The following is a 57671-nucleotide window of genomic DNA, read 5'->3' on the forward strand; positions in this document are numbered from 1 at the left end:
AGTGGGTGCTGGTGGTCGCGAATAGGCGATCAGGCTTCATTTCGCGACCTGGGACACCCAGCCAAGCGGTGCCAGGTGGGTGCTGGTGATCGCGAATAGGCGATCAGGCTTCATTTCGCGACCTGGGACACCCAGCCAAACGGTGCCAAGTGGGTGCTGGTGGTCGCGAATAGGCGATCAGGCTTCATTTCGCGACCTGGGACACCCAGCCAAACGGTGCCAGGTGGGTGCTGGTGGACGCGATTAGGCGATCAGGCTTCATATCGCGACCTGGGACACCCAGCCAAACGTTGCCAGGTGGGTGCTGGTGGACGCGATTAGGCGATCCGTTCCCGTTACACGATCCAGGGCACCCTGCGCTAGCCTGTGCCAGATGGGTAAGGGTCGCGTGAACCCTTACTTCGTGGCGAGGGGCAGCCCTTCAAGCAATCGGTTCATCGGCTAGTTCCTCAGCAACGTACTCGCGAGCTTGTCAGGAAGGCTCATTCGGCTCACCTGGCCAGCCTTGAACACGTCGCGGGTCAGCGTATCGGTATACGTATTGAAGACCGGCATCAGGTGCGGATTTGCCAGGTCCACGAGATGATCTGGCGCTTCTGGGTCCCGACCCTGCACCCTCCAGGCCATCAGGCGATTGTTTCGAGCCACCGACTGCTTGGCACCGATCAGTGCTCGCATCCCCCACACTACCCTCCCCTCAGGCTGCAGGTAGATGTCATCGCGCACATTCGAAATCAGCTGCTGGGCAACCGATACCCTGCCTCGGGCACCAGAACGTCCCATGTTCAACCCCTCTTGCTCAGGGCCAAGGCTGCCATCGGTGAGCAGCGACTCGAAAGGGAAATCTCGCCAAGTGGCCCCCAGTAGCTCCCGCTTGCCGAATGCCGCCAGCTCCTCGCGCAGCAAGGTGTCATCCCTCACCGAATAGAGCAGCGTCTGGCCACTCGCCAACAGCTTCGATGCCTCCAGCTGATCGATGTGCTCACGCAGTGATTCACACCAATAGCCCTCAACGCCATCCAGTGCCTGTTCATAGGCCTTGGCCATCTGTTTCCGCCGGACATCCGCCACCTTCATGCCTCTGTGCCCCGCCATCCGCTGTTCTCGAGGAAACCGGAAGGAGGCCATGGCGACGTCTCCGATGTGCAGCACGCCATGTTGCCACCAGAACATCATGACCACCGCTCTCGCCGGTGCCCCACGGGGCGACTGCGCCGTCAGGCACACAAATGGCTCGGATGCCCTATCAGTACTAGGGAATTCACCCACCTCACCTGCTTCCGAGCGACCCACTACCTCGAATGGCCGCTTTACCGCCAGCCCCTGCTTGACGCGCAGCTCATGCAACGCTTCTCGAAGCTTATGGTCCAGCAGCGATGGCAATGCCCGATCGACACGCCCCTCGCCGAGGGCTTCGACCATGTCTAGCGTGAGATTCAACCCCTGGGCCGGCCGCCACGCCTCCCAGCCCCCATCGTGGATCTTGAGCTTTAGGGTGGTATAGGGATCGAAGTTAAGCGCATCCCCTCTACCCCGCTCACGCTCAACCTCGCGAACCGCTAGCGCATGAGAAAACCTGGCCAGTGGTTTTTTCGTATGATCCTCGGAAGATGCATACCAGGCGCTCGAGGTCCGCATAGCCCCCGAACGCATGCGTAACGGCTCTGGCAACTGCACATACAGCACCGGGTCCGACGCCGCTGTCGCGTCAAGAGTATCGGCCACTCGCCAGTTCAATTCTTCTGGCGATGCCCCACCGGCTCCTCTTAGCACCAGCGCTGCCATCAGCGCCTCGTGGATGCTTGCCCAGCGGGCATCACGACGCAGCTCGGGTGCGTAAACGACCTGCAGCCTGGTCACCGGCACTTTCCGAAACACAGGCTGCTGCGAGCCCGCCTCTTTAATCGCGACCTTTGCCACCTCGGTAGGTCGAAACCGTTCCGGCACCCCTTCCACCCCCTCGGCCAGCTCCTCGAGGAAGGCCTCCACCAGATCCATGCCCCGGTTCTTTAGCACTAATCCACTGATCATGACACGTTGCGTCAGGCTGTCCTGCTTCATCGACGCCACCTCGGCATCGATGCCACGATCCCGCACGTCCTTCTCCAACCGCGACTGACGCGACCCCGACACGAAATAGAAGAACTCCATCTTGCTGCCAAAGCGGGTGGCGTTCAGCTTGTAACGAGCGGCCAGGCAAAGACTGTGTATCGCCGCCGCCGAGTCCAGCCGATACGGCGCCTCCGACAAGGCGTCGGCCAGCTCAGCCGGCAGCCGCTGCACACGCCGAGGCATCTCGACGACCAATCTGCCGCAATCATCGAGCTCCAGGCGAATCTCATATCCCTTTAGGATCCCTGCACTACCGTTGGTGCGCTCAAGCGAGGCCTGCAGCATCACCGCTTGCCCAAGCAACAGTCCCAGATCGCTATCACGCGCATCCCCACGAAGACCGGCTTGGCGCAACGATACCCTGAACGCTAGGGTCATCAGCCGCACCAAAGCGATCTTGCCTCGCATCCCGCGCTTACTGCCCCACTCTGGGATTCCGCTGCTCTGCACCCATTCGTGCCACTGCGCCGGCCCGTCCAGATGTCTTGCCTGTCCCCAGAGTGCGTCCATCGGCGCAGGAGGCAGATGGTCGCCGAAGATCCCCATGACACTGGACGCCTTCTGATCGGGTCGACTTCCCCACATGCCAACATCCAGTACGCAGGCGAAGCGCAACGAGCGTGCCTGTGTATGCCCATATCCATGGGTGTAGGCCAACAGTTGGGTGGCTCTGGCCGCCGCCATGCGGGCTAAACGCGCTTTCGTGATGGCATCACTGCGGGGCTCTGTCCATTCCGCATCCCAATCCAGCGCCCCGACGGCCATGGCATTACCACTGCTCTTGGCTCTATCTGACTCGTCTGTCGAGGGCGCACTTGTAGGCTCTGCTGAATGACCAGCACTGCTCGCTGCCTCGTCTCCCTGAGGTTCCGGTTCACCAGCTTCCTCCTCTGCCTCCCGCTCCTCCTGACACACCGCCTTCGCCGGCGCATCCGGATCCTCTTCTACCTCACCGGCGACCGACCGCTCCTCGGGATACAGCAACGACACGAGAGCCAGCGACTCCCCCGTCAGCAACTTTGCGTGGCAGTAGGCAAGCAGCCGCTCGGCCAGTCGCGCAGCACGCTCCCCCGCCCCGGGCCGATGCGGATCCAGCCCCAGGTCGATGACATTGGTCCGCAGGTCCATCCGGGGCAATGACGCCTTACCCACCTTCGTCATGACTTCCTCCAAGGTATCGAGCGATCACTACTTGAGTGTTAGCGCATGCTGCAGGGCAGTGGCCGCGGCGTGGTTGACATCAACCAGCGACGAGCACGCCCCGCGCTCCCTTGCTGGGGCGACATCGCTGGGGGCATTGGCATCAGTGAGCGCGATGCGCACAAAGGCATTGAGCACCAGTACCTCACCTGCCGGCGACGCTGGCCTTGCCACTTCCTGGGGCTGGGGCTGTGTATTGACGTACACCCCAAGGCAGCGTTGATAGCCCCGCTGCCGGGCCCACTCATGGAGACGTTCCATCTTTTTCTGTGCTTTATCGAGCAAGCGCTGGCCATGCCGATAATCCGTGCGCCGTGCGTAGTGCTTGGCGTCCACCGCTACCAGGCAGCGTGCGCCGGACGCACTCTCCATGGCATAGAAACGGTCGAACCACTCGAAGAGGCCCAGGGTCTCCACCGCCGCCAGTCGCTTCAGCCTGGCGAGAGACGGATAGAGCGCCTGGGCCACTTCCCACCAGGCATCCACTGCCAGCTCACCCCAGATCCCATCAAAGTCCGGCTGTAACATCGGGTGCAGGACACGAGAACAGGCCTGCCAGCGCAGCGATGGGCCAGGCACCTCTGCCAGCCGCTCCTTAAGGTACTGCCCCACTGGCCCCGAAGGCGACTCGATGAAGGTACGAGGCAACTGATAACGCAAGGCCACTCCTGGATCGGGATAGCCCTGGATCGCCGCCGGATACTCGTCACCGGGAAGCCGGGTGATCACTTCCTGGTACCCCCCGCGCGGGCCACGACGAATCGGCAACTGTTTACGTGCGTCCAACGGCAACCACATCAACGACAGCACCTCCGCGGGCACATCCAGCGCTCGCAGACGCTGGTTGTAGGCGTCTCTTGTCGACTCGAACAACAGATCAGGGCTATGCCACGCCTCCCATCGGGCCACCACCGACTCGGCATCGTATGCCCCCCCTGACTCGACAGACGGATACGTCGCCTGATGTTGCTCGTTGAGCCTACGGATGGCTGCCAGTTGCTGGTTCTTCCAGCCCGGCACATCCGGATCATCACTGAAGGCTTCATCCCCCTCACGGACCTGCCGCCGGTAAGCCGCAAGCTCCGCGGATGCCGGGATCTGGAACAGCGCAGGGCGGCGTTGCCGAGTACGTTCCATCAGCGTCACGCTGTTGAGTGACGCCGCATGTAAGCGATTCGCCAACGAGTACCCTCGATTATCCCGCCCATAGAGGATGGGGTCGGCAGCCAGGAGGTCCCGCACGATTTCCTCGCAGACCACCAGGCCTTGCTGCTGAGGGGCCGAGGTTCGCTCTCCTCGCCCTACCGCCTGGAAAGTGGTGCGAGCCAGATCGATGACATGCTGCTCGGCGAGGAAACGGCCGAAGGTCGGCAGGTAGCTGTCGGGATGAAGCCGGATATCTCGTGCCTGATACCGTTGCGTTGGTGCCTCCTCGTCTCGCCCCCAGCCCCCTGCATTGAGCCGAGCGGCCAGCTCCATGCCGGTGAAGGCCAGGTGGTGCGTGATCAGATTGTTGTCCGAGAACCGGCGCTGGTTGCGCTGCTCCCGGTCGGCCCGTTCACGTTGGCTCTCCGGCTTGGCCTCTTCGCCAGGAGGCCCGACCAGTGGCTCGAACTTGGGCCTCGCCTCGGAGTAGAACGGCGACATCCCCAACACAATCAGGTCCACGTCACGCTCGTGCTTGGTCCCTGCATGTCGGTCCACCTTGAGGTTGATACCCCTGGCGGCCGAGGCATATGGCGTCAGCACCACGACATGGCATCCCAGATCGCGCCGAAGCAGATCGGTGGCTTCCGACACAGGGAATAACTGATTTGCTGCCAGCGGGCTCCCTGCACTTTTGAGGAAGTCAGCGAGCGCTTGGGCTGCCTGACCATCCGGTGTAGCCAGGGCATGCTGAAGCTGAGCATCCGTACTGGCGCCACTGCCGCTCTGGAAGCTCATCACGAGGACCGGGCGTCGGCCATGCCGCCGGTGCCCCGGATCCAGTCCATAGAGATGCCCCCGCACAATCTCGTGCAGGTCGGCCTGACGAGTCGGCAGTGCGTCAACGGCCTGACGGAAATGTTTGAGGCTCTGGACCAGCATCAGTGCCACCAGCGGCGTGGGCGTCTCGGGCTGGCCGGTACATACCGCTGACACGGTGTCGCGCACCGCGGACGACGCCAGCATGGAACCATCGAGTGCCTTGGGCCCCATGCTCAGCAAAGAAATCAGATCGCCGATGCGGGTCAGCTCACGGCGCTTGTAAGGACTCTGGGTGTTGGTCGCCGCGAGCAGCGATCGAGTCAGCTCAGGGCTATGCCCCCTCGCGAACAGGCCGGCGTTTTCGGGAATCTCAGTCACCTTGGGTGCTGGGCGCCCAGGCCTGCTTCCGCTTCCCAAGCGACGCTGCTCCCGGGCCTGCTTGGCAAGAGCCAGATCCTCATCCGACATCGGCAGGTATGCCACATGCTCTGAGCGGGACAACATATCCAGACAAAACCCACCCAGGTGGGTAGCATCAAATCCGCCGGTGGCACTGATCAAGACCAACGAGTGCACTGGACGCTCGGCGCCCTCCGAGACCTGGCCTTCGCTTGCAACCGCCCTGCCATCGATGGAGCCTTGTTGCGAGAGCCCTGCCCGCGGCAGGTTGTGACAGTAGGCCTGTGGCGAGATCAACCTCTCCAGATGATGCTCAGCCGACCAGGCACGATACCCGATACTCGGGACCACCGAGACCCCAGGCTCGCCAGGCAGGTAGCGATCTTCGAAATCCGGAATCCACTGCATCACAAGGTGGGGAGTGCGGAACGCCAGGTCATCATCAATGGGAGCGGCGGGGTCAATGGGACGGCGCGTCTGCATCAGCAGGCGCACTCTGACGTGGGACAAATCGCGCAAGAGCGCCGTCAGTGGCGCCGAAGTGGTGGTGTTACCCGGACGATAGGCATTGCGCAGGATCGCGAACCTGTCGTTGGGGTCGGCAGGATCATCGGTGCCCAGCTCGTGCACCAGCGCGGCGATGGTCAGCATCGTCTCAAAGGCATCTTCGAGACCAAAGGTGATGGCACTGTCTTCTGGCTGTCCCAGCGACGCGAGATAGGCGTCACTGATCAGCTGGACATCACTTAGCGCCTCACTGTCACGGTGGGCCACCAACCCGCTGAGTCGCTGGTCCTCCAGGTTGATGAAGGCCCAGCTCCCTCCGGTAAAAGCGCCGGTACTCCCGGCACTGGCCACAGTCGGGTCATCCAAATTCAGGTTAATCCAGGAGGCACCCTGGCACAGCGCCTGAAGCCGTTCTCGCAATGCCTGGAGTTTCTCTTCCGGTGTCCCCTGAATAACGGGATGCTGCGCGTACTGCAAATCAAGCAAATGCAGCAAGCGAGCGCGTAACGCTGCCTGCTGGCGATGGTGGGCAGGATGTACGGTGCCGAGTCGGTGTGCTGCTCGAAAGCGCCTCAATGCTTCGGCTGCCTCTCGGGTCATGGGAGACGCGGCATTGAGATCTGCAGGGGTCTTCAGCATCCACTGCTGCTCAATGCAGGGATGCTCTGATGCCAGCGCCTGGTAACCCTGGATGATGGCGGCGACTTCCTGTTCGGGACGGAACAGCAGCGGCATCTCATGCAACAATGTCTGTCCAACCTGAGTGGCGCGGCCCTGGTCCAGAATCAGGCCGCGCAGATAGACCCGGCCACCACTCAACTTGGCCGGCTTGTCGAGTATCCCCTTGACCGCATCAGCCTCGTCGATCAAGAACAGGAAACGTGTGCGCTGCTCGTCGAGCCCAATGATGTCGGCCGCGTCTTGCTGTAAGCCGTGGATGGCATCTTCCAGATACCCGTTGTAGCGGGCGAAGTCGCCACACCCCGCACGGGATTGGCGCCGGTGCTTCGGAAAAAGCAGGCGGGTCATCAGCCGGTCGGCGGTCATCGCCACCAGCCCCAGAGCCTGGGAGTGGCCCCGCATCACGCGGTACCAAGGAAACAGTTGACGTTCCAATAACTGGAAGGGAGCCACAAGAGTTGGGTCACCCAAAACGCTTTCCAGGTTCGCGCCCTCGCGGCTGGCCTTGCTCAAGGTACCGATGACAGCACGCTGCAATAAGGTAAAGAGAAACCCATGGGCTCTCTTGAGCTGATCGACGGGCCCCTCAAGCGCCTCATCATCCATGCCTTCCTTGCGCAGCCTGGCAAGCTGGTCATGACGACGCCCAATGAGCCCGATGCATGCCGTCAGAGTGTCAGATCGACCATCACCCTCTTCAGGGGTCGCCACCTCGTCGCTGGGAGCATCGCCGGAATCGGGATGGAGCTCATCGTCCTGCTGGACCTGGGCATCATCCAGAATCTCCTGCAGTGTACTGATAAGACTGGGCTTGGCACGCTGCCGACCGGACCGCGCCAACTCCTTTTCCAGTTCCAGAACATCGCGATATAGGCAATGCAGCTGATCCGGGTCGGTGAGCTGAGTACGCGAGGGCACCTTAACGCAGGGAATACCCTGGTCGAGCAACCGCTGCTGGGCAGCCGGGAGCGCTTGTGGGTCGTGATGGTGATTGAGGATGTCGATATGGGCATGCTGAGGCGCCACATAGACAATGACGAGTGATTCGCCGGCTTCCTTGGCCTCGATCAGCGCATCGGCGGAGGTTTGCAGTGCCCAATAGCTTTTCCCGACACCCGTGGCCAAGTTGTTCTGTGCAATGACCGGGCGGGCCGCGTCGCGGGTGGCCTCGTGAATGCGTTGATATAGAGTTTTTACCGGGCTGGCATCCATGCTAATGTCTCTTGGCTATTCGGGGCAATAGATTCAGCCTAGTCCATACCCTGGACCCGTCAAATCAACACTAGTCTAGAAGTGCATCACCGTTCTCAGACAGTCATACAAAATCAATGTATGACAGACCCCCCAAAATATCATTATGGATTATTTTTACATACCTACACTTGCAACTTAAGATAAAAACCATCTCCAAACTTTCTTTTCATTGGCACGACTGACTTTCCAATCCCAGTAGCCAAATAAAAAATTTCAACAAAAAAACATGACACAAGGTGGGAAATTACTCGCACCTAGAACCCCTACAAGAAACATATTATATTAGTAAAATATTCATCTGCTCGATCGGAACTATCATTGTTATGCTACGGCGATTGATACACAAAAGAGCGGCCCGTTGCTGGGCAGTGAAACAGATCGATAGTGAGTTCCTTCATCTCTGTTCCCTTGCGATACCAAAAGCCAGGAAAAAACGTAGAATGCTGAAAGAGGAGCTTCTCAATGGGACCTTTGAAGGCGGCCTGAAAATAGAGAAAGGGGGAATACTACTCAACGCGCGCATTTTCGAAGCCCTTATTCCCCGAGACGATCTTGTCTGATCGGCGATAGCCTTACTTACTGGAATGAGAGGCACTGGAAAGTCGCTCATGTCCCACAGCACTGTTGGACATGGGAAGGCAAGCTTGTTGTGGAAGAGCAATCAAGTACTCACTCCCCGTGTTTTTTAATCCGGGAAGATACATCCTTTATCATGGTTAAAAAAACCCAAGTCACCAGCCTTCCAAGGCCTTATACCTTACCCAAGACTCTCTTGAGCATCCTTGCGAAGATCTTCATGAAGAAATTCGAAAAGGCCAGCAATCCCGGAGGAGGTTCACCGCCACGGCAAAGGCCGATTTCTAGACCAATAAACATGAGGCGTTTTCAACATGAAAATCACGCACAAATCCAGCTCTCAAGATCTTCAGGAGGCAACGGTGGACTGAAGAGATTTCCCTGGGCAAAACGAATACCCAGCTTTCTGGCAGCTCGCTCTGCTTCTTTATCCTCAATCCCCACTAGAACACTATCAACCTCAAGGGAGCTCATGAAACGGCTGAGGGAAAGCATCAGTTTCTGGCTACTGGCGCGCTGCCCAAGGCTCGCCACCAGCTCACCATTAACCTTCGCCTTGGAGACAGGCAGTAATGCAAAGATGCTGACATCAACTGCATCATTGCCGATGCCATCTACGGCTAGCGAAACACCTAACTGCGTCAACCTGCGAAACAGGTGTGAGTGTTCACGAACATAACCCTGTAAGCCATAGTTCGCTATCTCAAGAGTTAACCAATTGAGATCGGGCGCCGCATCACGCAGAAAGCGATCGAGTGGCAGCGCCGACATTACCCCTTGGTCAAGGGACTGTTGATCCACATTCACAGAGACCTGAAGCTTCTCCAACCCGTATCCAAACGACTGCCAATTCTTCCATTGATTGATCACCTGCATCAGCACCCAGCGATCCAGCCGAGGTAATAGTCCCATTTTCTGTGCTTGAGGAAGGAATCCTCCCGGCGACATGAGGTCACCACCCGGATGGCGCCAGCGAATCAAGGCCTCCACTCCGATGCACTTCCCAGTATCCAGCTCAATTTGTGGCTGGTATAGCACACTAAAGTGGCGATCCGGTTCAAGGATGGCATTCTGAAGCTCGAACTCCAGCTTCTGCTGCTCCCTCATTCTCCTTGTGAGAAGTCGGTCATGATATGCCAACTGGCCGGGGCCGCGCCGCCTTGCAGACTGTACAGCAGAATAGGAACTTGCCAGCAGTTGGTCTGGCGTATCACCGTCTCTCGGTGAAATTGATATTCCCAAACTTGCTGTAATCAGGGTACGTCCTTTCGACAGTTGAAAGGGAGGATCGAAACTTTCTTGAACGCGTGATGCAACAACATGCGCCTTATCAGGAATCGCATCGTTATCGAGAACAACCAAAAAGCGGCCATTCCCCACTCGGGCTAAGGTGTCTTCCGCTCGGAGTGTCTGGCTGATCCTGTCATAAACTTGATGTTGAATCTCATCACACCCAGAAGCACCAAGCACTTGGGAAAGCTCGCCGAACCTGTCGATATCTACGCACAGAAGAGTAACAGCACTTTCATTACGGTCCGCACGAAGCAGTGCATGTTGTATCCGATCTAACAGGATGCGTTTCTGAAGATCAAATATTGCCTCTGCGCCGAGAACTCCTTCATCACCGGATGACACTATGACAAGCCAAAGCTCCTCGCCTACTCCCTTGCTTTGGATCTGGTAAGATTTAAAGGTAACAGCAACCTGGTGGTCATCAGCATGCCGAACTAAACCTTCGCCTTCCAGTGGCATAACTTGGGAGGCTTCAGAAGTGTTACTATCCAATAGGGTCGCAAGGTCAATACGAGCCAGTGCTCCAGAGGCATAGCCCAGGAGGCGATGCAGCGCGGGGTTAGCGATTTTCACCCGATCATCCGACCCGACCACCATGATGCCCATCGGCAGGTGGTCCACTATCAAGCTAGCCAGGGAGGCAGGGAGAAGGCTAAGGTTGGCACTCTGCGTGCCAGGCTCGGAGTCAGAGCTTTTCATGATGGGCACACTGCCTGGGCGGCTACACTGTCAGGACAGCCTACGCCACTTTGGCCGGCATTGTGACCCGATTAAGGTCTAACAAACCATGTTTTTTAATGATTTGGGTCACACTCCTGTGATGTATAAGATACAGCAAGGCATATCTTTCTCTCTGAAATAAGGATGGCTGCATGGACGAGCAGACCTTCGACCAGGCGAATCCGCAGGGGGTGGACACCCACCTTCCAGACTCACGTGATGCCATGGTCGAAGCCCTCTATCAGTTGAACCTGATGCGTCTTCCCTCCGCGAGCCGCTCAATGCCGCAGGTCGTAGACGTGGTGAGGACTGTGCTGGAGCACCTGCCCATGGAAGTGAATGCTCAGGACGTCACGGATGCATCCAGACTCTTCGCTCTGGGTCGCACGATATGGTCGGATACCTTGCTACAGCAGCCAGCTGATCTTCTCTACCGAGAGGACAGGAAGCTGTACCAACAATACCCAAGAACGGGTTATGAGGTCGTTGCCAACCTCCCCGGGCTCAAAGGCGTGGCGGAACTGATCCTCCACCACCAGGAGCGATGGAACGGCAGTGGCTTTCCTAACCGAATAAAGGGGGAAGATATACCTGCTGGATCCAGGGTCATCAAGCTTTCTGTCGACTTCGTTGAGTACCAGAGAGGAATGATACTCAAACGGCAAGTAGGCCGACAGGACGTATTCAAACTGATCAAGAAGTTTTCAGGAAGGTTCTACGATCCGGACCTTGTCACCCCATTCATTGATATCTGCAAGGAATACTCACCGGACCTCGGCATTGCGGACAAGGATGTCCTCGTCCTTGATACAAAACGGGTAGAACCCGGAATGAAACTCGCAAGAGATCTTTTCTCCAGCAGCGGAATCCTGCTGCTGAACGAAGGTAAGGTGTTTGACAGAGGGCTTATCGAGAAACTGAAGCGGTTCGAGAGCATGGAGCCAGACCCTTATACGCTCTTGGTACGTCCCGCATCTGAAGAAAGTGACGAGGCGTAAGCGATAAAAGCAACCTAACGCCACTTATTCTATACCTTCAAGTTGAGACGGCTCTCACCACGCCCCGCTTCACCGCGGCGATTATAGAGCGCCCTACCCCTGGCTTCGGAAATCATGTTCAGCAATCGCTGGTTCTGCTCCATGCGAAGCTGAATCATCCGGCCATTACCATGATTATGGCTTGAGACTTGCTCTGCCACCTTGAGAAGCTCTTGCCATTGAGACTCGCAGCCGGCAACTCGTGCCGCCTCAAGGGCCTGCTCAGGGGACGAAACTGCCTCAGCCCCCATCAGCTCACGGCGCTCGGATGACAAGACCCCAAGGTGTTCAAGCTGCTGCTGCTTGGCCTCGGCCAGATGGACCAGTGCATCACCATCCACCTCCGCTTTGGCCAGTTGGTTTGCCTCCTCGTCGAGGAGCTCCATCAGCCGCCGCATTGCGGCCAGCTCTTCCACCAAGCAGTGAGCCAGGTTCATTTTCTAGTCCTTCCTCGAAAGGATGTCCTGAACACTCGCCAGCAGCCCTTCTGCGATCCGGTCTGCGCGAACCTCCAGCTTGCCTTCGCTGATTGCCTGGCGGATTTCATCCACTCGCGCCTGATCCACATCTTGGCCCGCTGAAGCGCCGGACGCTGCCCCAAGGTGAGCTACCGCGGATGGAGTGGAGGAGCCGGGTCCTTGAGGCTGCTGGGCCACCGACCTGGAGGGCTTGGCGACCTCGACCGGGCGCTGCGGCAGCTGCGTGTTATCGATTTTCACCAGGAAGACCTCATGAATGCGTGCATGCCAGTTTTATCGGCACAGACACAGAGAACTTTAGCGCTGCGCCGCTGCCATTGCGAACCCGTATCATGGCAGCACCTCCAGATGAGACGCACCCACTACCCGGGCCTCGATCACCTCGCCTCCCCCCATTTGCACGCGCAGCCAATCACCTAGCCCACCGGCATCAAGGGCTACCCCTTCCCGCTCAACCCGGAAGGCCGCCCCTGTAGCACTGACCGTTACAGCCTGCCGCCGCTCAACCAGCGGCTCTTTCTCAAGGAAAGCGGACCTCAGCTGAGTGCCCGGCCTCAGGCTCCGCCTGGCCCGCATGGACTCGAGCTCAGCGGGGTCCTGAAGGATGCCATTGGGCAAGGCTGTTAGATCCCCGCGCTCCCACCTCAACTGACCCAAGGTCACTCGCTCGCCTGTCGCAATCGGCTCAGCAACCACCAGATAGTCAACGGGTAGTGCAACGTCAGCTCTCAGGTAGTGGGTCTCTCCTTGCTCCAGACAGCGAACTCCCACGACGACTCGCCCCCGCCGCATGTCTGCACTGGGGGGAAGAAAAAGCTCTGGTAGGGGGCAGCTGCCGGCATCCAGACCTTGGGCGGAAAGGCTCACTTCCGCCTGATAACCGAGCTCACGGGCTTCTTGCTTCAAGAAGTCGGCGATCTCGGCCTCAAGCGTGGTGTCGGCAACAGCGCTGAACGGCAAGAGAAACAGCCATAGTGCTGAACAGCATATCCTTGCCATCTGCCAGCCATGCCACCTGGCCGGCTTGGCGTATCGGCTATCGGCAGCCACGGACTCTCCCCTCATTGGTCGCTCATCTAGATTCTATGCGGGCAGGGCCGGGAGCAAGGCAGGAAATGGCACGCAAAAGCCCGCCTGTTTCCTGCTTTGTCCTGACTGCGGCCTGTCTATTCTGCAGGCTGTTCGTTTTCCCGGTGGACCACCCGCCGATGGTCGCGAGGGTCAATCATGATCGACAAGCTGGAAGGCGCGTTCAGTTTCCATCAAGCAGCGTTGGGGTTACGCCACCAGCGCCATGAGGTGTTGGCCAACAACATCGCCAATGCCGACACCCCCAACTTCAAGGCCAGGGACTTCGACTTTGCGGCCGAGCTGGCCAGGGCCGTCAAGACCAGCCCCAAGGGCAACTCGGGCTCCACTCTGACGCTCACATCCTCACGCCATATACCGGGGGGCGCGCCGCAGACACCTCTCCCTGATCTGCTGTACCACACGCCTGACCAACCGAGCCTGGATGGCAACACGGTGGAAATGGAGCGGGAGAGAGTGAAGTTCGCCGACAACGCCGTGCGCTATCAGGCCAGCCTGACGTTCCTCGAGAGCCGGATACGCGGCCTCAAGAACGCCATGCAGCCAGAGTCTTGACCCTCCTGAACCTCGAGTGAGGAAGTGCCCATGACAATGTTCTCCGCTTTTGACATTGCCGGCTCGGCCATGAGCGCCCAGTCCCAACGCATGAACGTGACCGCCAGTAACCTGGCCAATGCCGATAGCGTGGCTGGCCCCGATGGAGAAGCCTATCGCGCCAAGCAAGTGCTCTTCCAGGCGCGTCAGCAGCAAGGCGCTGCTGGAGGAGTAGAAGTCCAAGGCGTGATCGAGGACCCCTCTCCTATGCGCCTGGAATACCGACCTGAGCACCCGCTAGCCAATGAAGAAGGCTATGTGACGATGCCCAACGTCGACCCCGTGAATGAGATGGTCAACATGATTTCTGCCTCACGGTCCTATCAAGCCAACGTTGAGGTCATGAGCACCAGCAAGCAGTTGCTGATGAAGACACTGACCCTGATCGAGAGCTAATCATGTCCACAACGATCGACAGTGCCACCCTGGCAAGGGTCAGCAGCACCCCGACGACCCAGACCAAACAATCGGCTGAGTTGCGCGACAACTTCATGGAGTTGTTGATCACGCAGCTGAAGAACCAGGACCCTCTCAACCCCCTCGAGAATCACGAGATGACCTCTCAGCTCGCCCAGATCAATACCGTCAATGGTATTGAGGAGCTGAACGAGACCCTGAACGGGATCACGGGGCAAATCGAGGCCAACCGCACGCTTCAGGCTGCCAGCCTGATCGGCCAAGGCGTTCTCGTCCCAGGGGACCGGGTCCTTGTCGAGCAGGATGGGGAAGGGCAGAGCCATACAACGCCATTTGGCGTCATGCTGGATCAGCCTGCCAGCAACTTGCGCATCACTATCTCAGCCTCGGACAGCACCACCATCAACCAATACGACCTGGGGCCGGCCCAGGCCGGGGTGCAATCCTTCAGCTGGGATGGACGTACCCAGCAGGGCGAGCAGGCGGCTAGCGGTGCCTATCGCGTCCGCATCGAGTCCCTTCAGGGTCAAGAAGCCGTCTCAGTACCCACTCTGAACTATGCCCAGGTGGGTGGTGTAACTCCCACCCAGGACGGCAACGTCAAGCTCGACCTAGGCGCCATCTATGGCCAGGTCGATATCCAGGACATCAAGCAGATTCTTTGAGGATATGATCCATGAGCTTTTCTCAAGCACTCAGTGGGCTCAATGCCGCCTCCTCCAGCCTCGGTGTGCTGGGTAACAATATCGCCAACGCCCAGACCGTCGGCTTCAAGGGCAGCAACGCCCAGTTTGCCGACGTATTTGCCAATGCGCAGGTCGGCCTGGGCACACGTGTCTCCGATGTGGTCCAGGACTTCAGCGATGGAAACCTGGAAAGCACCGGCAGGACGCTAGACCTCGCCGTCAGTGGTCAGGGCTTCTTTCGTTTCATGCAGGACAACCAGGTCGTCTATTCACGCAACGGCCAGCTGGGACTGACGCCGGACGGCTACCTCACCAACAGCAGCGGCGCTCGCGTGATGGGCTACGGGCTGGATGACCCGACCGCGGTTTCCCCCAAGGTTCAACGTGGTGCACAGCCGGAGGTTCTGCAGGTTACCGCCGATGAGATGCCTGCCCAGGCCACCTCTCAGGTCGACATGACGCTGAACCTGGATGCTCGCAACGATGCGGCCAATCCCCCCAACCAGGTGACGCTCGCCAATGGAACACCGCTCGACTACCACTATTCGAACAACATGACGGTCTACGACTCTCTCGGCAATCCGAGGAGCATCACCGTGTATTACCAGAAGGGTGCGGATAACACCTGGACAGGCACTCCAGTTCTGGAGGGCGTGGCGGCCCCCGCGTTTAACCTGGCATTCGATACCAACGGCACCATGACCACGCCGGCTGCGGGGGGCATGCCGCAGGTTACCTTCGCGGGCGGTGGCGACGTCGATGATCTTCAGATCACCTTCAACCTGGGCGGCACCACCCAGTACGGTAACGAGTCCACGACCAGCGCACTTACTCAGAACGGCTTCACATCCGGTGCCCTCGTCGGGATCTCCATCGAGGAAGACGGCACCATCCTGCGCAACTATACCAACGAGCAGTCCCGGCCTGCCGGCCAGATTGCCCTGGCCAGTTTCCGCAATGAGGAGGGACTCCGCCCCTATGGGGACAACGCCTGGCTGGCCTCGACCGAGTCAGGTGGTGAGCTGCTCGGCTCCCCCACCAGCGGATCGCTGGGAAGCATCGCATCCGGCGTGGTGGAGACCTCGAATGTGGACATGGCCAAGCAGCTCGTGGAGATGATCGTCGCCCAGCGCGCCTACCAGGCGAACTCGCAGACCATTAAGACCCAGGACGAGCTCCTGCAAACCGCCATCAACCTTCGCTGAGTATCATGGACAAGATCCTCTATACCGCCATGAGCGGCGCTCGTCAGAGCATGGAGCAGCAGGCCGTGGTCAACCACAACCTGGCCAACGCCACTACGTCAGGTTTTAGAGCTCAGCTGCATGCCATGCGAGCGGTGCCAGTCCAGGGAGAGGCTCGTCTGGACACGCGTGCCTCTGTAGCCGCCGCCACTCCGGGCAGCGACATGAGCGCCGGGCCGATCAGCGCCACCGGGCGCCCTCTGGATGTCGCCCTCGAGGGGAACGCATGGATGGCAGTACAGGACGCACAGGGCAACGAAGCCTATACCCGGCGTGGCGATATCCAGATCGACGGTGACGGCATGCTCCACGTCGCAGGAAAGCCAGTGCTGGGTGATGACGGACCTATTCTCGTACCGCTGGAATCGCAGGTCTCCATTGGTGCTGATGGCACCATCAGCGCGATCGCGCCTGGGCAAACCTCAGATGCCATCGCCGAGGTAGGTCGGATCAAGCTCGTCACCACCGATGCCCAAGCTCTCGAGCGGGGTGATGACGGTCTCTTTCGCTCACGGGCCGGCGATGGCGGCGTGGCAGCGCTGCCGCGCAGTGAGACTGCCAAGCTTGCCACCGGCTCACTGGAGGGCAGCAACGTCAGCGCCGTCGAGTCGATGGTATCGATGATCGATATTGCACGCCGTTATGAGATGCAGATGAAGGTCATCAGCTCAGCCGATGAAAATGCTCAGCGGGCCAACAGCCTGCTTTCTCTGCAAGGCTAGACCTCCAGCCCTCAACAGCAGGAAGTGACTCATGATCAAATCGTTGTGGACCGCCAAGACGGGTCTGGAGGCACAGCAGCTCCAGATGGATGTCATCTCCAATAACCTGGCCAACGTTGGCACAAATGGCTTCAAGCGATCACGCGCGGTCTTCGAGGATCTGCTCTATCAGAACCTTCGCCAGCCCGGGGCGCAGAACGATATCCAGAACCGCCTGCCATCGGGGCTTCAGGTCGGCACAGGGGTAAGGCCTGTCGCCACCGAGCGCCTTCATACACAGGGCAACCTAGAGAACACCGAGAACTCGCGTGACCTGGCCATCAATGGCCAGGGGTTCTTCCAGGTGCTCATGCCCGATGGCGAGATAGCCTATACCCGCGATGGCAGCTTTCAGCTGGATTCCAACGGCCAGATGGTGACAGCCAACGGTTATCCGCTCGAGCCCGCCATATTTATTCCCGACAACGCATTGAGCATCTCGATCGGAGAGGATGGCATCGTCTCCGTGACGCAGCCGGGCGTCGCACAGGCCCTGGAAGTGGGGCAGATCACGCTGGCGAAGTTCGTCAACCCGACCGGACTGGAAAGCATCGGTGGCAACCTCTATAGGGAGACCGGCTCCAGTGGGCCAATGAACGAAGCCATTCCAGGCTTCAACGGCTCCGGAAGGCTCTTCCAAGGCTATGTCGAAACGTCGAACGTCAATGTTGTGGAAGAGATGGTCAGCATGATCCAGACCCAGCGCGCCTACGAGATCAACAGCCGCGCCGTGCAGACCAGCGACGAGATGCTGTCGCGCCTCACTCAGCTGTAACCTGAACATGCCAAGGCACGCCATGCATCCGCTGTGGAACCGCGTAATCCCTCTCCTGGTAGCCGTCATCCTGGGCCTTGCCATGACCGGCTGCGCCCAGATACCGCGCGCCTCCGTCGTGGGTGAGCAGGAGCAGATCAGCATTCCCGACCGTCCGGCGCCGATAGCCAATGGCTCCATCTATCAGGTACAGCGAGGCTATCATCCCCTGTTCGAGGACCGCCGGCCGCGAACGGTCGGCGACATCCTGACCATCGTGCTTGATGAAGAGGTGAGTGCCAGCAAGAACTCGCGCTCCAATGCCAATCGCAGTGGTAACGCAGCCCTCGACACCTCTCAGGCACCTGACGTGCTCGACATGCTGGCGGAGTATGGCTTCGACCTGTCGGGAGAAACGGGCTTCAACGGCGGCGGTGGCTCCCAGGCCAACAACTCCTTCACCGGTACGATCACGGTGTCCGTCGTCGAGGTCATGAACAATGGGAACCTTCGTGTCCGTGGCGAGAAGCAGATCGCCATCAACCAAGGCGTCGAGTTCATTCGGTTTTCAGGCGTCGTCAATCCGAGGGCGGTCACCGGTCAGAACACCGTGCCCTCCACCTCGGTTGCCGACGCACGCATCGAGTACGTCGGAGACGGCTATATCAACGAGGCACAGCACATGGGCTGGTTGCAGCGTTTCTTCCTGAACGTCTCACCGTTCTAGTCCTGCCGGAGTATCAAAGCCCATGCCAACCTTGCCACCTCCACTCGCCAGACCCTTCCTGCTATATTGCTTGCTGATGGCGTCATGGCTGATCGCGCTTCCTGCCCAGGCCGAGCGTCTCAAGGAGTTGGCGAGCTTTGCCGGTGTGCGTGACAACCAGCTGGTGGGATACGGTCTCGTGGTGGGGCTCGACGGTACCGGTGATCAGACCATGCAGGCACCCTTCACCGGGCAAAGCCTGACCAACATGCTGTCTCAGCTCGGGGTCACCATCCCTCCCGGCACCAACATGCAGCTACGCAACGTCGCCGCGGTGATGATCACCGCTGACCTGCCTCCATTCTCCCGCCCCGGTCAGCGACTCGACATCAATGTCTCCTCGATCGGCAATGCCAGAAGCCTGAGGGGCGGCACCCTGTTGATGACGCCCCTGAAAGGCGCCGATGGCGACACCTATGCACTCGCTCAGGGCAATGTCCTGGTCGCGGGCGCCTCTGCCCAGGCTGGTGGGAGCAGCGTACAGGTCAATCAGCAGGCTGGAGGACGCATCAGCGGGGGAGCCCTGGTGGAACGGGAGGTGCCGCTCGACCTGGGCGCCCGCGGAGGCTTACTGGAGCTGGAGCTGCATGATGCCGACTTTGGTACCGCGCAGCGGGTCGTCAGCGTCATCAACAACGAGTTCGGACGCCCCGTTGCCGCCGCACAGAATTCCCGGGTGATACGACTCGACGGCCCATCGGACCCCAACAGTCGCGTCAACTTCATGGCGCGTATCGAGAACCTCAATGTCACCCCGAGTGCCGCCCCGGCCAGGGTCGTACTCAACTCCAGGACCGGCTCCGTGGTGATGAACGGAGCCGTTACGCTGAGCCGTGCCGCGGTTGCCCATGGCAACCTCTCGATCGTCATCGATACCCAGTATCAGGTCAGTCAGCCCCAGGCATTCGGGGAGGGGAGCACGGTAGTGGTACCCGACAGCGAGGTCGCCATCCAGCAGCAGGATGCCTACCTGCGAGTTGTGGAAGGGGCCGACCTCAGCGAGGTGGTCAATGCCCTCAATGCGCTGGGCGCATCCCCCCAGGACCTGATGGCCATACTCGAGGCGCTCAAGGCCGCCGGTTCCCTGCGTGCCGAGCTGGAGATCATCTGATGAGCCTGCCGGACATCAGCAACCAGTTCGCCCTCGATATGCAGGGAATCCAGCGCCTCAAGCACAGCGCGGGCCGCAACCCCGACGCAGGCCTTCCCGAAGCTGCGCGACAGTTCGAAGCTCTGCTGGTGCACAGGATGCTGAAGAGCATGCGCGACGCCATTCCCGAGTCGGACCTGACGAACAGCTCCCAGACCCGCTTCTACACCGAGCTGTTCGACCAGCAACTGGCCCAGCACCTTTCCGGTCGTGGCATCGGCCTGGCCGACCAGCTGGTGCAGCAGCTCAGTCGTGGTGACAGCATGCCGCCAGCGAATAACGATGACCTGATCGCCGGCATTCCCCGTGGCAACCCTCTCCCGCTCACCCAGGCCGCCGAGCAGACGCCCGAGAACTTCCTCGATGCCGTGGCCACCCAGGTTAATGCGGGCGCCTCTCCTGACAGAGATACTCCGGCACTTGCCAAGGAGTCACCGGCGGTCAGCAAGCCCCCCGAGACCGAGCTGCCACAGCATAAGCAGGGCTTCATCGATACGCTTGCTGCCCCCGCCCGGCACGCGAGCCGTGCCACCGGCATTCCGGCCGAACTGATTCTGGCCCAGGCGGCGCTGGAAACCGGTTGGGGCCGCCACGGCATCCCGCGGCAGGATGGCGGGAACAGCCATAACCTGTTCGGCATCAAGGCAGGCCGACATTGGCAAGGGGCCACCACGGATGTCGTGACGCACGAGTTTATCGATGGCCGAAAGACCCGGCTGGTCGATACCTTCCGCGTGTATGAGAGCTACGAGCATGCCTTCACCGACTATGCCCGGCTGATCAGCGATAACCCTCGCTACGCCAGCGTCCTGGCAGCCGACAGCCCGGCACAGGCCGCGCGTGCCCTACAGCGGAGTGGTTATGCGACCGATCCGGCCTATGCCGACAAGCTGATCAGCGTGATGGCCTCACTGGGCCCCATCGAGGAGACGCCATCGCGGCTGGCGATGGCGGAACGCCTGTTCGGTTCAAGCCCTGCTAGCCCTAAAGATCCTGCCTTTGCGGCCGATAAGGAAGGCATTACGCGCGAGGATGTAGACGCATGAGCCTCTTTAGCACCGGTATCAGCGGGCTGACCGTCGCCCGCCAGGCGCTGGATACCACTGGCAACAATATCAGCAACGCCTATACCCCCGGCTTTCATCGTGAAACGGCGAAGCTGGCCGAGGGCCAGGGTGACGGTGGCGTGCGCCTGCAGGAGGTGGAGCGCCAGTTCAACCGCTACGTATCGGCTCAGCACAATGACTCGGTAAGTGCACTGAGCGGGCTGGAAATATATCAGAGCCAGATCACCCAGCTGGACAACCTCCTGGGAGACCTGGAGAGCGGCCTGTCCCCGCTGATGCAGAATTTCTACTCCGCCCTTGAGGATCTCAGCGGCGCACCCTCCGATCCTGCGGCACGTCAGGGTGTCATCGGCAACGCCACCACCCTGAGCGGGCAGTTCCAGGCCTTCGGCAACTACCTGGAAGAGATGCAGTCTGGCATCGAAGGCATGATTCGTGACGAGGTCAGTCAGATCAACACGACAGCCGACAAGCTGGCGACGCTGAATCGCGAGATATCCCTGGCACGAGCCAGTGCCGGCTCGGCACCCAACAGTCTGCTCAACCAGCGTGATCAGGCCGTCGCCGAGCTCAGCGAGCATCTGAACGTCACGCTGCAGATCCAGGACGGCAAGAGCTACAACGTTTACCTGCCCACCGGCCAGGCGTTGGTGTCGGGCACCCAGGTCTACAAGCTGGATGTGATGAACTCGGCCAGCGACCCCCAGCGACTCGTCGTGGGTTATCAGGAGTCTCGCGACAACCTGGCAGAGGTCAATGAGCAGCGCCTGTCGGACGGTAGCCTGGGTGGGCTGCTCGCCTTCCGCCGCGACACGCTCGACCGAGCACAGAACCAGATCGGCCAGATGGCCGTCGCCCTGGGTGAGAGCTTCAACGCACAGCATCGCAGCGGCATCGATCTGAACGGGAACCAGGGCGGTGACATGTTCACACTCGGGAGCCCCCTGGCCTACGCCCACGAGCGCAATGTCGGCTCTGCCGCGCCTAGCGTGACGCTGGGCGAGTTTCACCTGGATCAGGAAGACAAGCCTCTCGATGACCTCAGCCGGCTGACAACCTCCGACTACGAAATTCGCGTCGTCGATGGAGAGCCTGCTATCCAGCGTCTGGATAGCGGCAAGTCGCTCGCGGATGAGGAGTACCTTTACGACGAGACAGCCGGCACCCTGACCTTCGACGGCATGACCGTCACCTTCAACGGCACCCTGGCAGAAGGTGACCGCTTCCTGGTGCAACCCACCAAGCAGGCCGCCCTGGGAATGACCAACCAGATCCAGGATACCCGGCAGATTGCCGCTGCTCAGGAAGGTGGGCTGAGTGGCGACAACCGCAATGCACTGGCACTCCAGCAGCTCCAGTTCGAGCCGCTGGTGGGTAATGAAGCCACCATCAGCCAGAGCTACGCCGCCATGGTGAGCGATGTCGGCAATCAGTCCCATGTGATCGAGGTCAACGCCAAGTCCCAGCAAGCCATGACCCAGCAGCTGCGCGCCATGCAGCAGGCCGAGTCGGGCGTCAACCTGGATGAGGAAGCCGCCAACCTGATCCGTTATCAGCAGTTCTACCAGGCCAACGCCAAGGTGATCGAGACCGGGACCACCATCTTCGACACCCTGCTCAGCCTGCGCACCTGATCACGAATGGAGAGACCATCATGATGCGTGTCAGCAGCGTGGCCATGTTCGAGCAGAACGTCGCCAACCTGAATCGCCAGCAAAGCGAATTCCTCAAGGTGGGGGATCAGTTCGCCACCGGGCGACGGGTCGTCCGACCCTCGGATGACCCTCAGGCGGCATCTCGCGCCGTGGGTGTTTCCCAGTCCATGGCCGTGAACGAGCAGTTCAGCGATGCCCGGATCAGTGTCCGCAACAGCCTGGGGCAGACCGAGGGAGCGCTGGAAAGCATGACCAACGCCATGGTCCGTGCCCGCACCCTGGCCGTTCAGGCGGCCAGTGACACCCTGAGTCCCGCGGATCGCGCCTCCCTGACCAGTGAGCTGAACGGCATCCTGGAAACCATGCTGGGGCAGGCCAACGCCACCGACGGTAACGGCAGCTACCTGTTTGGTGGCTACCGTGACGACGCGCCGCCTTTTGTCCGCGATGCCGCCGGCACCATCGTCTATCAGGGAGACGAGCGCGTTCGGGAACAGCGCGTCGACAGCTCGCGTCACATGCAGATCGGCGAAGCGGGCGACGCGCTGTTCGGCCAGTTGTTCGACACCATGCAGGGGTTCATCACCGCCATGGAGGCACCGCGTGATACGCCTGCAGAGCGCGATGCGGCGCGTGGCGCCATCGATGCCACGCTACGCGATCTCGACACCAGCCTGGATACGTTGCTGACCCGCAGGGCCTCGGTAGGCGCTCGCCTCAATGAGCTCGACTCCCTGGATACCATCGGCGGCAACCGCACCTTGAACTATGAGCGCACCATGTCGGACCTGGTCGACCTTGATTACGTCGAGGCTGCCGCCGAGTACAGCCTCCGGCAGGTAGGGCTACAGGCCGCCCAGCGCTCCTTTGTCGATATACAGAAGATGTCGCTCTTCAACCACATGTGATGTTCATCGTTCTGGTCCTCCCTGTGACCGCTTGGGCGCCCTGGTGGCGCCTTTTTTTCGCATCGCGATCATACGTTGCATGGCTCAGCCGGCCAGAGCCATCAGCAGCTGCTCCAGGGTGGCGATACCCTGGCTGAAGATCCGCTGCAGGAAGGCACCCAGATCGGTCATCAGCACGGTCAACAGCAGCAGCCCCACCGTCAGTGACGTCGGGAAGCCGATATTGAAGACGGTAAGCTGAGGGGCGGAGCGATTCAGCACTCCCAGCGAAAGGCTGATGATCAGCAGGGCACCTACAACCGGCAACGCGAGCAGCATGCCGGCGACAAAGATCGTCCCGCCGTAACGCACCAGAAGCTCGAAACCGTCGGGGTTCAACCCATAGGTGCCGACCGGCAGCACCTGAAAACTCATGGCCAGGACCTCGAGCACCATCAGGTGGCCATTGAACGCCAGGAACATGAGCAGCGTCAGCATGTACAGGAAGCGGGACAGCACCATGGTTTGAGTGCCGGTATCCGGCGAGAAGAAGGTGGCGAACGCCAGCCCCATGGAGAGCCCGATGAACTCCCCCGCCGCCTGAACAACCACCAGGGTAACGCGTACCACCAGCCCCATGGCCACACCGATCATCAGCTGCTCGACCATGATCCCCAGGCCGGCCCAGGAGACGATAGGCACCTCTGGCATGGGGGGAAGGGTGGGCACGATGACCACGGCCAGCAGGAGGGCAAACAGCACCTTCACCTGATTCGGCACACTGGAGTGGCCCCATAGCGGACCGGCCAGCAGCAGACCGGTGACCCGCACCATCGGCCACAGCAAGGCCGCCAGCCAGCCGTGCAGCTGGGCGAAGCTTACCTCCACCATGGCGCGCTCACATGATCATCGCCGGGAATCCGGTGAATATCTCTCGGGTAAAGTCCAGGATGCGCTTCAGGAGCCAGGGCCCCGTCAGGACCAGCACGGCGAAGACGGCCAGGATCTTGGGGATGAAGGAGAGTGTCATCTCGTTGATCTGGGTGGCCGCCTGAAACAGGCTGACCAGCAACCCCGAGCCCAGGGCGACCAGCAGCAGGGGACCCGCCAGCCACAGGGAGACCTGCATTCCCTGATACGCCAAGCCCATTACCATTTCCGGCGTCATGGCCACCTCCCGCTATACATAGAAACTCTCGGCCATCGAGCCGATGATCAGCTGCCAGCCATCGACCAGCACGAACAGCATCAGCTTGAACGGCAGGGAAATCGTCGCCGGAGGCACCATCATCATGCCCAAGGCCATCAGGACGCTCGCCACGACCAGGTCGATGATCAGGAACGGGATGAAGAGCATGAAGCCGATCTGGAACGCCGTCTTGAGCTCACTGGTAACGAACGCCGGCAACAGCACTCGGAAGGGTACGTCCTCGGGCCCCTGAAAAGGCCCCACATCAGCCAGACCGGCAAACATGGCAAGATCCGGTTCACGCGTCTGGGCCAGCATGAACTCACGGAACGGCTGGCTGGCGATCGGCAGAAACTCGCTGAAATCGATCTCGTCGGCACTCAAGGGTAGCCAGGCCATTTCGTAGACCTGCCCCAGGACCGGCGCCATGATGAAGAAGGTCAGGAACAGCGCCAATCCCAGGAGCACCTGATTCGGTGGGGTCGATTGGGTCCCGATGGCCGTCCTCAGCAGGCTCAGCACGATGATGATACGAGTGAAGCTGGTCATCATCAGCACGACCGCCGGCAGGAAGGTCAAGGAGGTCAGGAAGAGCAGCGTCTGCAAGGAGAGCGACCACTGCTGGCCACCGCCCTCCAGCGGCCGCGAAACCAACCCGGGAATCTCCTGGGCCAGCGCCGGCGATACCATCAGCACAGCAAGAAAGAGCCCCAGAAGCAGTCGACGGGAGACCCTCATCGTCGACTCCCGGACGCCTGTCGGCCCAAGGCACTCGCCAGGCGCTTGGCAAACCCCGACGGCTCGGGCGCAGAGACGCCCGAGTCATCGGCGGGAGGCGGCGAAGGAAGCGACTCGAGATGCGACACCCGGCCGTTGCCGACCCCCAGCACCAACCAGCGATCCTGCACTTCCACCACCACCACGCGTTCGCGACTTCCCACCGAGGTCGCCGCCACCACCTTGACCGCCCCCTGCCCATGTCGGCTGGCACCCAGTCGCACTAGCACCAGGCGACAAAGAAAGATGATGGCCACCACCACCGCCAACGCCATGGCAACCTTGCCCAGCGCCGCCATGCCCATCAGCGCATCGCCGCCGGTAAAGGCGGCGTTGGATGCAGGCTCCTCCACAGACGCCATGGCCGTCACCGGTTCAGCTTCTGTACACGTTCCGAGGGCGTGATGATCTCGGTGATACGAATCCCGTATCGGTCATCCACCACCACGACCTCGCCCTGAGCGATCAGGTAGTCGTTGATCAGGATATCCATCGGCTCGCCAGCCAGGCCATCGAGCTCGATCACGGAGCCCTGTGCCAGTTCCAGCAGCTGCTTGATGGTGATCCGGGTACGGCCCAGCTCCACCGTCAGCCTGACCGGGATATCCATGATCATGTCCAGATCACGAACGGCCCCCTTGCCGGTATCACGCTGCAGGGGGCGGAACACCTGCCCACCGGCGCTGCGAGCGCTGACCACGTCCTCCTCGGCTACCGCGTCTTCCCAGGGATCAGGCGCCGGAGCATCGGTGGCCTGGTCGTCATCGGGCAACGGTTGGGATTCCTGCTCATCCGCTGACTGCTCAGCATCGCGTCGATCTGTCATGAAGATTCCTCGCTCTTGCCATCGGCATCATGATCCAGCAGCCGCAGGACCCTGAGCGCACGTTGTTCATCGAGACTGCCGTAGTCGCACTCCATCACCGGCACCCCATCCACACGCGCCATCACGGTGTCGGGCAGCTCCAGCGGCAGAACGTCACCGACCTTGAGTGACAGCACCTCGTCCAGGCGCAGCGGCAACGAGGCGAAGTCCGCTACCAGCTCGACCTCGGGACGATGCAGTTCTCTCGCCAGCCGCTGCGACCAGCTCTTGTCACTTTCGCCCCGCGAGTCGGCCATGGGATTGGTCAGCAGGTCATGCAGTGGCTCCAGCATCGAGTAGGGCATCACGATCTGGAAGTTGCTCGACAGGTTCCCCACCTCCATATGGAAGGTATTGGCCACCACCACCTCGGTGGGCGAGGTGGTGATGCTGGCAAACTTGACCTGCACCTCCGAGCGCAGGTATCCCACCTCGATGGGGTACACGGCTTGCCAGGCTTCGCGATAGGCCTCCATCGCCAGCTTCAGCAGCCGCTGGATGATGCGCTGCTCGGTCGTGGTGAACTCGCGCCCATCGGTCCGTGACAGGAAGCGACCATCCCCGCCGAACATGTTCTCGACCACCATGTACACCAGCTCAGGTGGGAACATGATCAGCCCGGTACCCCGCAGCGGCTGCATGGAGATCAGGTTGATATTGGTGGGCACCTGAACCTGGCTGGAAAACTCGCCATAGCTCAGGTAGCGCGCCGAATCCACCACCCCGATATCGGCGGTCCGCCGAATCAGGTTGAACAGACTCATGCGGAAGTTGCGCGCAAACCGCTCGTTGATGATGTCCAGCGCATGGAGGCGCTCGCGGATGACCCGGTGCTGCGTCGCCGGGTCATAGGGACGAATGCGACTCCGCGGCCGACGCGGCGGTACCGGCGAACTGACGCGCTGCTCCACTACATCGCGCAGCAGAGCATCGATTTCTTCCTGTGACAGCAGATCGTCTTCGGCCATGATTACCCTACTGGCTGCACCATCACTGGATGACAAACTCGGTGAAAAGGACTTCCTTCACCTGTGGAGCAGTCAGGCGCTCCGCGAACGGTTCGTCGAACAGCGCCAGGACCTTCTCCGCCAGCGCCTGGCGCCCCCCGCTGGCCAGCAGCGCCTCGTCCTCCTGCTCACCCAGAAGCATCAACAGGCGACTGCGCAGGTGCGGCCGATAGTCCTCGATCTGCTGCTTGCTCTGCTCGTCTGCGACACCCAGAGTGATCACGACATACAGGAGCCGATCATCGTACTGTGAGCTCTGCAGGTTCACGGTGAAGGGCTCCAGGGCCACATAATGCGGTGGTTCCGGAACCGGCTCGGCTGCCGGCATGTCCTCCAGCTCGGAGGCCTGGGTCTTGCCCGACTGGCTCCACAGCACATAGAGGTTGGCGCCACCGGCACCCAACGCCAGCACCAACAGCAGGACCACCAGCATCAGCCCCTTGCGGGAGCTTCCCTTGTTCTTTGCCATTCGCTCGTCGACTCGACTCAACTGTGAAGATCAGGTGGCTGCCAGTATGTGGTGCGCTGCCCTGGCAGCAAGGCGGGAACAGCGCCGGGTAATGGGGCTTTCTTGCTCCTTTGTCCCGGACCGGCCCCCTTGCTTAGGCCAGGGGTCCGACACAGGGCGCCCCATGACGAACCACCAGGTCAAAAAACGCTTCTACCAACTAGGCGTAGAGGTCAACCTTGCCGTCGAGACGAACCGCTGTGGTGTTCGCAGCGAGTGGCTCCGCCCCCGAATCAGTGGCCCCACCCATCGACGCCGCAGTAGCCATACCGGCCCGGCCGGAGTGTCGCTCCTGCTGCTCGGCAAACGACTGTCCCTGCTCCCCGACACTCGTCTCACCGAGCTGGATGCCCTGCTCGGCCAGGGCTTCCCGAAGTTGGGGCAGCGCCATCTCAAGGGCCTGGCGCACCTGGGCATTGGCCGCCAGGAAGTGTGCCTGAGCCCCCTGCTCCGCCACCTTCAGGCTGACGGTGAGCGGGCCAAGCTCGGCCGGGTGCAGGGCGAGTTCCATGCTGTGCTGGCCATGTCGCGTCATCTGAACCATCTGCTGGCCCAGCTGTTGCTCCCACTCAGGCGTCGCGACCGTGGCGGACAGCCAGCCACCGGTCGGCTGTGTGGCCGCCGCGACGGAAGACGATGCGGGAGACATGCTGGCCTGCCCCACCATGGAAGCTGCGGCCGGCAGCGCTGCCCCTTCTCCTCCGATTCCAGCCGCAGGTTGTGCCGAGACAATCGCTTCAAATGAACGCAGCGGCGATGCCTCGGGCGATACGCCGCTGGCGAGCGACGCCACCGGTGCCGGTACGGCATTGACACGCCCACCCCTCGGGACCGACATCCCTTCCGCCATGCGACGATGCTCGAGCAGCTGGCTCAGCAGCGGGGCCGCATCGGAACCGGGTGTACGTAAGCTCTCCGGTAAACCGCCAGCAACCGAGGCCTTCTGAGTGTCATGCAGCGCCTTGGTTGCCGCGACACCGGGCTCGCCAGCCAACCCAGCAGCCACGGCCACCTGCAGCCCCGCCTGAGCAGCCTCGGCGCCCGCGTTCTGCTCGGCCAGATTCTTCATCGACGCCAGGTGGCGGATATCCTCGGTGACACCTGTCGGCACCCCCTGTTCGGGAACCGGGAGCGGCATCAGCGACTCGGGAATCCAGTCCGCTTCCAGGGCCGGCTCATCCAGCGAATCAGTCACTGAACCGGGATCGAGCATCGGATGTCCCGTCGGGGGCGCCGGCATGTCGGCGGCGGAAGTGTTCGGCAAGGCGGCGAGCCGCCCTGCGAGTTCCTGCAACGACGGCTCGGCTGCATGTTCACCGGTCGCCCCGCCCAGGGAGCGCAGCTGCTGGAACACCTCGGCGAAGCTACCCGAGGCTTCGCCTCGGGCGGGCTGGACCGCCACCTTTGCCGGGTTAGCAGAGAGCATCTGTGCCAGGGGAGTAAGCTTGATCACGGCATTAACCCTCGAAGTGTGCCCTGCGGGCACGCAACACGGTTTGCATCGCGATCTCGTCATGCTGACGGCGTTCGCGACGCTCTTGTTGGGCGGCAACGTCACTGGCTCTGCGTTGCGCCAGAGTGTCGTAGCTCGACAGCCGCTGTTGCTGCTGCTGCCACTGTTCGCGGCTTGCCCGAACCCGGCCACGCTGTTCGTCCAGCACCTGCTGGGCACGACACCAGGCATCGTCCAGCGACATCATGAACTGCTGGTAGTTGTAGAGGCGCGTGGTGGTCATACCCTCGCGCATCGCATCCTGGAGGCGTCGTGCGTATTCGTCTCGGTACTGCGCCAGGGCCTCGACCTGTGCCACCACCTGCTGTTCGCTGCGCTGATCGCGTCCCAGCTCGATGGCCGCCTTGTCACGTGCCTCACGGGCAAGCTCGGTCAAGGTATCCAGCGGCGTCTTGGCGGTATGGCTCATGCATTCCCCCCGAACAGCTCTGCCAACTGACGACGGGCCCCTTCAAGGTCCGACACGTCGTTCATGCCCTGCTGAAGGAAGGCCTCCAGGCGCGGATATGCCTGAACGGCCTGATCGAGCAGGGCATCATGACCCGGGCTGTACGCTCCCACGCTGATCAGGTCCCGGTTACGCTGATAGCGAGCGAACAGCTGCTTGAAACGTTGCGCCATCTGCTGCTGACGGTCATCCACCACCGCATTCATGGCCCGGCTGATCGAGGCCTCGATATCAATGGCGGGATAGTGACCAGACTCGGCCAGCGAGCGGGACAGCACCACATGCCCATCGAGGATTGCGCGCGCCGAGTCGGCGATCGGGTCCTGTTGGTCGTCTCCCTCGGTCAGCACGGTGTAGAACGCCGTGATCGAGCCGCTGCCGTGCTCCCCATTGCCGGCCCGCTCCACAAGCGCCGGCAGCTTGGCGAAGACCGACGGCGGATAGCCCTTGGTGGCCGGCGGCTCGCCGATGGCCAGGGCGATCTCGCGCTGGGCCATGGCGTAACGAGTCAGGGAGTCCATGATCAGCAGCACATTGCGGCCGGCGTCGCGGAAGTGCTCGGCCAGCCTTGTGGCATAGGCGGCACCCTGCAGGCGCTGCAGCGGCGAGGTATCCGCGGGGGCCGCCACCACCACGGCACGACGGCGCCCCTCCTCGCCCAGGATATTGTCGATGAAGTCCTGAACCTCTCGCCCACGCTCGCCGATCAACCCCACCACGATCACATCCGCGCGAGTGAAGCGAGCCATCATGCCCAGCAGCACCGACTTACCCACACCGGAACCGGCGAACAGCCCCATGCGCTGACCACGACCGACGCTCAGCAACGCATTGATGGCCCGGATCCCCACATCGATCGGCGCAGCGATCGGCGCCCGCCGCAACGGATTGACCGGCGGTGAGGTAAGGGGCGAGTGCTGGCTCTCGTCAAGTTCACCGAGCCCATCCAGGGGGCGGCCGTTGCCGTCCACCACACGCCCAAGCAGCGCCTCGCCCACCGGGAAACGACGGGCGCTGGCCCGCCCCTCGCCGAGGGGGAAGACCCGCGCCCCGGGCACCAGCCCATGCAGCTGCCCCAGCGGCATCAGATAAACACGCTCGCCTGAGAACCCCACCACCTCAGCCTCGGCGGTCTCCGTCTGCCCCGGCTCGTTGAGCTCGATACGACAGGCGCTACCCAGCGGCAACCGCAGCCCCACGGCCTCCAGCACCATGCCGGTCGCCCGCACGATACGGCCGGACCCACGAAAGCTGGATAGCTGCTCGACCCGCGCCCCGACACGATCGAGCGCAAGCTGCCACTGCCCGATGTGCTCAGCCGCGGACATCACTCTCTCCGTTATCGCTATGCGCTGTGCTGGTGCGCCCGCGGACTTGCGCCCGGATCGACTCCCAGCGAGTCTCCAGGGTGGCGTCAAGCTCGCCACTTCGACTGGTTACCCGACAACCACCCCTCGAGATTGCATCGTCGGGCTGCAGTGCCCAACCGGCGGCCTCAAGCTCGGCGCCCAGCACCTCCTGCACCAGTGACTGATCATCGGGATGCAGCCACAGGCGCGGGTGACCGACCGGCTCAGGCTCGGCATGCAGCAGGGCTCTGACGCTCTCCAACACCTGCTCCGGTGCGGCCTGAAGCGCCTCGCCGGCCAGCTTGCGCCCCACGGTGAGCGCCAAAGTCACCAGGCGGTTGGCAACCTCCTCATCGAGCCGCCCCAGGGCCTGGCTGAAGTTGTCGGCCAGGTCGGCCACCGGCGACAATGCCTCCTTGAGCCTTCTCTCCAGCTCCTCGCTAGCAGCATCACGGGCTTCTGCCCGCCCCTGTGCCATGCCCTCTCGACGCCCCTCCTCCAGGCCCTGGGCGAAGCCGGCCTCATAGCCTTCTTGACGCGCCTGCTCCTGCTCCTTCGCCAGGGCCTTCTCGCGTTCCCGACGCTGATGCTCATCGGCTTGCGCCTGGCTCGCCGCATCGCGAGCCTGAATCTCGGCCTCAGCCTGAGCACGGCGACGCTCAGGCAGCGTAAGCGCCTCCATCTCCCAGCGTCGCCAGGCGCTGCCGTGAGAGCGCTCAGACATAGGTCTCCTCGTTGGTATTCATCATGATCTCGCCGCCATCCAGCATCCGCCGGGCGATCTGCACGATTGCCTTCTGTTCCGCCTCGACCTGGGAGAGACGCATCGGACCCCGCGCATCGATGTCCTCACGCAGCAGCGCGGCGGCACGCTGCGACATGTTGCGGGTGAACTTGTCCAGCACCGCCTCGGGAGCACCCTTGAGCGCCACTACCAGGGAGTTGTTGTCCACCTCGCGCATCAGCAGCTGGATCCCCTGATCGTCGATGTCGAGCAGGTTCTCGAACAGGAACATCTCGTCGACAATATCCTGGGCCAGGTCGTCGCTGTGGGCCCGCACCGACTCGATCACCATCTCCTCGAGCGAGGCATTCATCAGGTTGAGGATCTCGGCGGTGGTCTTCACGCCGCCCATCTTGCTGCGCTTGAGGTGCTGGCCGGCCAGCATGCGATTGAGCACCTCGGTCAGTTCCTGCAGCGCCGCCGGCTGCACGCCGCTGAAGGTCGCGATCCGCAGCACCACGTCATCGCGCAGCTCGTCACTGAACTGCTCCAGCACGCGCGCCGCCTGGGGACGCTCCAGATGAACCAGGATGGTGGCGATGATCTGGGGATGCTCGTCACGGATCAGCTCGGCCACGGCGGAGGCTTCCATCAGGTTCAGGGCATCCAGGCCCGAGCTCGGCCCATGGGAATCCATGATGTCCTCGAGTAGGCTCGACGCCCGCTCGTCGCCCAGCGCCTTGCCGAGCACGTTGCGCAGGTGCTCGGTATCCGCATTCAGGTTGACGGCCCCCAGCGCCTCGGACTCCTTGAAGAAGGTATCCAGCATGGCCTTCATCTCCAGAGCATCGATGTGATCCATCTGGGTCATCATCTGGCTGATGCGCTGAATCTCTCCCGGCGACAGGTGCTTGAAGACCTCTGCCGCCCCATCATCAGGCAGCGACAGCATGAGCATCGCCGCCCGGCGCGCACCGTCACCTTTGCGGTTGATCGTGATCTGGCTCTTCATGCTCATCCTTCTTCAACCAGCTGCGCAGCACCATTGCCACCAGCCGCGGGTCGTCGGCCACCAGGTGATGCAGTTCCTCGAGCTGTTCGGCATAGGGGGAGGCCCGCCGGCGCCGCTCGCGTGCCGCACGGCGCGCGGCCTCTTCTTCACGTCGGGCCTCCTCACTGGCGGCGGCTTGGGCGGCCTGCGACGACTCGCCATCATCGTCCATCTCGGCGTCATCCTCGCCGACGGTCACGTTCACTCGGCTACCCCGTTGCACCGTCTCGCTGCGCGCCAGATGGCGCTTGAGCAGCGGACGCAGCAGCAACCAGTACAGCAGTACCGCCGCCAGGATCACCAACAGATAGCGGGCGAGTCGCATCAGCAGGTGATAGACCTCGGCCGTCTCCCACCAGGCCAGCGGCTGTGCGCTCTCGTCCAGCACGAAGGGGCTGTTGACCACCTCCAGCTGATCGCCACGTGCCGGCGAGAACCCCATGGCCTGGCGCACCAGGCGCTGCACCTGATCCAGCTCCTCCGTCGGCAGCGGTACTACCTCGCTGTCGCCGTCTTCTTCTCCCGGCACTTCGCGGTAATTGACCACTACGGCCACGGAGAGCCGCTCCACCTCACCGAACTGATGGGTGACATGGGCGATGGTGCGATCGACCTCATAGTTGACGATACGGTTCTGGTTGAAGCGCGTGAGACCGGTTGTTTTTTCCTGCGTCTCGCCCTGCACTTCGCCCTCCCCGGGCTCTGCTTCATTCTCCTCCGTGCCGGGAAGCTCGATGGGCGAGGCGGCCGCACCCGGCGGCGTGTTGCTCAAGGCGCCGGGCACACCACCGACCCAGGCCTCGTCGCCGGCAAGGTCTCTGCTGTCCTGAAGGCTGCGTACGCTCGCCGAGCCGGGCTCCTGGTTGGGCGCATAGCGCTCCGAGGTCTCTTCTCGGCGGGTGAAGTCCACCTCGGCGGTGACCTGAGCCTTGACGTTTTGCCGCCCGTAGATGGGGACCAGGATGCGTTCGATGCGCTCCTGGTAGGCCCGCTCAATCTCGCGCACATAGCTCAGGCGGGAACCATCCACCACGTCGTCACCGGCGCCACCCTGGCGAGAGAGCAGGCGCCCTCCCTCGTCGACCACCGTGACATTCTCAGCCGCAAGCTCTGGCACGCTGCTGGCCACCATGTGCACGATGGCATCCACTTGCCCTTCACCCAGCTGCCGGCCCGGTTGCAGGTGGACCACCACCGACGCCTTGGCTGCCTCCCGTTCGCGCACGAACACCGACTGACGCGCCATGGAGAGATGGACACGCGCCCGCATCACCGGCCCCAGCGACTCGATGGAGCGTGTGAGCTCCCCTTCCAGGCTGCGCTGGAAGTTCACCTGCTCGGCGAACTGGCTGATCCCGAAGGCCTGGTTGTCCATCAGCTCGAAGCCGAGGTTTCCGCCACGCGGCAGTCCCTGCTCGGCCAACTGCAGACGCAGCTGATGCACCTGGTCACTCGGCACCAGGATGGCGCGCCCGCCTTCGCTGATCTGGTAGGGCACGCCACGGGTCTGCAGCTCGTTGATCACCTGGCCGCCGTCGGCCTCCTCCAGATTGCTGTAGAGGACACGGTAATCAGGGCTTTGTGCCCACAGCAGCAGGACCACCACCACCGCCAGCACTGCGGCACCGAGCACCAGCAGCGGCACCAGGGTGCTGCCGCGCAGCTGAGCCTGCACGCGCTGCCACGTCGACTGACCGCTCGACGCCTCCTTGTGTTGCGGCTGACTGGCCGAAGCCCCTTCGCTCATCCACGCCTCGTCTCGAATCTCGATCACTGCCCGAACGACAGGCAAAGCTTTGATGGCTGCCATTATCCCTGGCGCCATCTTGAGCAAAGGGGAAATAACGCCACGATTTATGGCGCATTTGCCGGCATACCCGGTTGCGAGTGACTGCTAGCCTTGGCTCACATCCAGAGAACCGCGCCCGGCCAATGCCGCCCGGCGCCCCGTGGGGAGAGGAAACGTGAGCACTGAAGGTATCCAGTCGGCGCTGCAGCAGATGCAGAGCCTGGCCACCCAGGCGAGCACCGCTCCGCGCCTGGACCGCTCCGAAACGGCCCAGGGCGGCTTCGCCAGCGAGCTCCAGGCATCGATCGAGCGCATCAATGCGCTTCAGCAGACGGCACGCACCCAGTCCATGGACTTCCAGGCCGGCAAACCGGGCGTGGCCCTCAACGACGTCGTGGTCGACATGCAGAAGTCCAGCGTGGCCTTCGAGATGGGCGTTCAGGTACGCAACAAGCTGGTCTCGGCCTACCGCGACATCATGAACATGCAGGTGTAGGCGTTCAGGCGCTGGAGGAGAAGAGGATGCCACGCACCTCCTCGAGGCGCTCGGCCAGGCGCAGCGTCTCCTCGGCGGGAATTTGGCGAATCACCTCGCCGGTCTCCTGATCGGTGACCCGCACCACCGGCGGCGAGGATGGCTTCTCGATATGAAACTGGACCCCGTACTGGCGCATCACCGAGTTGATGCGCTGCAGGGGCTCCACCAGCGACTCCGCCGCCACCGCGGGGGCACGCTTGGCGGCCTCGGCCTGTGCCGATCCTGCCGCCGGCAGCTGCTTGAGTACCACTTCCATACGCTGACGCGGCGTCAGCTCGGCCAGGGAGACCGGTAATGTCGAGGACGACACGTTCGAGAGGGGATGGGACATGGCACAACTTCCTTTCGTGAACCCGAAACGCCCTCCGAGCAGACGCGTGGAAGGCTCCGGATACTCTATCGGCTCCATACACTCCAACTTGAGCGGCACCCCGCGATGAATCCATCCACCCTGATCGGTATCGCTGCCAGCCTGCTGCTGCTGGCCGGCGTCCTTATCCTGAGCGTCGACCCGGCAGCCACCTTCCTCAACCTGCCAGGCCTGGTCATCGTGCTGGTCGGCACCCTGGCCGCCGGCTTCATCAGCTATCCGCTGCGTGAGGTGGTACGCGTCACGCGGCTGGTCGCGCTGATCTTTCACCACGAGCGCAGCCAGGCGGAACATGACATCCAGGACCTCGTCCACCTGGCCCGTCTGTGGTGCTCGGGAGACGTACGCGGCGTGGAACGCATGCTGGCGTCCGTTCCCAACCCCTTCCTGCGCACCGGGGTGGAGCTGCTGATCGCCAACACCCCCGAGCAGGAGATCCTCGACCTGCTCCACTGGCGCATCGCCCGGCTCAAGGCACGCGAGCGGGCCGAGGCACAGATCTTCCGCACCCTGGCCCTCTACGCCCCTGCCTTCGGCATGCTGGGCACCCTGGTCGGGCTGGTGAACATGCTGGCCACTCTGGATACCAGCGATATCGGCGTTATCGGTGGGCACATGGCCACCGCCCTGCTCAGCACTTTCTACGGCATCGTGCTGGCCAACCTGATCCTCAAGCCCATCGCGGTGAAGCTGGAGCGACGCACCGAGGAGCGCCTGATCCTGATGAACATGATCCTCGAGGGCATCTCGATGATGTCGCGCCGACGCCTGCCGGCCTTCATCGAGGAGACGTTGCGAGCTTTCATCGTCGACCATCGCGATGAGCTGAGCGACGCACCCGACGGCCCCCCACGCCGGCCGCTGACCACCAGGCCCGAGCGAGAGGCCAATGCTCCCACGGAGTCACCGCATGCCTGAGCGGCACGCCCGGGGGCCGCAGCGGCATGCCCAGATCCTCGCCGACGACCCGAGCGGCGAGAGCCCCATCGGCTGGATGGTGAGCTATCTGGACATGATGACGCTAATGGTGGCCCTCTTCGCGCTGCTACTAGTCAGCCAGGGAGCCACTCGTTTCAATGACGAACCCCTCGCGCCGGTAGCGGCGAAGGGAGAGGCAGCACGCCTTACGAACGGTGCTGTGGCGGCAGCCGGGGCCATCGCCACTCCGCCAGCTGCGCACTCCACGCCGCCACGGCTCACTTCCCAGGCAATCGACGCCGCCACCCAGCTGGCGACACGGACTCGCCACCGCCCGACGGCGCCTCCCGCGCTGTTGGCACGGCCTCGCTGGCAGCCACCGGAGCTGCAGACGTTGATTGCCCGGCGAATCATGGCGACACACACCGCCTCCACAGAGGCAGAGACGGCGCAGGGGAAGACCCGACTCGCGATACAGCTGCAGGATAACCTGACCCCACAGGGCCTGACGGAGGCAAAGGTCGCGGTGGTGCTTGCCGAGGCGCCCCCCGCCAACAGCCACCGGCTCTCGACCACCGCCGTCGAACAGGCACGGCGAATCACCCAGATGGTCGAGGCCCAGCGTGACGAGATCCGCCGGCTGCCGAGCCTCGAGGGCATCGAGGTGACCCGCGTGGCCGAGGGACTCAACCTGCGCATCCAGGATCGCCTGCTGTTTCTCAGCGCCTCCGACGAGCTGACCGAGGCCGGCACCGAGGTGGTGGAGCGTCTGGTCGATATCCTGCAACGCCACGAGGGCACCATCTCGGTGGAGGGGCATACCGACAGCCAGCCCATTCGGACCTCGCGCTTCCCCTCCAACTGGGAGCTATCGTCGGCTCGCGCGCTGGCCATCGTGCACCAGCTCCGCCGAGCCGGCATCGCCATGGAGCGCCTGCGCGCCATCGGCTATGCAGAAACTCGTCCGCTTGCCGATAACGATACTGCGGAAGGACGCGCCCGCAACCGCCGTGTGGAAGTGGTCGTTCATCTGTAGCACCCTGTAGCCGACTAAACATTTGCCCTATCGAGATGCCGATCGAGACCGTACCCAACAACAACATGGACGACACAAGACACATGAACACAGAGGATGCCCTCCGCCAGCTGGCCCAGGCCTTCCAGGAGGTGGGCATCCGCCGCAGCCTCGACCCCTTGGTGGAGTGCCTGACCACGCTCTTCTCGGTCGACTACGCCGCCATCGCCACCGTCGACGGCACCCGCAAGCAGGCCCGCACCGTGGCCTGCTGGGCGCGCAATGCACCGGCCGAGCCACTCTGCTACCCCCTGTCCGGCACCCCGTGCGAGCGTGTGCTGAACCGCACGCCCTGCCTCTACACCAGTGATGTATGCGAGCGCTTTCCCGACGACACCCTGCTGACCGAGATGCAGGTGCAGGGCTACTACGGGGAGCCCATGCTGGCCCCCACCGGGGAGCTGATGGGCCTGATGTCGCTGATGCATACCCGACCACTGCAGCTGCCCGACTTCGCCGAGGAGGTGATGACGCTGGCGGCCGGACAGGCCGGCGCCGAACTGGCCCGCCAGCGAGCCGACAGACAGATCCTGTGGGACAGCGTGACCGGGCTGCCCAACCGGCGGCACTTCATGACTCTGCTGGAGCAGGCCTGCGACGAGGCGCGCCAGGCCAATCAGCCACTGAGCCTGCTGCACCTGGACATCCAGCGCTTCAAGGAGATCAACGACCTGCACGGCCACGAGATCGGCGACCGCCTGCTGGGTGCCTGCGCCGAACGGCTCCAGCAGGCGGCCGAAGGCGAGGAGCGAGTCGCACGCCTGAGCGGCGACGAGTTCAGCGTGCTGCTTCCCCGGCATGCCAACGGCGAACTCTCCGGCGCCATGCGCCGCTATCAGGCGGCGATGGAGAAGCCGATCGACATCGAGAGCCGGCAATTCCAGATGGTGGTGTGTATCGGTGCCGCCAGCTTCCCCTACCACGCCCCCAATGCCCAGCAGCTGCTGCAGGCCAGCGGCATCGCGCTCAACCATGCCAAGCAGGCGCGCCGTCATCGCCGCGTCTTCGATGACGCCATGGCCCGTGCCCTGCAGCGCAAGGAGGCCCTCCAGGCCCGCCTGACCCGGGCGCTGCGTAACCAGCAACTGACACTGCACTTCCAGCCCCAGGTGGATCTTGCCAGCGGCACCCTGACCGGCGCCGAGGCGCTGTGTCGCTGGCACGATGAGGAGTGGGGCTGGGTCAGCCCGGGCGAGTTCATCCCCCTGGCCGAGGAGCGCGGCCTGATCAACCAGCTGGGCCATCAGGTGGTGCGCAGTGCCTGTCGCCAGCTGAAGCAGTGGGAGGCCCAGGAGCGCCACTTTCCCGGACGCCTCTCCATCAACCTCTCGGCACAGCAGCTCGACAACCCCCAGCTGACCAACCAGCTGCTGAGGCTTTCCAACGGCATCCTGCCGCGTCAGCTCGGCTTCGAGATCACCGAGACGGCGCTGATGCGGGCTCCCCAGCAGGCGATTCGCATCACCCGCGAGCTCCAGGGTGTCGGCTTCAGCCTGGCCATCGACGACTTCGGCACCGGCTACTCGTCGCTCAACTACCTCAAGCGCTTCGCCGCCGACACCCTGAAGATCGACATGACCTTCGTCCACGACATGCTCGACAGCAGCCACGACCGAGCGATCGTCTCCACCATCATCGCCATGGCACGCGCCCTGGGCATGAAGACCGTGGCCGAAGGGGTGGAGCGTCGCGAGCACGTCGAGCTGCTGTGCGAGCTGGGCTGCGATCAGGCCCAGGGCTTCTACTACGGTCGCCCTACAGACGCGGACGACTTTGCCGATAGGTGGTTATAGGCCTCTGGCCGTTTCCTGAACCCACCGAATGGCATCGTCACCATGCGCTTTCCAATCCGCTTCCTGCTCCTGCTGCTCGCCCTGCTCCTCGTGGCCCCCGCGGCAAGCCTGGCTGCCCACCTGCCGGTGCCCCAAGGGCCTACCCTGCTGACCGTTACCGGCGAGGTCAGCCACCCCAATGTCGGCGACGAGGTGCACTTCGACCGCCAGATGCTGCGCGAGCTGCCCTGGCACCTCACCGTGACCGACACCCCCTGGCACGACGGCAAGCGGCGCTTCGAGGGCCCGCTGGGCCGCACCCTTCTCGAGGCCGTGGGTGCCCGAGGCGAAGCCCTGCGCGTTACCGCCCTCAACGGCTACGCCGCCACCCTGCCGGTGAGCGACCTCCAGCAGCACGACGTGATCTTCGCCATGGCCATCGATGGCGCCCCGCTGCGCATCCGCGATCACGGACCGCTGTTCATCATCTACCCCTTCGACGACAATCCCGAGCTGCTCAACGAGCGCGTTTTGAATCACTCCGTGTGGCAGGTGAGCCATATCGACGTACGCTGAGCCTGGCCATCAGGGGCCCCGGCGGCACGGGACACGCCGCCGGCATCGACCACCGGGACACGAGGTCCTCATCATGAGACTGCGCCTGCCGCGTTCGCTTCGCTTTCGTATCGCCGCCTTCGCGGCGGTGGTGTTCCTGCTCTCCGCGCTGTTCACCGGTGGCGCCACCTACCATCGCCAGCAGTCCCTCGAGCACCGCATGCTCGAGAACCTGATCTGGGCCGCCTATCAGTTCGACCGTGAGGTGCGTGAGGTGCGCATCGCCCTTGGTGAGGTCGAGGCCGCCGACCCCGCCCCGCTGCTCACCCGGCACGAGATCCTGATCAGCCGCAGCCGGCTGTTCGACCGCGGCAACATCGCCGAGGCGATCCGCCGCGCCCCGGTGCCCGCCGAGGATCTGGATCGCGTACAGGCCCGCGTGGAGACGCTGGATCCGCACATTACCGCGCTGCGCGCGGACCCCAGCCTGCTGACACCGGAGTGGCGTGAGGCGCGGCGCCGCGAGGTGGAGACGCTGCAGCGGCTTACCGAGCAGCTCTTGCTCGATACCAATGCCCACGTGTCGATGATGCGTGCCGAGGAGCGCCAGACCCTCACCCGCCTGTATGCGCTGACCCTGGTGCTGGTGGTGCTGGTGCTCGCCTCCGGCTTGATGCTGGTGGTCGCCTTGATCCGCGAGAGCCGCGAGAGCCATCGCCGCGCCGACCAGCTGGCCAGCCGCGGCAAGGAGCTCAAGGCCGCCCTCAAGCAGGCCGAGGCGGCCAGCCGCGCCAAGTCGGAGTTCATGGCGGTGATGAGCCACGAGATCCGTACCCCGCTCAACGGCGTGGTGGGCATCGCCGACTTGCTGACCGACGAGACCATGAGCAACCGCGCCCTGGGCTATGTCGATACCCTCAAGGAGAGCGCTAACGCCCTGCAGGCGGTTATCAACGACGTGCTCGACTACTCGAAGATCGAGGCCGGCTCGCTGGACCTCGACCGTCGCCCCTTCGACCTGCACGCCTTCATGGACCAGCTCGGCCGGGGCTACACCCTGCGCAATACCACCCGTATCACCTTCCACTTCCAGCGCACACCGGATACGCCCCAGCACGTGGTCGGTGATGTGCACCGCCTGCGCCAGATCCTGATGAACCTGCTCAACAACGCCTTCAAGTTCACCAGCGAGGGGGCGATTACCCTCTCGGTGGCCCCCACCCAGCAGCCCGATGTGCTGCGCTTCGAGGTGGTGGACACCGGGGTAGGCATCGAGCCCGCCGCCCAAGTCAACCTCTTCGCACCCTTCACCCAGGTGGACAGCTCCATCTCCCGCCGCCACACCGGCACGGTCCTCGGGCTCGCCATCTGCCAGCGCCTGGTACACGCCATGGGCGGAGAGATCGGTGTACACAGCCGGCCCGGCCATGGCAGCCGCTTCTGGTTCGAGCTGCCGTTGCCGGAGGCCGAGGCGACGGATGACGCCCATGGCAACGAGGCAAGCCTGCTGCATGGCCGCGTGCTGGTGGTGGAGGACAACGAGATCAACCAGACCCTGGCGCGCACCATGCTCGAGCGACTGGGCCAGTCGGTCACCGTGGCGGCCGATGGCGACGAGGCTTTGAAGGCTCTGGCCGGCGGGCGCTACGACCTGGTGCTGATGGACATGCAGATGCCGCAGCTGGATGGCCTGGAGACCACCCGCCGCTGGCGCAGCCGCGAGAGCGGGCCGCGCCTGCCGATCGTCGCCATGACCGCCAACGTCATGCCGGAGGATCGCGAGCGCTGCCTGACCGTGGGCATGGACGGCATCATCAGCAAGCCCTTCACCCGCGCCGACCTGCGCCGCATCCTGCTGCAGCACGCCACCCTCGGCGCCTCCTCCGATACCGAGCAGGAGGACGCGCCACCACCGCACGCCGAAGACCAAAGCGCCCTGGAGAGCGAGGTGCTGGACCAGGCCACCTGCGAGGAGCTACGCGAGACCCTGGAGGAGGACGCCCTGGAGGGGCTGCTGGAGACCTACCTGCAGCGCCTGCCTGCCCGTTGCGAGCGCCTGCAGGAGCTGCTGGCCGAGGGCGAGCGGGAAACTCTGGCCCAGGAAGCCCACTCCCTGAAGAGCGCCTCCGCCTCGCTGGGCTGCCGGGCGCTGGCCGATGCCGCCCATGAGCTGGAACTGGCCAGCCGCGACGAGCCCGAGGCAGCACTGGGCGCGAGGCTGGCGACCCTGGCGACCCTCAGCGAGCACACCGAGCGCGCACTCAGGGTCGCCGGGCTGGTGGCTTGACCGAAGGCAACGATTTTTTCATGGAGAGGCTAAAGTCCCGGCCGATTCGGCCGTTAAACAGAGTAACGGCCCGGGGCCGTTATGGAGGAGCGGCAGCCACGCATGGCATCGGTGCCGCCCCACCATTCAGAGCCTTCAACGAACCGAAAGGACACCGCCATGTCAGTCATCAACACCAACATCACGTCGCTGATCGGTCAGCAGAACCTGATGAAGTCTCAGAACGCCCTGCAGACTTCCATGGAGCGTCTCTCCTCGGGCCTGCGTATCAACAGCGCTAAGGATGATGCCGCCGGTCAGGCCATCGCCAACCGCATGAGCGCCCAGATCACCGGCCTCGGCCAGGCACAAAGAAACGCCAACGACGGCATCTCCGTAGCCCAGACCGCCGAAGGTGCGCTCAATCAGGTCAACGATAACCTGCAGCGGATTCGTGAACTCTCTGTGCAGGCCCAGAACGGCACCAACAGCCAGGAAGACCTGAAATCTATTCAGGCTGAAATCCAGCAGCGCCTCGGTGAAATCGATCGTATTTCTGAGGAGACTGATTTCAATGGAACAAAAGTTCTAGAAAGCAACCAGGATCTTAAAATTCAGGTTGGTGCTAATGACGACGAAGCTATCACTATCAACCTCCAGAAAATTGATGCCAGCTCCCTAGGACTCAGCACGTTCAACATTAGCGGCGCTATTGGCAATGTTGCTGACATTGACGGGGATGCAGCCAAGCTTGCTTACGGCGAAAAAACTGGCGTTACTTCAGCAAGTGTAGCAGTTACTGGTGGAACCGATAATGATTGGCAGACCAAGCTGGGGCTTAGCAATGCACCGGGAGGAACTACTTCTGTTACAGCCAAAGTTGTTTCTGATGAAAACAACAACTGGTTTGTTGAAACCACTCTAAGTGACATTACGGACCCTGCTGATAAAGCACGCATGGAAGAGCTGGGCTTTACAGAAGACCCAAACACTGCTGGATCTTACAAAATTTACATGTCAGTAGATCCGCAGGATGCTGATACCACAACAACAGCGACTGCGGCTGCTTTTGACGTTGACCTCTCAGACTATAGCCTTGATCAACTTGCATCCGGAGCAACAACTGACCCACTGGCAACTCTGGATACTGCGCTGAGCAAGGTCGACACACTGCGCTCTGATCTGGGTGCCATCCAGAACCGTTTCGAGTCTGCCATCACCAACCTGCAGACCAACGAGACCAACCTTGCCGCTGCCCGTTCTCGTATCGAGGACGCCGACTACGCCGTGGAAGTGGCCAACATGACCCGCGCTCAGATCCTGCAGCAGGCAGGTACTTCCGTCCTCGCTCAGGCCAACCAGGTGCCGCAGTCCGTGCTATCGCTGCTGGGTTAAGCCTGACCATAAGGGTACGGCAATAAGTAACGACGGGGCCGAAAGGCCCCGTTTTTTAGAGGATATTATGTTTGACAAAATTTTTTCATCCAAGGTTGAGCAACTTTGGAGCCTTTACAATGCCACAACTGAAATTTCACACCCTGGGGAAAAGGGAGCTTTCAGGGAGCTATTTGTCAGAAGTCTAATTACATCCATAATCCCATTCCACTATGGCGTTGGCAGCGGAACTGTAGTAGACAAATGGGGAAGGCAAAGCCCTCAAATCGATCTAATTATATATGACAAAAGGCTGCTTCCTCCACTACTGGAAGAAGTCGGCCATGGCGTATACCCATTCGATTCTGTATTAAGGCTAATAGAAGTAAAAAGCACCCTAAAGAAATCCGACTTCAACCAACTGGAGAAAATTTGCAAATCAGTTTGCCCCAGCAACCCAAATGGACTAAAAATGGCATCCAAGGGAAACCTTCCTGGCGGAAGCTCTAACTACCCATTCACCTCACTTATTGCCTACAACACAAAAATATCAGACATAAAACGCACAGTAACAGAACAGCACCCATCACTTGAAAAGCACATTTCTCAAACGTGCGTACTAACAAAAGGCATATATAAGGGCGACACCAAGATAATGATACCAAGTAGCGACATGATCCAGAACACAAAGATCTTTCTCACCATCCTTCTTGGCGCTATTGAAAAGACTGCGATGTCACGGTCTGAATTTAATGTTGCAGACTGGATGTTTAGAGAAAAATAAAAGCATCGTCAAACCATCTGAAAAACCCGACACGAACCTTCAGCGGCTTAATTGATTGAGTTCAGGGTTTGTCGGCTACCTCACCTGACTCAACCCAACCCCACGGTGCATGGCGAGGCGGGTAATCGCCTGGCGACGCTCATACTGCGCCAGCCTGGTTGCCTCGAGCCGGCGAGGGAGGAAGGCCAGCTCCACCACGCCCCAGCCCAGCAGCACGCAGAGCGCCCAGAAAGGTAAAGGCAGGGCACTCCCGACGAGCTGAAACCCCAGGTAGGCCAGACTGCCGAGCAGAAGCCCCCACAGCCACTGGGGCAGGCCGAAGAAGCGCGAACCGCGCAGCAGGTCGCGGCGCAGCGCCTCGAGTGAGGGCGCATTGGGGGGTGGAAGTTCCGACATAGGTGCATCCAGCCAGGTTTGATGACTCAGGCTCTATCGGCAGAAACGGCCGCGGCTTTAGCGCTCGTGCAGCACCAGTGCCACCCGCCGGTTGGCGGCGCGCCCTTCGGCCGTGTCGTTGTCGCCCAACGGCCGGGTATCGGCATAGCCGATGGCACGTAGTCGCTCCGCCGGTACGCCCAGTTCCTGCAGGTGGCGAAGCACCGCAATTGCGCGCGCTCCGGAAAGCTCCCAGTTGGAGGGGAAGCGAGCCGTGGCGATCGGCACGCTATCGGTATGGCCCTCCACCGAGATGCTGCCCTCGAAGGCCAACAGCAGCCCATTGAGGCGACTCAGCAGCGCCCTTCCCGCTGCAGTCAACTGCGCCTGGCCACTGCCAAACAGCAGGGTATCGTCGATGCGCAGGGTCACGCCCTCCTGCCCGCGGCTCATGGCGATACCGTCGGGCAACCGCCCTTCCAGCTCAGGCAGCAAGCCGCTACGCCGCGGCAACGCCTCGCTCACCTGCGTTGCTGCCTGGCTGGAACGCTGTGCCACCTCGAAAGGCACCGGTTTCGTCACGGCTCCGCCCTGGCCATCACCGTCGCCCATGCCATTGCCGGCAAGCGACAGCAGCAGCACGAAGAGAGTGATCAGCAGCGTCAACACATCCAGGTAGCTCAGCAACCAGCTTTCGCCACCCTCCCCATCCTGGCCCTGGCCGGGTAGCAGGTCCTGATGCTGGCGGTGCGGCTTAGCCATGCTGGCTGGCCTCATCGCTGCTGCGTGGCACCACGCTGGGATCATGGATCTCATCATGATGGTGGGCGATGAAGGAGTTCAGCGTCTCCTCGATGAAGGAGGGCAACCGCCGCTTGGTGATCAACGAGATGCCCTCCAGCACCATGTTCATGGCGATCAGGCGCTCCTCGGTGCGCCGCTCCAGCTTCACCGCAATAGGCTTGAACACCAGGTTGGCCAGCAGGATGCCGTAGAAGGTGGTGAGCAGCGCCACCGCCATGCGCGGGCCGATCACCTCGATCTCGCCGGCCTGCATCACCTCCAGCATATTGATCAGCCCCACCAGGGTGCCCAGCATGCCGAAGGCCGGCGCGTAGGTGGCCATGGTGCGGAAGATCTGCGCCTCGGCGTGCTCGCGGGCCTTCAGGCGGGCGATGCGCCAGCGCAGCAGGTCGAGGATCTCCTCCTCCGGCGTGTTGGCGATGACCAGCTGGAGCCCGGTGCGCAGGAAGGGGTTGCGGGTATGCTCCAGTGCCTCTTCCACGGAGCGCACGTCGCCCTTGAACCACAGCCGTGCCATCGCCACCAGCTCGGCGATATCATCGCGGGTGTAGGTGTTCTCGCGCCGGAATACCAGGCCCACCAGCCGCGTCACCCGCAGCACCTCGCGCAGCGGATAGCTGATGAAGGTGGCGGCCAGGGTGCCGGTCACCACGATGGCAAGGCCAGGCAGATTGAGAAAGCTATGGGGGGATTCGGCGGTGAAGAACAATACGCTGGCCAGCAGCACGATGCTGGCCACGATGCCGATCAGGGTGGAGGGGTTCATGGCGTGTCCTTGCCGGCAGCGGGTGAAGGGGCGTGATCCGAACGGGATATCGGCCGCCTCTCTTCATCCTTGAAGGCTTCCCGCACCATTTTTGATCTGCATCAACTCTTGATGAGCCATAAAGGCTTCATCACCAGAGCTCGGCAGGAGGATAGGGCAGCCGAGAGACCCCGGCCGCCCATGGCTCAGAAGGTGTAGCTGATGCCGATCATCGCCACCGGATAGACGGAGAGCTCGTCGGCCTCGTCTTCCAGGCGCTGCTCCTCCTTGCGGAGGTCGTCACGGAACTGGTCGCCCTCGGGCGTCCCGTTGCCCTCGAAGTTCTCCGAGCTGCTCAGCGACACCTCCACGTCGGTAGACATCACCCCCACCTCGGAGAAGAAGCCCAGGCCGCGCTCATGGCTGCTGCGCCAGCCCAGCCCCACATAGGGCTGCACGCTATCGGCGATGGTCAGGGTACCGTTGAGGGTGCCCACGTCGCTCGCCGAGTAGGTGTTGCCGTTGTATTCATACTCCTGCCCGTCCTTGGCACGGCCGACCACGTTGGCCTCCATGTCCGGCAGCATGGCGCCGGCGGTCAGGTAGAAACGGCCGCCGAAGGGGTGGTAGGCGAGCTTGAGGGAGCCGGCCTGAAGGTCGATATCCCCGGTGTAGGTTGCCTCGTCGGTATCGTGGTCACCGTCCCACTCCAGGCCACCGTGGTAGCCGGCGATGACGCTGAAGTTCTCGTGCAGACGCCAGGCGGCATCGAGTCCCAGGCCGGTGGTGCCGGCGCCCACGCCGACGGAGACGGTGGAGTCATCCAGCTCAAGGGCCTGAGCAGCGGTGGAGGTCGCCATGGCGGCGGTGATCAGGGCGGTGGCGAGGCCAAGCCGATAGGTGTGCTTCATGGTTGCTTCCTGTGATGAGTCTTCCCGACACTCCTGTCGGGCCAGAGCGCGACGACCAGGGCCCCTGGCCGCCACACCAGGCGCTATCGGCTAACATTTTGAATACTTGAGGGGATCGGGAAAATAACGGCCGACACCAAACACCCGCATGGCGACCTCCATAAAGTTGCCACCGCTTGAGCCGATAGAAAGGGGAGAGCCCCCGCATCATCACCGCTGATCGTCACGAGGCCCGCAATGACACAGATGGAAACCTTCACTACCGCCACCTGCGAGGACCTCGTCAAGCGAGTGGAACAGGCACTGGCCACCCTGACGGCCCGCGACGCCTCCTTACTCCAGGCGGATGCCAGCGAACGAAGCATCGCCTGCAAGCTGGCCTGTCACCTGCAGCCGTTATTCCAGGATTGGGATATTGATTGCGAATACAACTGCTGGGCCAGTCCCTGGCAGCGCAAGGGTCACCTAGTCACCAGCACCACAAGCGCCGCTATCGAGGCGCGCACTATTTTTCCCGACCTACTCATCCATCGGCGCCAGCACGGCGACTGCCTTGCCGTCATAGAAATCATCCTGACCTCTCATCCGCAAAGCCGTCACCAGGCACTCAAGAAACTCCGGCACTGCCAGCAGCGACTCGGCTGCCCTCACGCCCTGCTGCTCAACATAGGTGTCGGAAGTGAGAGCGGGAGCCATGAACTCAGGCTGCAGGAAGTCATTCCACAACCTGCCTCCTTGCCTCGTTCGGGCCACCTGCGGGTCGTGTAGTACGGAATGCCCCACCTCGATTTCCCCCTGAAGCTCAGCCGCAATCAATGCCTCGCCTACTACCGCGGCAGCGCAAGGCAGGTCCATGCCCGCAGTCTGGACGGGCAACGTGTGGCCTTTCCCGCCAGTGCCCTCTCCCGGATCATGACACGCACCGGGGTGCACGGGATCTACCGCCTCACCTTCGATGACGGCGGTCACTTCCTGTCGCTGACCTGGCAGCGCCCACTCCCGCCAGGGCATTCCGGTTAAAGACCGTACCGCTGCGGCCGATACTATCGCCAAGGACTCCTGCACCATCAGCTGCGGGGAAGGTGAAGAAGGGGCAAGTGTGACCGAGAGCAGTGACCAAACCAGCGGAGCCGACACATCCAGCGCCGGCACCGACAGCCCTATCGAGCGCCTGGAGAGCCCGGCGGAGATTCAGGGGCTGCTGCAGGCCATGCAGGAACCCGGCACCACCGAGGTGCTGTGGGACGATGAATCGGACACTCCCACGACCGTACTCGAGGTCCTCCAGGCCTCCAGCCTGACGCTGGACATGACTCTGGCGGACTCCCGCCTGCCTTCGCTGCAACCTGGCCTGACCCTACGCCTGCGTGGCCAGGTGCGTGGCAAGCTGGTCACCTCCCCACCTGTCGAAGTGATCAGTTGCGACGAGGAGAACGACCAGTGGCGCTGCCGTCTGACCTGGCCGGCCTTCCTGGAGGTACTGCACCGCCGCGATACCTACCGCGCCGAGCTTCGGCTCGGGATGCAGGTCGGGGTGCTGGTGGAGCCACTCCGCGAGAACCTGGCCCACCTGCAGATCCAGGCCGACCTGCGCGACCTCTCCGTCGATGGATGTCGCCTGGAGCTGCCGATCAGCGCCAGCCACCTGCTGGGCGAGGGGGCGCCTCGCTTCGGCCTGACACTTTGCTTTGCCAGCGGGGCACGCTTCCAGATCGATGCCGAGGTGCGCCATGTGCAGCCCGAGCCACAGCGTCACCTGGTCACCGCCGGCTTACAGTTTCCCCGGCGCACCCCCGAGCAGGAGCGGCAGCTGTGGTACTACGTGCGTGAAATCGAGCGGGAGAGCGCACGTTACTTCAACCAGGGCACCACGCTGTCTGCCTCCTCGCTGTTTCGCAAGAAGCCCGGCGTGGATCTCATCGGCCGACGCCAGGGGAATGCTTACCCAACTCCCATGGCGCGGCGTCTCTCGGAGGTCGCGGGCTATCTCGATGCCCAGTGGGTCGCCTTGCAGCAGGGAGAACCGCTGGACCTGCCTGCACTGTCACAGCACAGCGAGGCGCTGCTGGAGATGCTGGCCGAGGATCGCGAGGGCCTGCTGTTTGCCCTGATCTGCATGCGCCTGGAGTCGCCCCATGTGCAACATGGCCTGGCCGTGGCTACCCGGCTGCTGGACCTGGTGGGAGAGGCCAGCATGCCCAGCGCCCTACGCAAGGCCATCGCCGCCGTGGCGCTGGTGCACGACCTGGGCAAGGCACTGTTGCGCCCCGAGCTGCTGCAGGCCCCGACCCTGAGCGAGGACCAGTATCGCCAGATGCAGCGCCATGCCCCGCTGCTGATCGCCCAGCTGGAGGGCTGCGACTGGCTACCCCGCAGCGTAGTGCGCGACATCGTGGAGGGCAGCAACGAGCGCCTCGATGGCAGCGGCTACCCGCGCGGACTGCGGGACAACCAGCTCCATCAGCTCGCCCGCATCGCCATGATCGTGGACGTTGCCGACGCCATGGGGCGCGGCCGTGCCGACCGCCCCGCCTGGACCATCGGCGGCATCCACCGCTACCTGCTCGGCCACCCCCATCGATTCGATCCCCACTGGGTCAAGCGCTACATCCTGCACTTCGGGCGCATGCCGGTCGGCACCCTGGTCCGCTTCGCCGACGACACCCTGGGATGGGTGGCCCGCCTGGATCGCCAGGGCAATCCCAGCCAGGTCTACCTGGCCAAGGAACCCGCTCGCCCCGACCAGCGGCTCGGCCGGCTGCTCCACGACGGTGCCCTGCTGGCCAAGGGAGAACCCGTCGAGGCCCTTCCCTTGCCCGATTGAGCTCCCCTTGCCACTTGCGCTTCGCTTATTGCTTGAATTCAGGGCCTAAAGCCGGGACCGCTTCGGCCGATAAGCAGAGAGACAACGGCTCATTGGCGTTTATTGCCGCATGGCGCCTGGCCTGAATCGGTCACACTGTGCGCCACGCTCAAGAGGACTTCACATGGCTACGATCACGGCCCTCGGTATCGGCTCCGGCATGGACCTCAATGGTCTCGTCGACCAGCTCGCCGCCGCCGAACGTCAGAAGCTCACCCCCATCGCTCAGCAACGCCAGGGCGTGGAGAGCAAGATTTCCGCCTATGGACGCCTGGAGGGTGCTCTGTCCGCCTTTCAGGTGGCCACCAGCCAGCTCAACGACGCCAAGCTCTATCAAGGGGTCGGCAGCGAGGTCACCGGCTCGGCCCTGAAGGCCGCCGCCGCCAACACCGCCGCTCCCGGGCGCTACCAGGTCGAGGTCACCGACCTGGCCAGTGCCTATAGCGTCGCCACCGCCGGCGTCGCGGATCAGGAAGCCGAGCTGGGGGCTGGCAGCCTTAATTTCACGCTGGGCAACGGCGAGACCTTTAGCGTCGATATCGCCGCCGGACAGAGCTCCCTGCAGGAGGTTCGCGACGTCATCAACGCCCAGGATGCCGGCGTTCAGGCCACCATCGTCAATGATGGAGACCCGAATGCGCCGTGGCGCCTGGCCCTCGTCTCCACCGAGACCGGCACCGAGGCCGCCATCAGTGATCTTCAGGTAGGTGGCGACCTGGCCACCCAGCTGCAGCTGGATGCCACCACCGAGGTAGCCGCCACCAACGCCTCGCTGAAGGTCAATGCTGTGACCATCACCAGCCAGAGCAACCGCGTCGAGGATGCCATCCAGGGCGTCACGCTGGACCTGACCGAGACCGGCAGCGCCACCGTGGATGTGAGCCTGGACACCGAATCCATCAAGAAGGCCGTGCAGGGCTTCGTCGATGCCTACAACACCCTGCAGTCCAGCATGGCCAAGATGACCCGCTTCAACGCCGAAACCGGCGATGCCGGCGCACTGCTCGGGGATGGCGTGCTGCGGCGCGTGCAGACCCAGCTGCGCAGCGAGCTGACCGGTGGCGTAGGCGAGGGGGAGTTTCGCATGCTCTCCCAGGTTGGCATCAGCGTGGAGCTGGATGGCTCATTGAAGCTGGATGGCGACCGCCTGGACGAGGTGGTGGCCAGCAACCTCGATGATCTGCAGGCCTTCTTTGCCGGCAGCAGCGAGGAAGGCGGCATGGCCGGCAAGCTGGATACCACCCTGGACCAGATGCTGGGTAGCGGCGGCGCACTGAGTGTCGCCACCGATGGCCTCAAGAGCACCGTGCGCAGCCTGGAGAACCGCTACGAGCGCATGGAGGCCAGCATCGACTCCACCGTGGCGCGCTATCGCAGCCAGTTCGCCAAGCTCGACTCGATGATCTCCGAGATGAACTCGATGAGCGGCTATCTGAGCCAGCAGTTCGATGTCATGAACGCCCAGCTTGGGCGCAAGAAATAATCCAGGAGAACCACAACGATGATCACTGCCAGGCAGAAAGCGGCCTATGGTCGGGGTGCCAGTGCCTACGCCCGGGTCGGCGTGGAGAGCGGCGCGCTCTCGGCGAGCCCGCACCAGCTGATCGTGATGCTTTTCGATGGTGCCCTGGCCGCCATTCGCAAGGCGCGCATCCATCTCGAGCAGGGCCACCTGGCCGAGAAGGGTCTTGCCATCTCCAAGGCGCTGGATATCGTCAACCAGGGGCTGATGGCCGCCCTTGACCAGGAAAAGGGCGGCGAAGTGGCCGAGCGACTGGCGTCCCTGTACGACTACATCGCCCGCCAGCTGGTGGCGGCCAACCTGCACAATGACGGACAGCGTCTCGAAGAGTCCGAGCGGCTACTGGAAGAGCTGGCCGGCGCCTGGCGCGAGATCGGCACCCCGCCGCAAGGAGGCGCATCGTGACATCACCGAGTCGCGGCGAGTGCACGGTCACCCCCATCGATGTACTGCGACGCTACGAACGGCTTTGTGAGCTGACCCGCGAGATGCGTACCCGGGCGCGCGAGAGCGCATGGGAGGAGCTGATCGACCTGCAGACCCACTACGTCGAAAGCGTCGCAGGGCTGGCGGAAAGCGAGAAGGGGCTCTCGTTCGACATCGCACAGGCCGAACGCAAGGTCGAACTGCTCGAAGAGATTCTGGAGAATGACCTGGAAGTGCGCCAGCATCTGGTGGAACGTCGCGAGGTGCTGGGTCGTCAAATGCAGGGAACTCGCAACCGACAGAGCCTGGAGCAGGCCTACGGCGCCTCCGGGCGCCAGAGATCAACGATCCACGAACCCTAGGCCCATGATGCATGAGCGGGATCAACCCCATCATCGATACCCTTCTGCACCAGGTGCTGGGCAAGCGGGTGGATATTCCCCCACCTCGCGACCTCAACGAACCGGTGCGCCCGCTCAACCCGGCCGAGGCGCCACGCGCCCTGCACAGTGATTCCCGGCTGGATGGTCGCCCGCTTCCGCCCCCCCTGTCCCAGGCCGGCACCGCCCGCGAGTCGCTCAAGGATACGCCGTTAAAGCCCGCTCCGGAGACCCCGGGGCGACCGGCGGCCTCGGCACAGTCCCACCTGAGCGGCGCCGCCCGCACCATCGCCGACACCCTGCTGCGCTTCCCCTCACCACCAGCGGCCATTCGATCACCCGCTCCCCTGCTGCCGGCCTCCTCGCCCCCACAGGCGACGCCTCCCGCTCAACTGGCCAGTGCCCTGCAGACCCAGGTTCAACAGAGCGGAGTGTTCTATGAGGCGCACGTCAACCGCTGGTTTCATGGCGACTACCCTCGCGACGCCCTGCTCCGCGAACCGCAGATGCAGGCGGCGCCCAGGCTTACCGCGGCGACGCTGCCCCCTCCGGCACCCGGCGCAGCCCCCACCTCGCCGGGAGACGCTCCGCTTCGCCAACTGACATCGCCGCTGGCCCCGCACGCTGGAGGAACGGGCCAGGCCGAGGCCCTGCGACAGTTCGCCGAGCAGGCCTGGGAGGCCCACTCTCGGAGTGGTGCCACCGTTTCCGACATGCCGCAGGATGAACCGCTCCAGGGCCTGGTGCGCCAGCAGCTGGAGATGCTGGCCCAGCCGGTACTGCGCTGGGAGGGCGACATCTGGACCGGGATCTTCATGGCCCTGGTGATCCAGGCGCCACTCCACCATGGGCAGAACCACGGCCAGGAAGATGATAAGGGTCACGAGCAGGACGAACCTACCTGGCAATCGGAGCTGAACCTGGAACTTCCCCACCTGGGCACCCTGGGTGTCCGCCTGAGTCTCAGAGGCACACAGCGTCTGACCATGATCCTAGCCAGCAGCGCAGCCGATACCCGCGATACGCTCGACGCCGAGCTGCCGCACCTGCAGCAGAGGCTAATCGGGCTTGGTTTCAGCGAGGTGCTGCTGAGCGTCGAGGAGCCCGAGGAGAAACCCGATGACTCAGCAGCTACCTGAGCGGGACCCACGCCGCCATGCAGTAGCCCTCTCCTATCGCGACGGCAACACGGCACCCCGGGTCGTCGCCAAGGGCTATGGGGAGCTGGCCGAACGAATCATCGAGGCAGCGAAACAGCACGACATCTTCATTCATGACTCACCCGAGCTTGTTAGTCTGTTAATGCAGGTTCGACTGGATGAGCAGATACCGGAAGCACTCTACCAAGTCGTGGCAGAGCTTCTGGCATGGGTTATTGATATAGATCAACGAAAATAGTGTCTCCAACTTCAACTAATAAAACTTAGGTTTTTGCATTCTGTTGCATTTCCTTCTTGAGGCGGGGCAAAATCCCCTCGCGTCAGGGCAGGCACTCGCCAGTACATCGGCAACATTGCGCTTGCTCTCCGCCTACAAAAATGAAAACGCCTGACGAGTAATAGGGTTTTGCCATGCTGGCCGATGACCTCCTGACGGAGCTTCGGGATATCAATCTGTCATATCTGCTGTTCGCTCAGCGGCTGCTGCATGCCGACCCTGAGCTGGCCCGCTTTCGCCTGAAGCTCGACGAAGAGATGGCCAGCCTGATCGCCTCACTGAACAGCCGCCAGATCCATGAGCTGGCCAGCACGAACCAGCTGCTGTTTCGCTTCAATGTCGAGGACAGCGAGGCACTGAAACAGCTGGTGGATAACCCTCGTAACCAGGGGCTGGGATCCTTGCACACCTCATTGCTGCTCTCTGGCGTTGGCACAAAGAAGAACGATGACTAACCACGCAGGGCGTCGCCATGGCTGAGAAGAGCCTTATCCACGAAATGCAGCAGGTGCAGATGGCCATCGAGCTCATCGAGCTTGGGGCACGCCTGCAGCTGCTGGAAACCGAAGTCGACCTGTCACGCAGCCGCCTCGTCAGGCTCTACAAGGAGGTGCGTGGCATGTCGCCCCCCAAGGGCATGCTGCCGTTTTCCACCGACTGGTTCATCACCTGGTTGCCCAACATCCACTCCTCCCTGTTTTACGGCTTCTATCGCCAGCTTCACCATGAGCAGGGCCTGGAGCGCATCCCCGCCTTCATTCGCGCCTATCGGCTCTATCTGGAGCAGGCCGCTCAGGATGGGGAAGAGCCGGTACTCGGCCTTACACGGGCCTGGACCCTGATCCGCTTCTTCGAGAGCGACATGCTCGAACTCGTAGAGTGCGGTCGCTGCTCCGGCCACTTCGTGACCCATGCCCAGTCCCTGCATCGAGACTACGTCTGCGGCATCTGCCAGCCGCCTTCACGCGCCGGCAAGACTCGCAAGCGCCGCGAGGCCGATGCCGAGCCGCCGCTGCAGCACCCCGGCCTGGGCGAGCGTCGCCAGGCCTGACTCAGCCGTTCTTCCTTGGTATGCCTGCCGCCTTCGCGGCAGGTTTTTTTGTTTCTGCACACCTCAAGTTGCCGGCCCCGCTGCCGATAGGCTTCTTGACGCTGACGCCCACACATCGCCTCCACGAGGGACCCGACACCGTGCTGATACCCATTGGCTTCCTCATCGTCGCCTTCTCGGTCTTCGGCGGCTTCGTTCTAGCCGGCGGCAACCTCGGGCCTCTCTATCAACCGACCGAGATCCTGATGATCTGCGGGGCGGCGGTAGGCGCCTTCATCGCCTCGAACAATGGCAAGGCGATCAAGGCCACACTGCGCACGGCATCACGTCTCAAGCGCACCACTCGCTATGACAAGTCCACCTACATGGAACTCATGGCGCTGCAGTACAAGATCCTCAGCAAGATGCGCCGCGAGGGCATGCTGGGCATCGAGCGCGATATCGACGAGCCCGAGAGCAGCCCCCTGTTCATGGAGCATCCCAAGATCCTCAGTGATCCGATGATCATGGGCTTCATGACGGACTACCTGCGCCTGATCGTCAGCGGCAGCATGGACCCGATGGAGCTGGACGAGCTGATGCTGCACGAGATCGAGGCCTTCGAGCACGAGGCCCACATCCCGGCGGATGCGCTTGGCAAGGTCGGCGATGCCCTGCCCGCCTTTGGCATCGTGGCCGCGGTGATGGGGGTAGTGAAGGCCCTCAGCGCCGCCGATGCCGGCCCCGACGAGATGGGGGTCATGATCGCTCACGCCCTGGTGGGCACCTTCCTGGGTATCCTGCTGGCCTACGGCTTCGTCAACCCGCTGTCGAGCCGAATCGAACGCCAGGTAGGCGAGGCGGTGAAGATGCTCCAGTGTATCCGCGTCACCCTGCTGGCCAGCCTCAACGGCTGTGCGCCGCAGGTTGCGGTGGAGTTCGGACGCAAGGCACTGCACAGCAGTGAGCGGCCCAGCTTCAACGAGCTCGAAGACCACGTGCGCGATACCAAGAGCGGGCTGAACGAGCTATGAGTCAGCAGCGGCCCATCATCATTCGCCGCAAGAAGGTCATTCACAAGCACCATGGCGGCGCGTGGAAGATCGCCCTGGCGGACTTCATGACCGCGCTGATGGCACTGTTCCTGGTCCTGTGGATCGTCGGCACGGCCAGCAACGAACAGCGCGAGTCCATCGCCGAGTACTTCAGGACACCACTTTCCGCAGCGATTACCGGCGATGGCGCCTCGAGCGAGAAGGTCATCCCCGGCGGTGGGCCGGACCCGATCCACGCGGAGGGCGAGCGCGCCCGCATCGACCTCAAGCGTCAGACCCGCCCCAGCGAGGAACGCCGGCGCCTGCGGCGACTCCAGCAACGCATCGAGACGGCGATCCAGGGCGACAGCTCGCTACGTGAACTGCGCCAGCAGCTGCTGATCGACGAGACCCGCGAGGGCCTGCGCATCCAACTGGTCGACAGCGAGCGTCGGCCCATGTTCGAACTGGGCAGCGACCGGGTCGCACCCTACATGCGCGATCTGCTGCATACCCTGGCCCCTCTGCTGAACGAGCTCGACAACCGCATCAGCATCAGCGGCCATACCGACAGCCTGCCCTACGTGAACGGCCAACGCGGCTACGGTAACTGGGAGCTGTCCAGCAACCGTGCCAATGCCTCGCGCCGCGAACTGGTCAGCGGCGGCCTGGACCCCGACAAACTCCTGCGCGTCTCCGGCATGGGGGATCAGCTGCCCCTACCCGATGCGCCACCCGATGACCCCATGAATCGCCGGATCACCCTACTGGTACTCGACACCGAAGCCAGCAACCGCATACAACGCCAGGGCGAGCTATGGCAGCTCGCCGAACGCGCCCCCCTTCCAGAGACCGATTAGCGTGGCATTCGCCACGCTATTCCCGCGATCACCCATCGCCAGACCTGAGCAGAATACGCACCATCCCCAATAGCGTATGACTGACAGGCACCGCCGGGCATGGCCGATCAGAGCAGCGACCAGGAAAAGACCGAACCCGCTACGCCCCGACGGCTGGAGAAGGCCCGCGAGGAGGGCCAGGTCGCCCGTTCCCGTGAGCTGACCACCTTCATGCTACTGCTGGCCGGGGTCGGTGGACTCTGGGGCATGGGCAGCATGCTCTACGACCAGCTTGGGCTGGTCATGGAACAAGCCTTCCTGTTCGAGCGTCGCGAGGCACTGGAGGTCATGCCGATGCTGACCCTGGCGCTGGCACTGGGGGAGCGCACCCTGCTGGCCCTGCTGCCGCTGTTCCTGCTGCTCACCGTGGTGGCCCTGGTGGCACCCGCCTTGCTGGGTGGCTGGCTGATCTCGGCCAAGTCCCTCCAGCCACAGCTCTCCAAGCTCAACCCCTTCAAGGGGCTCAAGCGCATGTTCGGCGTGCAGGCACTCGTCGAGCTGGCCAAGGCGATCGCCAAGTCGGTGCTGGTGGGCAGCGTCGCGGTCGCCTTCCTGTGGGCACGGCGTGACGACTTCCTGGCACTGATGGATCAGCCGATCCAGCAGGCATTGGCCAGTGCCCTGACCATGTCGGCCCAGGCGGGTGGATTGGTGGTGCTGACACTGCTGGTCGTCATCCTCATCGATGTCCCGTTCCAGCTCTGGAACCACGCCAAGAAGCTGCGCATGTCCAAGGAAGAGGTGAAACGTGAGCACAAGGAGACGGAGGGTGACCCGCACGTCAAGGCACGGATCCGCTCCCAGCAGCAAGCCATGGCTCGCGGGCGCATGATGAGCCAGGTTCCCGAGGCGGATGTCATCGTCACCAACCCCACCCACTTCGCCGTCGCCCTGCGCTACGACGGAGCGCGCATGGGGGCCCCTTGCGTGGTGGCCAAGGGACGCAACGACGTTGCCCTGCGCATCCGCGAGATCGCCAGCGAACACCAGGTGCCTCAGCTGGAAGCACCGCCGCTGGCGCGTGCGCTCTATCAGCACGTGGACCTTGAACAAGAGGTCCCGGCTACCCTGTACACC

General features: G+C 62.6%; 57 protein-coding genes (1 of these 57 running past the window's edge). 33 read left to right on the forward strand and 24 right to left on the reverse strand.

The features are described 5' to 3' along the window. Positions 1-441 precede the first annotated feature (441 nt). The 3 genes from E0702_RS10895 to E0702_RS10905 form a co-directional block, all read right to left on the reverse strand. On the reverse strand, positions 442-3273 hold the full coding sequence (locus tag E0702_RS10895; protein WP_132043744.1) for a hypothetical protein: 2832 nt from the start codon (positions 3271-3273) through the stop codon (positions 442-444). Between the two features lie 27 nt (positions 3274-3300). Next, on the reverse strand, positions 3301-8079 hold the full coding sequence (locus tag E0702_RS10900) for a hypothetical protein (RefSeq protein ID WP_132043746.1): 4779 nt from the start codon (positions 8077-8079) through the stop codon (positions 3301-3303). A 939-nt stretch (positions 8080-9018) separates the two neighbouring features. Beyond that, a complete protein-coding gene (locus tag E0702_RS10905; RefSeq protein WP_165927518.1) occupies positions 9019-10596 on the reverse strand; it encodes a bifunctional diguanylate cyclase/phosphodiesterase in 1578 nt (525 codons plus the stop codon). A gap of 266 nt (positions 10597-10862) precedes the next feature. On the opposite strand from E0702_RS10905, the gene E0702_RS10910 reads away from it, so the two are divergent. Then, positions 10863-11708 carry an HD-GYP domain-containing protein gene (locus E0702_RS10910; protein WP_132043750.1) on the forward strand — a complete coding sequence of 282 codons (846 nt, stop codon included), beginning with the start codon at positions 10863-10865 and terminating at the stop codon, positions 11706-11708. A gap of 29 nt (positions 11709-11737) precedes the next feature. Here E0702_RS10910 and E0702_RS10915 read toward each other — a convergent pair whose 3' ends face one another. The 3 genes from E0702_RS10915 to flgA form a co-directional block, all read right to left on the reverse strand. After that, a complete protein-coding gene (locus E0702_RS10915) occupies positions 11738-12184 on the reverse strand; it encodes a flagella synthesis protein FlgN (protein ID WP_132043752.1) in 447 nt (148 codons plus the stop codon). Between the two features lie 3 nt (positions 12185-12187). Next, the gene (flgM, locus tag E0702_RS10920; protein ID WP_205741921.1) at positions 12188-12466 is read right to left on the reverse strand and encodes a flagellar biosynthesis anti-sigma factor FlgM; all 279 of its coding nucleotides are present in this window, start codon (positions 12464-12466) and stop codon (positions 12188-12190) included. Between the two features lie 90 nt (positions 12467-12556). Continuing rightward, a complete protein-coding gene (flgA, locus tag E0702_RS10925; protein WP_165927519.1) occupies positions 12557-13276 on the reverse strand; it encodes a flagellar basal body P-ring formation chaperone FlgA in 720 nt (239 codons plus the stop codon). A gap of 177 nt (positions 13277-13453) precedes the next feature. Here flgA and flgB point away from each other — a divergent pair, with 177 nt between their 5' ends. The 11 genes from flgB to flgL all read left to right on the forward strand — a co-directional run bounded on the left by flgB (position 13454) and on the right by flgL (position 23317). Then, on the forward strand, positions 13454-13870 hold the full coding sequence (gene flgB / locus E0702_RS10930) for a flagellar basal body rod protein FlgB (protein WP_132043758.1): 417 nt from the start codon (positions 13454-13456) through the stop codon (positions 13868-13870). Positions 13871-13900: 30 nt separating this feature from the next. Further along, complete coding sequence (gene flgC / locus E0702_RS10935) at positions 13901-14305, forward strand: flagellar basal body rod protein FlgC (protein WP_132043760.1); 405 nt, start codon at positions 13901-13903, stop codon at positions 14303-14305. A 2-nt stretch (positions 14306-14307) separates the two neighbouring features. Further along, positions 14308-14991 carry a flagellar hook assembly protein FlgD gene (locus E0702_RS10940; RefSeq protein WP_132043762.1) on the forward strand — a complete coding sequence of 228 codons (684 nt, stop codon included), beginning with the start codon at positions 14308-14310 and terminating at the stop codon, positions 14989-14991. A gap of 11 nt (positions 14992-15002) precedes the next feature. Beyond that, positions 15003-16217, forward strand: coding sequence for a flagellar hook protein FlgE (gene flgE / locus E0702_RS10945; protein ID WP_132043764.1), 1215 nt, complete (start codon positions 15003-15005; stop codon positions 16215-16217). A gap of 5 nt (positions 16218-16222) precedes the next feature. After that, positions 16223-16978, forward strand: a complete 756-nt coding sequence (locus E0702_RS10950) for a flagellar basal body rod protein FlgF (RefSeq protein WP_132043766.1) — start codon at positions 16223-16225, stop codon at positions 16976-16978. 31 nt (positions 16979-17009) lie between these two features. Continuing rightward, positions 17010-17792 carry a flagellar basal-body rod protein FlgG gene (flgG, locus tag E0702_RS10955; RefSeq protein WP_132043768.1) on the forward strand — a complete coding sequence of 261 codons (783 nt, stop codon included), beginning with the start codon at positions 17010-17012 and terminating at the stop codon, positions 17790-17792. A gap of 22 nt (positions 17793-17814) precedes the next feature. Next, complete coding sequence (locus E0702_RS10960; RefSeq protein WP_132043897.1) at positions 17815-18498, forward strand: flagellar basal body L-ring protein FlgH; 684 nt, start codon at positions 17815-17817, stop codon at positions 18496-18498. Between the two features lie 76 nt (positions 18499-18574). After that, on the forward strand, positions 18575-19648 hold the full coding sequence (locus tag E0702_RS10965; protein ID WP_205741923.1) for a flagellar basal body P-ring protein FlgI: 1074 nt from the start codon (positions 18575-18577) through the stop codon (positions 19646-19648). After that, the gene (gene flgJ, locus E0702_RS10970) at positions 19648-20733 is read left to right on the forward strand and encodes a flagellar assembly peptidoglycan hydrolase FlgJ (protein ID WP_132043773.1); all 1086 of its coding nucleotides are present in this window, start codon (positions 19648-19650) and stop codon (positions 20731-20733) included. Before E0702_RS10965 ends, flgJ begins: the two co-directional genes overlap by 1 nt. Continuing rightward, entirely contained in the window at positions 20730-22388 is a 1659-nt protein-coding gene (flgK, locus tag E0702_RS10975) for a flagellar hook-associated protein FlgK (RefSeq protein WP_132043775.1), read from the forward strand. Before flgJ ends, flgK begins: the two co-directional genes overlap by 4 nt. 20 nt (positions 22389-22408) lie before the next feature. Further along, on the forward strand, positions 22409-23317 hold the full coding sequence (gene flgL, locus E0702_RS10980; RefSeq protein WP_439952328.1) for a flagellar hook-associated protein FlgL: 909 nt from the start codon (positions 22409-22411) through the stop codon (positions 23315-23317). 84 nt (positions 23318-23401) lie between these two features. Here the strand turns inward: flgL and fliR are convergent, their stop codons facing one another. The 13 genes from fliR to fliF form a co-directional block, all read right to left on the reverse strand. Then, positions 23402-24187, reverse strand: a complete 786-nt coding sequence (gene fliR, locus E0702_RS10985) for a flagellar biosynthetic protein FliR (protein WP_132043777.1) — start codon at positions 24185-24187, stop codon at positions 23402-23404. A gap of 7 nt (positions 24188-24194) precedes the next feature. Continuing rightward, positions 24195-24464, reverse strand: a complete 270-nt coding sequence (gene fliQ, locus E0702_RS10990) for a flagellar biosynthesis protein FliQ (RefSeq protein WP_132043779.1) — start codon at positions 24462-24464, stop codon at positions 24195-24197. Between the two features lie 12 nt (positions 24465-24476). Further along, complete coding sequence (fliP, locus tag E0702_RS10995; RefSeq protein WP_165927520.1) at positions 24477-25223, reverse strand: flagellar type III secretion system pore protein FliP; 747 nt, start codon at positions 25221-25223, stop codon at positions 24477-24479. Further along, positions 25220-25624 carry a flagellar biosynthetic protein FliO gene (gene fliO / locus E0702_RS11000; RefSeq protein WP_132043781.1) on the reverse strand — a complete coding sequence of 135 codons (405 nt, stop codon included), beginning with the start codon at positions 25622-25624 and terminating at the stop codon, positions 25220-25222. The genes fliP and fliO overlap by 4 nt, the downstream gene beginning before the upstream one ends. Before the next feature lie 5 nt (positions 25625-25629). After that, positions 25630-26088 (reverse strand): flagellar motor switch protein FliN, encoded by a 459-nt coding sequence (gene fliN, locus E0702_RS11005; protein WP_132043783.1) that lies wholly within the window; start codon positions 26086-26088, stop codon positions 25630-25632. Beyond that, the gene (fliM, locus tag E0702_RS11010; RefSeq protein ID WP_132043785.1) at positions 26085-27095 is read right to left on the reverse strand and encodes a flagellar motor switch protein FliM; all 1011 of its coding nucleotides are present in this window, start codon (positions 27093-27095) and stop codon (positions 26085-26087) included. The genes fliN and fliM overlap by 4 nt, the downstream gene beginning before the upstream one ends. 22 nt (positions 27096-27117) lie before the next feature. Further along, positions 27118-27603, reverse strand: coding sequence for a flagellar basal body-associated protein FliL (gene fliL / locus E0702_RS11015; RefSeq protein WP_132043787.1), 486 nt, complete (start codon positions 27601-27603; stop codon positions 27118-27120). Between the two features lie 199 nt (positions 27604-27802). Further along, positions 27803-29095, reverse strand: a complete 1293-nt coding sequence (locus tag E0702_RS11020) for a flagellar hook-length control protein FliK (protein WP_205741922.1) — start codon at positions 29093-29095, stop codon at positions 27803-27805. A gap of 4 nt (positions 29096-29099) precedes the next feature. After that, positions 29100-29564 (reverse strand): flagellar export protein FliJ, encoded by a 465-nt coding sequence (gene fliJ, locus E0702_RS11025; protein ID WP_132043791.1) that lies wholly within the window; start codon positions 29562-29564, stop codon positions 29100-29102. Then, positions 29561-30931 carry a flagellar protein export ATPase FliI gene (gene fliI / locus E0702_RS11030; RefSeq protein WP_132043793.1) on the reverse strand — a complete coding sequence of 457 codons (1371 nt, stop codon included), beginning with the start codon at positions 30929-30931 and terminating at the stop codon, positions 29561-29563. Before fliI ends, fliJ begins: the two co-directional genes overlap by 4 nt. Then, complete coding sequence (locus E0702_RS11035; RefSeq protein ID WP_132043795.1) at positions 30918-31676, reverse strand: flagellar assembly protein FliH; 759 nt, start codon at positions 31674-31676, stop codon at positions 30918-30920. Before E0702_RS11035 ends, fliI begins: the two co-directional genes overlap by 14 nt. Then, on the reverse strand, positions 31669-32688 hold the full coding sequence (gene fliG / locus E0702_RS11040) for a flagellar motor switch protein FliG (protein WP_132043797.1): 1020 nt from the start codon (positions 32686-32688) through the stop codon (positions 31669-31671). Before fliG ends, E0702_RS11035 begins: the two co-directional genes overlap by 8 nt. Continuing rightward, positions 32654-34474 (reverse strand): flagellar basal-body MS-ring/collar protein FliF, encoded by a 1821-nt coding sequence (gene fliF / locus E0702_RS11045; RefSeq protein ID WP_132043799.1) that lies wholly within the window; start codon positions 34472-34474, stop codon positions 32654-32656. The genes fliG and fliF overlap by 35 nt, the downstream gene beginning before the upstream one ends. A gap of 217 nt (positions 34475-34691) precedes the next feature. Between fliF and fliE the strand changes: the two genes are divergently transcribed. Continuing rightward, positions 34692-35012: a flagellar hook-basal body complex protein FliE gene (gene fliE / locus E0702_RS11050; RefSeq protein WP_132043801.1), complete on the forward strand. Its 321-nt coding sequence runs from the start codon at positions 34692-34694 to the stop codon at positions 35010-35012. Positions 35013-35016: 4 nt separating this feature from the next. On the opposite strand, the gene E0702_RS11055 is transcribed toward fliE, so the two are convergent. Next, positions 35017-35385, reverse strand: coding sequence for a flagellar protein FlaG (locus tag E0702_RS11055; protein WP_132043803.1), 369 nt, complete (start codon positions 35383-35385; stop codon positions 35017-35019). A 105-nt stretch (positions 35386-35490) separates the two neighbouring features. Between E0702_RS11055 and E0702_RS11060 the strand changes: the two genes are divergently transcribed. From E0702_RS11060 to E0702_RS11090, 7 genes are all read left to right on the forward strand, one after another. Continuing rightward, positions 35491-36342, forward strand: a complete 852-nt coding sequence (locus E0702_RS11060) for a motility protein A (protein ID WP_132043805.1) — start codon at positions 35491-35493, stop codon at positions 36340-36342. Continuing rightward, entirely contained in the window at positions 36335-37378 is a 1044-nt protein-coding gene (locus E0702_RS11065) for an OmpA family protein (protein ID WP_165927521.1), read from the forward strand. Before E0702_RS11060 ends, E0702_RS11065 begins: the two co-directional genes overlap by 8 nt. 83 nt (positions 37379-37461) lie before the next feature. Continuing rightward, on the forward strand, positions 37462-39210 hold the full coding sequence (locus tag E0702_RS11070; RefSeq protein ID WP_165927522.1) for a sensor domain-containing phosphodiesterase: 1749 nt from the start codon (positions 37462-37464) through the stop codon (positions 39208-39210). Positions 39211-39252: 42 nt separating this feature from the next. Further along, positions 39253-39765, forward strand: a complete 513-nt coding sequence (locus E0702_RS11075) for a molybdopterin-dependent oxidoreductase (RefSeq protein WP_240721720.1) — start codon at positions 39253-39255, stop codon at positions 39763-39765. A 73-nt stretch (positions 39766-39838) separates the two neighbouring features. Further along, positions 39839-42031, forward strand: a complete 2193-nt coding sequence (locus E0702_RS11080; protein ID WP_132043811.1) for a response regulator — start codon at positions 39839-39841, stop codon at positions 42029-42031. A gap of 159 nt (positions 42032-42190) precedes the next feature. After that, complete coding sequence (locus tag E0702_RS11085; RefSeq protein WP_132043813.1) at positions 42191-43405, forward strand: FliC/FljB family flagellin; 1215 nt, start codon at positions 42191-42193, stop codon at positions 43403-43405. Between the two features lie 67 nt (positions 43406-43472). Beyond that, positions 43473-44168 carry a DUF6602 domain-containing protein gene (locus tag E0702_RS11090; RefSeq protein ID WP_132043815.1) on the forward strand — a complete coding sequence of 232 codons (696 nt, stop codon included), beginning with the start codon at positions 43473-43475 and terminating at the stop codon, positions 44166-44168. A 75-nt stretch (positions 44169-44243) separates the two neighbouring features. Here the strand turns inward: E0702_RS11090 and E0702_RS11095 are convergent, their stop codons facing one another. The 4 genes from E0702_RS11095 to E0702_RS11110 all read right to left on the reverse strand — a co-directional run bounded on the left by E0702_RS11095 (position 44244) and on the right by E0702_RS11110 (position 47003). After that, positions 44244-44564 carry a hypothetical protein gene (locus E0702_RS11095; RefSeq protein ID WP_132043817.1) on the reverse strand — a complete coding sequence of 107 codons (321 nt, stop codon included), beginning with the start codon at positions 44562-44564 and terminating at the stop codon, positions 44244-44246. 57 nt (positions 44565-44621) lie between these two features. Beyond that, positions 44622-45305 carry an OmpA/MotB family protein gene (locus tag E0702_RS11100; RefSeq protein WP_132043819.1) on the reverse strand — a complete coding sequence of 228 codons (684 nt, stop codon included), beginning with the start codon at positions 45303-45305 and terminating at the stop codon, positions 44622-44624. After that, positions 45298-46113 (reverse strand): motility protein A, encoded by an 816-nt coding sequence (locus E0702_RS11105; protein WP_132043821.1) that lies wholly within the window; start codon positions 46111-46113, stop codon positions 45298-45300. The genes E0702_RS11100 and E0702_RS11105 overlap by 8 nt, the downstream gene beginning before the upstream one ends. A 185-nt stretch (positions 46114-46298) precedes the next feature. Next, complete coding sequence (locus E0702_RS11110; protein ID WP_132043823.1) at positions 46299-47003, reverse strand: autotransporter outer membrane beta-barrel domain-containing protein; 705 nt, start codon at positions 47001-47003, stop codon at positions 46299-46301. A gap of 237 nt (positions 47004-47240) precedes the next feature. Here E0702_RS11110 and E0702_RS11115 point away from each other — a divergent pair, with 237 nt between their 5' ends. The 13 genes from E0702_RS11115 to flhB form a co-directional block, all read left to right on the forward strand. Next, a complete protein-coding gene (locus tag E0702_RS11115; protein ID WP_132043825.1) occupies positions 47241-47771 on the forward strand; it encodes a hypothetical protein in 531 nt (176 codons plus the stop codon). Positions 47772-47777: 6 nt separating this feature from the next. After that, positions 47778-48023 (forward strand): DUF2835 family protein, encoded by a 246-nt coding sequence (locus E0702_RS11120; RefSeq protein ID WP_132043827.1) that lies wholly within the window; start codon positions 47778-47780, stop codon positions 48021-48023. A gap of 79 nt (positions 48024-48102) precedes the next feature. Next, positions 48103-49827, forward strand: coding sequence for an HD domain-containing phosphohydrolase (locus tag E0702_RS11125; RefSeq protein WP_132043829.1), 1725 nt, complete (start codon positions 48103-48105; stop codon positions 49825-49827). Positions 49828-49990: 163 nt separating this feature from the next. Beyond that, the gene (gene fliD, locus E0702_RS11130) at positions 49991-51349 is read left to right on the forward strand and encodes a flagellar filament capping protein FliD (RefSeq protein ID WP_132043831.1); all 1359 of its coding nucleotides are present in this window, start codon (positions 49991-49993) and stop codon (positions 51347-51349) included. 18 nt (positions 51350-51367) lie between these two features. After that, on the forward strand, positions 51368-51793 hold the full coding sequence (fliS, locus tag E0702_RS11135; protein ID WP_132043833.1) for a flagellar export chaperone FliS: 426 nt from the start codon (positions 51368-51370) through the stop codon (positions 51791-51793). Beyond that, on the forward strand, positions 51790-52176 hold the full coding sequence (locus tag E0702_RS11140; protein WP_132043835.1) for a flagellar protein FliT: 387 nt from the start codon (positions 51790-51792) through the stop codon (positions 52174-52176). The genes fliS and E0702_RS11140 overlap by 4 nt, the downstream gene beginning before the upstream one ends. 11 nt (positions 52177-52187) lie before the next feature. Then, positions 52188-53333, forward strand: a complete 1146-nt coding sequence (locus E0702_RS11145) for a flagellar hook-length control protein FliK (RefSeq protein ID WP_132043837.1) — start codon at positions 52188-52190, stop codon at positions 53331-53333. Further along, on the forward strand, positions 53314-53592 hold the full coding sequence (locus E0702_RS11150; RefSeq protein ID WP_132043839.1) for an EscU/YscU/HrcU family type III secretion system export apparatus switch protein: 279 nt from the start codon (positions 53314-53316) through the stop codon (positions 53590-53592). Before E0702_RS11145 ends, E0702_RS11150 begins: the two co-directional genes overlap by 20 nt. A 173-nt stretch (positions 53593-53765) precedes the next feature. Beyond that, positions 53766-54086, forward strand: a complete 321-nt coding sequence (gene flhD, locus E0702_RS11155; protein WP_132043841.1) for a flagellar transcriptional regulator FlhD — start codon at positions 53766-53768, stop codon at positions 54084-54086. A 17-nt stretch (positions 54087-54103) separates the two neighbouring features. Then, positions 54104-54682, forward strand: a complete 579-nt coding sequence (flhC, locus tag E0702_RS11160) for a flagellar transcriptional regulator FlhC (RefSeq protein ID WP_132043843.1) — start codon at positions 54104-54106, stop codon at positions 54680-54682. 140 nt (positions 54683-54822) lie between these two features. Beyond that, on the forward strand, positions 54823-55695 hold the full coding sequence (gene motA / locus E0702_RS11165; protein ID WP_132043845.1) for a flagellar motor stator protein MotA: 873 nt from the start codon (positions 54823-54825) through the stop codon (positions 55693-55695). Then, on the forward strand, positions 55692-56555 hold the full coding sequence (gene motB / locus E0702_RS11170) for a flagellar motor protein MotB (RefSeq protein ID WP_132043847.1): 864 nt from the start codon (positions 55692-55694) through the stop codon (positions 56553-56555). Before motA ends, motB begins: the two co-directional genes overlap by 4 nt. Positions 56556-56654: 99 nt before the next feature. After that, positions 56655-57671, forward strand: partial view of a flagellar biosynthesis protein FlhB gene (flhB, locus tag E0702_RS11175; RefSeq protein ID WP_132043849.1) — the 5' portion only. 144 nt of this gene lie beyond the right edge of the window; only the first 1017 of its 1161 coding nucleotides appear in the window; its start codon is at positions 56655-56657; its stop codon lies off the right edge, out of view.

The organism is Halomonas marinisediminis (assembly GCF_004347715.1).
GTDB classification, from domain to species: Bacteria; Pseudomonadota; Gammaproteobacteria; order Pseudomonadales; family Halomonadaceae; genus Halomonas; species Halomonas icarae.

Bases quoted from the DNA above. Each gene is read 5' to 3' on its own strand.
- flgC (WP_132043760.1), top strand. From the start codon at position 13,901: ATGACAATGTTCTCCGCTTTTGACATTGCCGGCTCGGCCATGAGCGCC.
- E0702_RS10895 (WP_132043744.1), bottom strand. From the start codon at position 3,273: ATGACGAAGGTGGGTAAGGCGTCATTGCCCCGGATGGACCTGCGGACC.
- flgG (WP_132043768.1), top strand. From the start codon at position 17,010: ATGATCAAATCGTTGTGGACCGCCAAGACGGGTCTGGAGGCACAGCAG.
- E0702_RS10900 (WP_132043746.1), bottom strand. From the start codon at position 8,079: ATGGATGCCAGCCCGGTAAAAACTCTATATCAACGCATTCACGAGGCC.
- E0702_RS10915 (WP_132043752.1), bottom strand. From the start codon at position 12,184: ATGAACCTGGCTCACTGCTTGGTGGAAGAGCTGGCCGCAATGCGGCGG.
- fliM (WP_132043785.1), bottom strand. From the start codon at position 27,095: ATGGCCGAAGACGATCTGCTGTCACAGGAAGAAATCGATGCTCTGCTG.
- E0702_RS11035 (WP_132043795.1), bottom strand. From the start codon at position 31,676: ATGTCTGAGCGCTCTCACGGCAGCGCCTGGCGACGCTGGGAGATGGAG.
- fliS (WP_132043833.1), top strand. From the start codon at position 51,368: ATGATCACTGCCAGGCAGAAAGCGGCCTATGGTCGGGGTGCCAGTGCC.
- E0702_RS11085 (WP_132043813.1), top strand. From the start codon at position 42,191: ATGTCAGTCATCAACACCAACATCACGTCGCTGATCGGTCAGCAGAAC.
- E0702_RS11065 (WP_165927521.1), top strand. From the start codon at position 36,335: ATGCCTGAGCGGCACGCCCGGGGGCCGCAGCGGCATGCCCAGATCCTC.
- motB (WP_132043847.1), top strand. From the start codon at position 55,692: ATGAGTCAGCAGCGGCCCATCATCATTCGCCGCAAGAAGGTCATTCAC.
- E0702_RS11060 (WP_132043805.1), top strand. From the start codon at position 35,491: ATGAATCCATCCACCCTGATCGGTATCGCTGCCAGCCTGCTGCTGCTG.
- fliD (WP_132043831.1), top strand. From the start codon at position 49,991: ATGGCTACGATCACGGCCCTCGGTATCGGCTCCGGCATGGACCTCAAT.
- E0702_RS11105 (WP_132043821.1), bottom strand. From the start codon at position 46,113: ATGAACCCCTCCACCCTGATCGGCATCGTGGCCAGCATCGTGCTGCTG.
- fliJ (WP_132043791.1), bottom strand. From the start codon at position 29,564: ATGAGCCATACCGCCAAGACGCCGCTGGATACCTTGACCGAGCTTGCC.
- E0702_RS11150 (WP_132043839.1), top strand. From the start codon at position 53,314: ATGACTCAGCAGCTACCTGAGCGGGACCCACGCCGCCATGCAGTAGCC.
- flgE (WP_132043764.1), top strand. From the start codon at position 15,003: ATGAGCTTTTCTCAAGCACTCAGTGGGCTCAATGCCGCCTCCTCCAGC.
- E0702_RS11070 (WP_165927522.1), top strand. From the start codon at position 37,462: ATGAACACAGAGGATGCCCTCCGCCAGCTGGCCCAGGCCTTCCAGGAG.
- fliG (WP_132043797.1), bottom strand. From the start codon at position 32,688: ATGAAGAGCCAGATCACGATCAACCGCAAAGGTGACGGTGCGCGCCGG.
- flgL (WP_439952328.1), top strand. From the start codon at position 22,409: ATGATGCGTGTCAGCAGCGTGGCCATGTTCGAGCAGAACGTCGCCAAC.
- E0702_RS10910 (WP_132043750.1), top strand. From the start codon at position 10,863: ATGGACGAGCAGACCTTCGACCAGGCGAATCCGCAGGGGGTGGACACC.
- E0702_RS11145 (WP_132043837.1), top strand. From the start codon at position 52,188: ATGAGCGGGATCAACCCCATCATCGATACCCTTCTGCACCAGGTGCTG.
- fliP (WP_165927520.1), bottom strand. From the start codon at position 25,223: ATGAGGGTCTCCCGTCGACTGCTTCTGGGGCTCTTTCTTGCTGTGCTG.
- E0702_RS10905 (WP_165927518.1), bottom strand. From the start codon at position 10,596: ATGGGCATCATGGTGGTCGGGTCGGATGATCGGGTGAAAATCGCTAAC.
- fliO (WP_132043781.1), bottom strand. From the start codon at position 25,624: ATGGCGTCTGTGGAGGAGCCTGCATCCAACGCCGCCTTTACCGGCGGC.
- flhC (WP_132043843.1), top strand. From the start codon at position 54,104: ATGGCTGAGAAGAGCCTTATCCACGAAATGCAGCAGGTGCAGATGGCC.
- E0702_RS10960 (WP_132043897.1), top strand. From the start codon at position 17,815: ATGCATCCGCTGTGGAACCGCGTAATCCCTCTCCTGGTAGCCGTCATC.
- fliN (WP_132043783.1), bottom strand. From the start codon at position 26,088: ATGACAGATCGACGCGATGCTGAGCAGTCAGCGGATGAGCAGGAATCC.
- E0702_RS11110 (WP_132043823.1), bottom strand. From the start codon at position 47,003: ATGAAGCACACCTATCGGCTTGGCCTCGCCACCGCCCTGATCACCGCC.
- E0702_RS11075 (WP_240721720.1), top strand. From the start codon at position 39,253: ATGCGCTTTCCAATCCGCTTCCTGCTCCTGCTGCTCGCCCTGCTCCTC.
- E0702_RS11120 (WP_132043827.1), top strand. From the start codon at position 47,778: ATGCCCCACCTCGATTTCCCCCTGAAGCTCAGCCGCAATCAATGCCTC.
- E0702_RS10965 (WP_205741923.1), top strand. From the start codon at position 18,575: ATGGCGTCATGGCTGATCGCGCTTCCTGCCCAGGCCGAGCGTCTCAAG.
- E0702_RS10950 (WP_132043766.1), top strand. From the start codon at position 16,223: ATGGACAAGATCCTCTATACCGCCATGAGCGGCGCTCGTCAGAGCATG.
- E0702_RS11115 (WP_132043825.1), top strand. From the start codon at position 47,241: ATGACACAGATGGAAACCTTCACTACCGCCACCTGCGAGGACCTCGTC.
- fliL (WP_132043787.1), bottom strand. From the start codon at position 27,603: ATGGCAAAGAACAAGGGAAGCTCCCGCAAGGGGCTGATGCTGGTGGTC.
- flgJ (WP_132043773.1), top strand. From the start codon at position 19,648: ATGAGCCTGCCGGACATCAGCAACCAGTTCGCCCTCGATATGCAGGGA.
- E0702_RS11100 (WP_132043819.1), bottom strand. From the start codon at position 45,305: ATGGCTAAGCCGCACCGCCAGCATCAGGACCTGCTACCCGGCCAGGGC.
- fliQ (WP_132043779.1), bottom strand. From the start codon at position 24,464: ATGACGCCGGAAATGGTAATGGGCTTGGCGTATCAGGGAATGCAGGTC.
- E0702_RS11090 (WP_132043815.1), top strand. From the start codon at position 43,473: ATGTTTGACAAAATTTTTTCATCCAAGGTTGAGCAACTTTGGAGCCTT.
- E0702_RS11080 (WP_132043811.1), top strand. From the start codon at position 39,839: ATGAGACTGCGCCTGCCGCGTTCGCTTCGCTTTCGTATCGCCGCCTTC.
- fliF (WP_132043799.1), bottom strand. From the start codon at position 34,474: ATGAGCGAAGGGGCTTCGGCCAGTCAGCCGCAACACAAGGAGGCGTCG.
- fliR (WP_132043777.1), bottom strand. From the start codon at position 24,187: ATGGTGGAGGTAAGCTTCGCCCAGCTGCACGGCTGGCTGGCGGCCTTG.
- fliI (WP_132043793.1), bottom strand. From the start codon at position 30,931: ATGTCCGCGGCTGAGCACATCGGGCAGTGGCAGCTTGCGCTCGATCGT.
- flgK (WP_132043775.1), top strand. From the start codon at position 20,730: ATGAGCCTCTTTAGCACCGGTATCAGCGGGCTGACCGTCGCCCGCCAG.
- flhD (WP_132043841.1), top strand. From the start codon at position 53,766: ATGCTGGCCGATGACCTCCTGACGGAGCTTCGGGATATCAATCTGTCA.
- flgB (WP_132043758.1), top strand. From the start codon at position 13,454: ATGATCGACAAGCTGGAAGGCGCGTTCAGTTTCCATCAAGCAGCGTTG.
- E0702_RS11055 (WP_132043803.1), bottom strand. From the start codon at position 35,385: ATGTCCCATCCCCTCTCGAACGTGTCGTCCTCGACATTACCGGTCTCC.
- E0702_RS11095 (WP_132043817.1), bottom strand. From the start codon at position 44,564: ATGTCGGAACTTCCACCCCCCAATGCGCCCTCACTCGAGGCGCTGCGC.
- E0702_RS10940 (WP_132043762.1), top strand. From the start codon at position 14,308: ATGTCCACAACGATCGACAGTGCCACCCTGGCAAGGGTCAGCAGCACC.